The sequence below is a fragment of the Stutzerimonas tianxiuensis genome, from assembly GCF_053470365.1.
Genome location: NZ_JBPVWS010000007.1, coordinates 169131 through 226801, shown reverse-complemented (window position 1 = coordinate 226801; position 57671 = coordinate 169131). Strand labels below are relative to the sequence as shown.

Sequence of the window (57671 nt, the reverse complement as noted above, 5' to 3'; positions counted from 1 at the left end):
GGCCGTGACCAGCCGCACACATCAACCAGTACAGGCCGCTGGCTTCGTCTCTCTCACTGAAATCGGTATCCAGCAGCAGGTCGCCTAAGGAGTACATTGCTTCAACGTGACCATCACCAGCTGCGGATTGAAAGTGCCGATATGCGCGCAGCAGACCCGCTGCAACCTTGCGCGGCGCTGGAAGACGCTCGTCATCCGAACCTAAGAATATCTGCCCAATCTCGTACCTGGCGTCGATCGAGCCTCTCGCTGCCGCCTGGTAGTAGCAGGCAAGCGCCCTGCGTTCGTTCACCGCCACGCCCTTGCCATACCAATGGACGTAGCCAAGGTTAAGCAGCGCCTCTAGCGAACCGTATCGCGCCGCTGCAATGAACAAGCCGCGAGCCAGCCGCTCGTCCCGCTGGCCGGCCAGCCAGAAACAACCCAGTTCATTGAGCGCCTCGGCTGGTGCGTCAGGCACAGCAGCGCGTTCGTGCAACGCGGCATAACGCAGCTGTTCGGCAGGCGTTGCGCTTTGCCGGCGCCAATGGGCCTGGGCTAACGATAGGATCGGCAACATGAAACCTCCAGCCGTTAGATTGACAAGCAAATCGTCAACGCGGCGACCGACACCTCCTGTCGCACCCCGCCGTGTGCGGGCCCCCGAAACCGTAGGGCATCGCGACATAACCCGTCGCAGGGGTTTTGCACAGTGGGCAGGACTTCACCGATGAGGGCTCCGTATGAAGACCTACCAAGTATCGATGCGCCGGGTCGTATCGTCCGCAGGCCCGCGTGCCAGCTTTATCATGACAGTCCAGGCAACTAGCTCGGCGATGGCGAAGATAACCGCTGAAGCGCAGTACCCGGGCTACCAGTGCATGAACGGCCCCGTACCGGTTCGCTAGCGGCTACGAGAAACTGCCGGGCCCTAAGCCAGTGCCATATAGACGCTGGCTCAGGGGCACGGCAGCCTAATAGCCGTCGTTTAGAGTGCCTCAGCCAAATCCACTGCGTCCTGCAGCACCGGTCCGATATCGATCGCCCCTGCTGTCAGACATTCAGCCGAAAGGACCCAGCTCCTGCGCGGCTGCCGCAGCAAAACGCCCAGCTCGACAAGCACGGCCGCCAGCGCACTGGTATGCGGCGGACTGCCCTTGCCAAACGTTGCTGTGAAATAAGCCACTCCAATCCCTGCCGGCGATGCGCCGGTCGGAACATATTGGGCGGAATTAGCGAGTGGAAAAGGATTGCTGCCGAAGTGTTCCTTGAGCCACTCGAGCGTGGCGTTGACGTGCTCGCGTAGAAATATTCGTCCGTCCTTGAGAACGATTCGATCAGGCTCGATCCGGTAATGGAACTGCTTGCCTCGGGCTGCGGTGTAGCATTCGTTCCAGGCCGAAGTCGACGCCTCGGCGGAGCTGGCCTCTGTTAGCGGCGCCTGAACCATAGCTTGCCGAGCGAGCGGCTGCGGGGGCAGGTCATAACCCAGCATGAAAAGCGCCGCTTCGAGCCGCCGCAGGCTATCAACTGGGCCCGGCTGAGCGAAACGGCTGCTGTGGTCACGACTCAACGTTTCGACTAGCATCCAGCTGGCCTTCAGATTCCACTCGGCGTGCATCGGGCCGGACTGCAGCTTTGGAAAGCGCAGGCCTTCTATCGCGGGGTTGCGATTTTTTGGGTTAGCTGCGCCCAAGCCCTCCTTAGCAGGCGCCCAGGGAAATGCGAGTGGCGCAGGCACTGCGGCTAACGCTTGGGCTCGACAATACGTTGCGACCAGCCAGCCCAGCGCAGCGGCGACGCGGCTGTCATAGATGATCAGGTCCTTGGCCAGTAGCGAGTAGACCTTGGTCATTCCGGCATTGAAGCGCAGCTGCGTATCCAGCAGCACACCTGCCAGCTCGCCTGCGTCCAAGGCCGCAGTCACAGCCTCGAGTGTCTCGGCGAGAGACTCGGCATTCTCCTCCAGCCATCGGATATTGCCATTCTGCACGCCTCCCCAGACCATCACATGACAGGCCGCGCTGCAGGTCGCCTGTGCATCGCCGCAGGCGAGGGCTTTGCGCAGGGCGTCCCGCAAAGTCCGGAGCACCTGATCGTTGTCGGTCAGCGTCTCGCCTGCCGGTATGCCAAACGCGCCCCGGGATGGCCAGCGATACTGCTCGCAGGCATCTTCAAGGCCTGCGAACTGCCATTGCCGGCCCGAACGCCGGTCCACAAAACCATGACTGAGGCTCCCCTCATCAGTCAGATGGGGAACGAGCCATTCGATGAACTGTTGCACGTCGCGCTGAGCCAGGTACTGACTGCGATTCATAGGGTTCCTTATAAAAGAGGCGTCTGGGTGATTTTCCATATCCGCACGACAACTCATGTCGCTCGGCCTTGTAACGCGTTAGGGCGAGGACTAGTCGTCAGGTCGGCTTCTTCGTCGAGGTAAAGGCTGGCCATGCCTCGCACGACTTCTCGCACCTGAGCCTTCAGGCTTGCCGGTTCAAGCACCTCGACTGTGGCGCCATGACTGAGAATCCACCATAGGAGACCCTGGGTGTAGGCGATGCGGCATTCGAGCAGGTGCCAGCCATCGTCTAGAGGGGTAAATATCTGGTCGTGCGTTAGCGGAGTTTCACTTTCATCCAGCCGCTGACGCAATCGGTCATTGATGCGCACTTTGAGTGCTATTGGTTCAGGTTCGACCAGGATGCGTTGCACGTGATTTCGGAGCTGAAAGTCCCGTGGCACTTTGGTCAAACGGCTTTCCAGTGGCCGAACCTTGCGAAACCGATGCAACGGTAAACAGCGAATTTGATCGGCATTGCCGGAGTGGCATACCAGATAAATGCTCGAGTCTTGGTAGGAAAGACCCAGGGGATGCAGCTCGTAGTTACGCTCTTCTTGCCGAGTGCTTGCGAAGTAACGTACCGCCAGCTGATAGCCTCCGAGCAAGGCAAGCTGGACCTGCTCAAGTATCTGCGGATCGATCGCCGCCTGATGCAGTTGAACGTGCTGAGTGCCGGTTACCAGTTTGCCGAGCCAGCGGCCATCGTGAGGTGCATGCCGGGTAAGCAGCAGCTTGGATCGTTCGTAGTGCTCACGCAGATCATTAAGCGCCGCCAGTGGAAGCAAATGGCTGGCCTGCTCGTACAGCATGACGATACCCAGCGCGACCCGTGCGGACTTAAGATCAGCGCTGGAAAGCTTGGTGTCGCTCGAGCGGACGGGTGTCAACGCCTCCGCGTTATGGACGAACTGCCATCGCGGCGCTGCGTGTTCCGGATCTTTCTGCGGCTCAGCGCGCTTGCACTTAAGCAAGAAATTCAGATCACGCTGCACCGTTTTTATCGTCAGCTCAGTGTCCAGCTCGTCAAGCAGGCGAGCATGGATCTGAGGGGCCGTCAGCCCTTTTTTTCCTGCGTCGCGAATCCACCCAGCAATGGTATCGCGGCGTTCGGAAATCTTTGCCGGGCGCGGCCTGCCCTCGTCATCGTCATCGTCATCGTCATCGTACATGATCGTCTCCCTTCCAGCAGGACCGCCATCATAATTACATCACCACCGGAAAACGTAGCGTAAAATGGACTGAGCAAGGCATTTCCCAGCAGCGTTTCAGTGGACGAGGCACGTAAGAAACGTTTGGCTAAGTAGCTGATTTTTAGATTAAAGCTAAATACCTTGTAATCAGTAGGTCCCGAGTTCGACTCTTGGTGCCGGCACCATACGAAACAACAGAAAAGGCTCACCGCATGGTGGGCCTTTTTTGTTTCATGCAGCGCTCGGGACGAAATGACCTCATCGGCGGCGTGCCGGGGCTTTGCGCGAGAGCCCGTAATCGGTCGCTGCGATTGTTTTAATTGAAGAATCCAGACCCGAGGCCGACATAGCGGCGTGTTACGCCGGGCAGATGATGGCGTTTTGACTTATTTCTCACGGTTGCGCTTGATGCTTAACTCTCCTCTACGCAGCTTGCGGGCTCGTTTCGCAATCGTTGTCGCCTCGGTTGTCCTTGTACTCAGCTGCATCTTCGGCGCCGCCATTGGTGAATCTTCCATTTCGCGTCTGGAGGAATGGACAGGCTTGCAGCTTGGAGAAGCTGCATTTTCCATGGTTGATCGCCTTGACCGGGACATGAGCGGGCGCTCCCAGGAACTGGCTGTGCTCAGTGAGCTACAGGCGCTTCGCAATCCGGAGAATGTTGGCGAAGCCCGCGCGCTTCTTAATGATCTGAGCGATCACTTTCCGAGCTACTCCTGGATTGGTCTCACCAATGCCAGTGGCAAGGTCGTAGCGTCGACCGACGGCCTGCTGGAGGGCGTGGATATTTCGGCCAGACCCGTGTTCACCAACGGGCTGGAAACTACCTTTATCGGCGATGTCCACGAAGCGGTGCTCCTGGCCCAGCTGCTCCCGAACCTGTCGGGAGAGGCGATGAAGTTTGTCGACATCAGCATGCCGGTGCGCGACGCCGCCGGGGCACTGGTAGGCGTGCTGGCGACCCATCTGTCCTGGGAGTGGGCTGACGAGGTGGGCCGGTCACTGTTTGAACCGTTGCAGAAGCGTTTGCCCGGGCTGGAGTTTCTCGTCGTCAGCAAAGACCGGACGGTGCTGCTCGGCCCCAGGGAGATGATCGGCAAGCCCATTGGCATCAGGCTCGAAGATCGCCCCGTGCAGAATTGGTCTGTTGTGCACTGGCCAGACGGCACGCAGTACTTGACCGGTTTTGCCGAAAGCCTGGGCTTCGAAGACTATCCGGGACTGGGGTGGACAGTCATTGCCCGTCAGCCGGTTGAGCTCGCGTTCGCCGAAGCACGCCAGTTGCGCAATGAAATCTTTGCCTGGGGCGCCCTATTGTCCTTGGCCTTCGCAGCGATTGGCTGGTTTGCTGCGGGCATGATCACACGACCGCTAAAGGAGATCGTTGACGCAGCCGCTCGTATTTCCGAGGGAGCTGATGTCCGCATCCCGTTACTGACAAGCACGCGGGAAGTTGAAGCCCTGAGCGTTGCGATACGGCATCTGGTGGACAGCCTGACCCGCAAGAGAAGTCAGTTGGCGGTCGTCGAAGGCATTGCTTATCGCGATACCGTAACCGGACTGCCAAACCGAGCAGCGCTGCAGAAATACGTCGAAACCGTGCGTACAGCAGACGAGCTTCAATGCAGCTTTGGCGTGTTATGCCTGGACCTCGACGGCTTCAAGCCGATCAATGATCGCTTTGGCCATGCCGCCGGCGATGCGTTGCTCCATGAGGTTGGTTTGCGGCTCTCCGCCTCGATCCGCGACGGTGATATCGCGGTGCGCCATGGCGGCGATGAGTTCGTCCTGCTTTTGCGCCTGCGAAAGGGCGAGTCCGTGCGCAATGTACAGCGCGCGGCCAAGCGCATCATTGCCAGGCTGGCTGAGCCGGTATTGCTGGCGGGCGAAAAGATCACCATCGGCGGCAGCGTCGGCGGCGCACTCTGGTCTGGAGGCGAGTTTTCTGAAGCGCTGATGCTGGCCGACGAAGCGTTGTATCAGGCCAAGGGAGCAGGCAAGGGACGCGCGAGCTTTAACTTCGCAAGCAACGAAAGCGTCCACCAGGACCACCCGGAAACGGTATGAGTCAGCGAACCTAGTCGCATAGCCAGACGCAAAAAAGCCCCGCATCAAACGATGCGGGGCTTTTCTGTCTGGCTGAGTCCTGTCCCTTCGGCCGCTTCCAGCAGCGATTCCTTGCGTCAGTCCTGACGTTTCGCGAGATCCTTCGCGGCAGCCTTGCACCAGCCCCAAGGCGGAGGGCTGGTCGCCGTGCTAGGCGCTCCATGGCACATCGAGATGGGTCAGGGAGCGGCCAGCAGCGGCAGCAGGGTTAAGAACAGGCGTGATGGCAAAAGTTCCACTTTTGAAATGAAAAGGCCATCAGATTAAGCACTGCCAGGAAATGCCCGCGTAACCGTCAGTCGCCCACGCGATGGGTCACGCGTGCCCAATTGAGCCTCCGGCCGACCGTTTCGCCTGCTGTCAGCCCGCCAGTTTCCTGCAAACCGACCTGCTCTAACGGCCTTTCGCCAGCGCCTTGCCCGGCTGACCCGCGATACATTTCCAATTGTTTACGCCCGGAACATGCCAGGCAAACCACGGTCTGCTGTGCGTCGCCACTCCAGCGCAACTGAAGGCATTGCTTGCCACCACGGAGCCAGCCTTGAGGAGCCGAGCCACTCGATGAGCGCAATCACCACCCTCTTCCACAAACTCAAACTGTACCTGTTCAATGCTTCATGGATGATGGCGGAGCGGTTGCTGAACATCGGCGTGGGCTTTCTCATGGCGATCGTGCTGGCCCGCTACCTGGGACCGGAACAGTTCGGGATTCTTGCCTACGCCATTTCCATGACCGCGATCTTCGCCTCGGCCGGTCACATGGGATTGGCGGGACTGGTGGTGCGCGAGGTGGTAAAGCAGCCGGACAAGGTTCCGGAGACGCTGGGCACCACGTTCATGCTTAAGCTGACGGGCATGACCATTGGTTTCGTCCTGGTGCTCGTTTACGCATCGCTGTTCGAAGAAGTCGGCGGTACCGAGTTCTGGATGTTGCTGATCGTCGCCTCGGCCATCTTCTTCCAGACCTTCGACGTGGTGGAGTACTGGTTCCAGTCCCAGGTGCAGGCCCGCTACCCGGCCATCGCCAAGTCCAGTGCGATCCTGCTGTCAGCGGCTCTCAAACTGCTGATGGTGTTCGGCGGCGCCGGGGTGATCGCTTTCGCCTTTGCCCACACGGCGCAATTCGCGATGGCGGCGCTGATTCTCGCGATGCTCTATAAAGGCACCACCACCGTCTCGCTGATGAGCTGGAAAGCCAGCTTGGCCAAGGCCAAGGAGTTGCTCAGCCAGGGCTGGATTCTGTACCTCGGTTCGATCTTCGCGGTGGTCTACATGAAGATCGATCAGGTCATGCTCAAGTGGATGGTGGGCGCCGAGGAAGTCGGTGTGTACGCCGTTGCGGCGCAACTCTCAGAAGCCTGGTACTTCCTGCCGATCGCCATTGTCGCTTCGTTCTTCCCAAAGCTGATCAAGCTGCACGCCGCCGACCCGGCGCTCTTCAACAAGCGCTTCCAGCAGCTGTTCGATGTCCTGTTCATCCTTGCCATTGCCGTCGCAGTGCTGGTGTCGCTCGTCGCCGAACCCGTGATCGCCCTGCTGTTTGGCGACGAGTACCAGAACTCCGCGGCGATCCTCACCATCCATATCTGGGCAGGCGTGTTCATCTTCATGCGGGCCGCGTTCAGTCGTTGGATTCTGATCGAGGGCGCACTGATGTTTTCGCTGATCACTCAGGGCCTGGGCGCGCTGGCCAACATCGGCATCAACCTGCTGCTGATTCCACACTACGGCGGCGAAGGCGCCGCCATGGCCACGCTCATTTCTTATGCGGTTGCTTCCTACGCTGCCCTGCTGGTGCACAAGAAGACCCGCCCGGTGTTCTACATGATGACCAAATCGATGTTCAGCCCCGTCCGTTACGCATTCAATGCAGTAGGAGCCGCCCGATGAGCCTGATGTCGCTCGCCAGAGCCTTGCCTGATCCCGTCAAGAACGCGATCAAGGCCACCCGCGACAACACTGGCCTGGCCCTGGTCCGCCTGTTTTCCTCCAGCGGATTCCTGGCCTCGGTCTATTACTGCCTGATCAGCCGCGAGTTTGACCGGGAGCACCGCGCAGTGCTGCTAGGCCGGCTGAATTTCGCCAAACGGATGCGCGGAGAGGGCGAAAACGACGCCTTTCTGCGCCGCAACGTTCATCGCTTGGAAAAAGGGCTGATCATGCGCCCTCGACGCAGCACCTTTGCCGAGGACTACATCGGCCCTACGGTCCGCTGCTATGCCAATGCGACCCAGACGGGCGTCATCAACGGCCAGCAGCGCTGGGCCAACGATGTGCTCACCGACTATTTTTCCGCCGTTGGCAGCACGCCACGCATCGACTCGGCCAAGCGCGCCTTCACCAGCACCCAGACGCCTGACGACACCAACCGCTGCGTGCCCTACCCGCACAGCCAGCTGCCTGAGTGCCCGGTCAGCTATGACGAGCTGATGGTGCTGTTCCGCCGTCGTCGCTCGGTGCGCTGGTATAAGGACAAGCCGGTCAGCAACGAGCTGCTCGAGCAGGCGGTGCGGGCCGCCGCGCTGGCGCCATCGGCCTGCAACCGCCAACCGTTCCGTTTCTATGTCAGCAACGGCAAGGAAAAGGCCGCCGAGGTCGCCAAGTGCGCCGGAGGCACCGCAGGTTTTCACGACAACCTGCCCTGCGTGATTGCCGTGGTCGGCGACCTCGGTTGCTACCCGGAAGCACGCGACCGCCACGTGGTTTATATCGACGGCTCGCTGGCAGCGATGCAGCTGATGCTGGCCTTGGAAAGCCTGGGGTTGTCGAGCTGCTCGATCAACTGGCCAGACGTTGAAGAAAGAGAACGCCAACTGGCGAAAATACTGGGCCTAACGTATCAGGAGCGCACCGTGATGCTCTTGGCGGTGGGCTATGCCGATCCAACGGGAGGGATTCCTTATTCGGACAAGAAGACCGAGAAAGACTTGATCGTATACAACTGAGGTAAGCGATGATTATCGAGATCAGAAAGGCAGGCTTCGTCAATAAAGGCGCTGAGCTGATGTTGCACGCGGCGCTGCAGAAGCTGAGGACCCGGTATCCCGACGCTACCTTCGTCATGGCGCCGACTCCGAAGAAAGCCGAACAACCGTTCCGTAAGCTGGTGCAGCTGGGCTTCTACCCCAAGGCCTGGCTGTGGCGCTACGGCATACAGTGGGGCACCCTCGCCAACTTCGCCCCGCGCCCGCTGCGCGAGATGTACGGCGTGGTGCTGGATAGGGAAGTCGACGTGGTCGTTGACGCGGCGGGCTTCGCCTACAGCGATCAATGGGGCGAGGATCCCTGCGCGGAACTGGCGCAATCGACCCGGCGCTGGAAGAAGAACGGCACCCGCGTGATCCTGCTGCCGCAGGCGCTAGGGCCGTTCAAATCCGAGAAAAACCGCGCGGCGATGAAGACGGTGGTCGAAAACGTCGACCTGATTTTCCCGCGCGAGCGCGTGTCCTACGAACACCTGACTGAACTGGTGGGTGAGCAGGCCAAGATCAAGCAATCGCCGGACTTCACCAACCTCATGACTGGCGTGCTGCCGCAAGGCTTCGATACCGAGCAGAACCGTTTCTGCATCGTGCCCAACTGCCGGATGCTCGATAAGACCGACCAGAAGACGCGCGAGGCTTATCTCCCGTTTCTCATCAGCTGCACACGGTACCTGCTGGAAAAAGGCGCCAAGCCGTTCGTGCTGGTGCACGAAGGCAAGGACGATCAGCGCCTGGCTGACGAATTGTCTGCAGCGGTGGGCGGCATTCCGATCGTCAAGGAAAGCGGCGCGCTGGAGATCAAGGGCATCCTCGGCGCCTGCAGCGGCACCTTGGGCAGCCGCTTTCATGGCCTGGTCAGCGCGCTGTCACAGGGCGTTCCGGCGCTGGCCACCGGCTGGAGCCACAAGTATCAGATGCTCTTCGAAGACTATGGCTTCCCCGAAGGGCTGGTTCAGGTCACCACCGATGAGGCGGAAATCAAGCGCAAGATCGACCTGATCACAGACGATGCGGCGCGGATCCAGACTTTGATCCAGGCCCGTACTGAACAACTCAAACAACAGTCAGAGCAGATGTGGCAGCAGGTGTTCGCCGTGATCGATCAGTGCGAGCGTGCTCACCAGCCGCAACACCACAGGGCTGGCGCGGCCTGACCTGACCGATCGCCGTGGCGTCGCGGGCGGCGTCACGGCCTAGTGCTCTTTCCTGCCGAAGCGCTGACGGATCAGCCGGTACAGGTAGTAGAGCACCATCAACACGACCACGCCGGTGGAGATCGGGTTCATGTACTCGGAGACCTTCTCGTACTGCGACTCGAGCAGATAGCCGGCCAGTGCCAGCAATGCGGTCCAGATCAGCGACCCCAGCGTCGAGTAGATCAGGAACTTGGTCATCGACATCCCGGCAATACCGGCCGGGACCGAGATCAGGGTGCGTACCGCCGGGATCAGGCGGCCGAAGAACACCGCGCCCTTGCCGTGCCGGTCGAACCACTCGCTGGCCTTGTCGACATCTTCTGGCGACAACGTGAGCCAATGCCCCCAACGTTCGGCAAAGCGCTTCATGCGCGCCTGGCCGAGCTTGGCGCCGGCGTAGTACCAGGGCAACGCGCCGACGACCGAACCTGCCGTGCCGACCAGGATCACCGCAATGAAGTTGAGGTCTCCCCGCGCCGCAACGAAACCGGCCAGCGGCATGATCAGCTCGGACGGGATGGGCGGGAAGATATTCTCCAGCAACATCAGCAAGAACACGCCGACGTAGCCGAACGCCGAGACGATTTCCACAATCTTGTCGAACATCGGTTACCTCTGCTGTTGGGTGGAAGAATTCTGCGCCGGGGTCTCGGCACGGGTTGGTATGGCCTCCGTGACGGGCGGCGCTGCCGCAGCCGGCAACGATGCGTAGTAGTCGGCCAGCGCCTGCATCTGCTCCGACGTAAGCCGCTGCGCAGCGCTGTGCATGATATGCGCGTACTCCGTGCCGCCACGTTTACCCTCGGTGAACAGCTCCAGCTGCAACTTCAGATAGGGCGCGTACTGACCGGCAATGTTCGGGTACATCGGATTGCGTGGTCCGTCCTTCGGCCCATGGCAGTGCACGCATGAAGGGATGCCGCGCGCTCGTACACCGCGCTCGGCCAACGTTAGGCCTTCGGCCAGAATGTCCGGCGCCGGCTCCGGAGCCTCCGTTCGGCTGACCGGTGGCAGCTCTGCGTAGTGTTGCGCCAATGCCTCGAGCACTTCCGGCTCCAGGCCTGCGGCGATCGGCTGCATGACGCCGCTATGCCGCTCGCCGCGGGCGTAGGCCTGCAGCGCACCGAGCAGATAAGGCTCGCTCTGCCCGGCCAACCGCGGGAAAGCGCCTTCGCCTCGGCCGCCGCCGTCCTCGGCATGACAACGGTTGCAGTTGGCCAACACCGCACCGAGCGGGTCCTGCAATGGTCGCAGATGACCCGGCGTGATGGGTTTGATGGTTTCGTCGCGGCGCCCGCCCAGCGCGAGCTCTTTGTAGCGCTCGGGCGACATGCCTGGCATCGCCTGCAGGAAGGCCACCACGGCCCAGACCTCATCGTCCCTTTTCTGCGCGGGCCAGGCCGGCATGGCGGTGAACTTCACGCCATTCTTCACAATCCAGAACAGCTCCTGCGGCGCCCAGTGTTCGATCCGCGGCGGCAGGTATGGCGGCTCGGGTGTCATCTGCTGGACGATCAGCGAGCGCTCCTCACCTGGGCCGCCATGGCAGGCCAGACAGCCGGTGTGATAATGCCCGGCGCCCTTGAGCAGCAGCGCAGGGTCATCCAGCGGCGGCACCTCTATGCCCATCGACTGAGTGCTCACCGCGCGTCGCATGGCGTAGTGCAGCATCCAGCCGGTCGCCTTCCAATGACCCGAGCTGGCACTGATCGAGACCAACCCCAGCGAAACCAGCACAAACGCGCCGGTCCCCGCGAGCGCCGCCAGCAACGCCACAGCGGCTACGACGCGCTTCCAGGAACCGCCGGTCAGCCAGCACAGCCAGCGCCGCAAGGGCGCCGAGCATCGCTGAACCATGCGTTTAGCTGACTGAAACGGCATTGCGCTTGTCCTGTAATAGGCCGAACAGCAGGTACAGCCCGCCGATGAGATAGGCGCTGCCGCCAAAGGCCAGCATGATCACACCGCCCATCTGCTGATCTTCCAGCGGGCTCATGCCCGACAACACCGAGCCGGTGTGCTCGAATAGTGGTCGGCTCGACATCGCCAGCAGCACGCCGAGCAGCGTCATGTGCATCGAAGTCAGCAGCAGCCCGGCGATGCCGGCCAGGGCGCGCTGATGCCGCACGCCGCCGAACGCCGCAAGCCAGACCAGCAGGCCAACGAACAGGTAGCTGCCCTGCTCCAGCAGCTCCGCCGACTGCGAAGTGCGCGCCGCATGGTGCAGCGCCGGCATGTGCCAGGCCCAGACCACGAACAGCTCGATCACCGAGGCCAGGATCGGCGAGAACAGCAACGGGATGCGGTTGGAAAAATCAAACCGGCCACCGGCCAAACCGATTGCCAGCAGCGGTGCCGCCACCGCTACCACCATCACGTGCATCAGCATATGGCCGACGAACAGCCGGTCCGCCATGTCCGGCAAAGGCCCGAGCCAGACCGCACCCAGCGTGGCCAGGCCGAGCAGCAGCGAGAGCGGACGCCAAATCACGTGCAGCTCCTGATGAACACCACACTCAAGGCGACGAAAATCGTCGCCACGAAGCTCAGGCCGCTAAGCAGCAGCGTGGCGAAACCAAGAAAGCGATGGCGGTCGCCCGGTGTGTCGAAGTCGTGCGGTGCCGTTGCATGACCAAAGGAGTGATGGCGCCAGCCTTTCCAGCCGGTCAATCCAATACCGACCAGGGCGATCAGTGTCAGCACACCGATGGCGAGTCGAATGTCGCCCAGCTCGCCACTGCGGCCCGCCACCTTCGCGCACCACACAGACACAGCCAGGTAGGACAGCAGAAAATGCGCCGCCCAGATGGTCGGGCTGAAGGTGATCAGCCACAGCGTGTCGCGCTCCTGCGGCGGTGCCTCGGGCGGCTGCTGCTCGATTGGCCGTTGCCGTTCGTTCAGATGTTCACTCATAGCACCTCCGGAAAGCCGGCGATGACCGCCACAGTGACACCAATGGTGATGAGCATGAAATGCCAGAACAGCGCGACATTGCGGATATCGATGTCATGCACCGCGGTCATCCGGCCGGCAGCACGGCGCGCCAGACAATAGAGCTGCATGATCAGGCCGATGGACAGGTGGATCAGGCACCAGAGCACCAGCACCCAGACCGTGGCGGGGTAGACGTTAGTGGTCGGGTCCAGGCCGCTGAAATGCGGCCCGGCCCACATCGAATAGGCACCTGCCAGGGTGCAGATCGTCGCCAGCCCCAGCGCGCCATAGAAGCCGGCCGCCTGATCACGGAAGTTGCAGCGCCTCGCCAGCAGCGTCAGCGCCCAGGACACGGCAATCAGCCCCAGCGCCAACACAGGCCAGAACACGCCGGGGCCGGCCGCATCGGCGGGTGGAAAATCCTCGTGCACGGTCCAGAAGAAGAAGTAGCCGAACACCAGGCTGCCAAAGGCGCTCATGTCGCCGATCATGGTGATGAACATGGCCCACCAACCCACCGACTTGGCGCCCGAGGCATAGAGCGGCACCGTCACGTCCAGGCCGATGTCCTTTTTCGGTTTCTCCGGGATCACCGCGGTGCCGGTCCATAGCCAGATCAAAATGGTGATCAGCGCAAGGCCACCGCTGACCAGTGCCGCGACATACCAGCTGTAGGTGGCGAAGATAAACAGGCCGCCGGTGAAGATCGCCGCCCACATGCTCAGGAAGGTAGGGCCCGGCACGCGCAGGCACTGAATCGGCTCGGCGTCGATGATGCTGCTGATCAGGGTCTCGCGCTTGCCCTCCTCGGCGTCCGGCAAGTAGAAGCGCCCGGCGTCGACGTCACGCATCAGATTTGGCTGATCCCACAGCGGGTAGCGGCTCTTGATGATCGGAATCGAGCGTGCACCCCAGGCCCTGCCGGGCATTTCCGCGAGCCATTCGAGCGTTCCGGCGTTCCACGGGTTGCGCGCGCTGTAGGGTTGCTTGCCCTTGGGTCGCAAGACGTCCCAGACCAGCACCGCCACGCCAGCGGCCAGGATGAACGCGCCCACCGTGGAGACCATGTTGAGCATGTCGAAGCCCATGTCCGGCCCGTAGGTATAAACACGCCGCGGCATGCCCAGCAAACCGGTGAAATGCATGGGCAGGAAGGCAATGTTGAAGCCGATGAACATCAGCCAGAAGGCAATGCGCCCGAGGCGGTCCGAGAGCGTCTTGTTGCGCGCCAGCGGGAAGAAGTAGTACAGGCCGGCGATCACCGGGAACAGCATGCCGCCGATCAGCACGTAGTGCAGGTGCGCGACGATGAAATAGGTGTCGTGCGCCTGGAAGTCGAACGGCGCCAGCGCCACCATCACCCCGGTCAGCCCACCAAGCACGAAGATCGCCAGCGCACCGGCGACGAACAGCATCGGCACCGATTTGACGAAGCGCCCGGCCAGGGCTGTCGCCAGGAAGCAGAAGATCTGCACGCCTGTAGGGATTGCCACTGCCTCGGAGGCAGCCGAGAAAAAGGCCAGCGAGATGCTGGGCATCCCAGTGGTAAACATGTGATGAACCCACAGCCCGAAGCTGATGAATCCGGTGCCCACCGCAGCCAGCACGATAAAGCTGTAGCCGACGATGGGCCGCCCGGCCGCCGTGGGCACGATGGTCGCCACCAGCGCCACGGCGGGCAAAAAGATGATGTACACCTCAGGGTGGCCAAAGATCCAGAACAGGTGCTGCCACAGCAGTGGATCGCCGCCACGGCTGGCATCGAAGAACGGCCAGTCGAAGGCACGCTCCAGTTCGAACAGGAGGTCTCCCGCGATCAGCGGCGGGAAGGCGAACAGGATCATTCCCGCGACCACCAGGATGTACCAGGAATACAGCGGAATAAGGTTGATGCGCATGCCTGGAGGCCGGGTCTTCAGCACGCCGACAATCAGCTCCACCGCCGCCGCAATCGATGACACCTCGATGAACGACAGCCCGAGCAGCCAGATATCCGCACCGAGGCCGTCCTGATAGGTGGTGGTGAGCGGCGGATACATGAACCAGCCGCCCCGGGGCGCCACGCCGAAAAAGATCGAGCCGCAGACGAACACGCCACCAATGATGAAACACCAGAAGCCGTAGGCGGACAGCCGGGGAAAAGGCAGGTCCCGCGCACCCAGCATCTGCGGCAGGATGAGGATGGAAAAGGCTTCGAAAATCGGCACGCCGAACAGGAACATCATCACCGAGCCGTGCAGGGTGAACACCTGGTTGTAGGTTTCGGCAGACAGCAGATCGTTGTTCGGCACCGCCAGCTGGGCGCGGATCAGCATCGCCAGCACGCCGGCAAACAGGAAGAACAGGAACGACACGCCGGTGTACCAGAGCCCCACCTCGGTGTTGTTTACCGCGGACCAGTAGCGCCAGCCAGTGGGTGTCTTCCAGGCCGCTGCCAGGCGTTCGGCCTGCGCCTTGGCGCGGACTTCTTCCTGCGGGTCGCGGTACTCGATCGGCTCGCTCATTCGAGGCCCTTCAGGTAGTGCGCCATGGCGTTCAGCTGCGCCTCGGGCAGCATGCCAAAGGCGGGCATCTTCACGCCTGGTTTGATCGCGCCGCTGTGGCCGATCCAGCGCTTGAACGTATCGACATCGGTCGGAAGCGTGCCGGCTGCCAGGGTCAGACGACTGCCGACGTGGGTCAGGTCGGGGCCGACCGTGCCGTCTGCTTCAGTGCCTCGCACCTGGTGACAGGCGCCGCAACCGTTGGCGAGAAACGCCTGCTGGCCGGTCTGCTGCAATTCGGTGGTGGGTGGCTGGGCAGGCTCGGCCTGTTTGGCAAGCCACAGATCGAAGGCCTCGCGCGTCATTACCACCGCGGCGAAATTCATCAGCGCATGGGAAGTCCCGCAATATTCGGCGCAGGCGCCGCGAAAGGTGCCGGTCTCGGTCGGCTCCAGCACCAGCTCATTGGTGCGCCCGGGGATCATGTCGACCTTGCCGCCCAGCGACGGAATCCAGAACGAGTGGATCACGTCCGGGCTGGTCAGGCTGAAAGCCACTCGCTCCCCCACTGGCAGCCGTATTTCGTTCGCCAGTTCGACCGCCTCTCCCGCCTCGGTCCGGTAGCGCACCCGCCACCACCACTGCTCGCCCGACACATCGACACGCAGGGCGACGTTTTCCGAGGAACGCTGTTGCGGCATCAGCATCAGCCCGTAGATCAGCAGGCCGGTCAGGACCACGACGGGAAAAATGACTCCGCCACCGATGATCAACCACCGAGCACCGCGAATGCCGTGGGCTTCCGGGTGGGCCTGGGTGGCATACACGGCGATCCCCATCACTACCAGCCAGATGACCAGCGCACCGCCAGCCATCCACCAGAACAGCGTGGCGATGCTCTGCGCACCGACCCCGGCAGGATTCAGCGCTGACTGCTGACCGTCGCAACCCGCTAACACTGCGCTCAGCAGCAATAGCGAGACGCCACGCGCTCGAAAGCATGCACCGGTGAGGTCGTTTGTCAGAGTCAGCCGCATGGTCCGCCTCGCTGTGGGTCACGTTTTGTGACACTCCGCAGGCAGGAAAAGTTGGATAAACGGTAGAATTCGCAAGCGGTGGACCCTTGAGTCGTTGCGCTTGTCCTAAAGAACAAGGAGAACGACTCAGGAGATTCCATGGCTACAGACAGACGCCACCGACGTTACCTTTTGACCTTGGTCGGCATGTTCCTGTTGATCTGGGGCGCGTTGGCGATCAACCCCTTCAACCGCCACGACTGGCTGTTGGAGAACCTGTTGGTTGTGGGGCTGGCCGCGGCCTTGTTGCTGGGCCACAAGCACTACTTGCCCTCCCGCAGTGCCGCGACGCTGATATTCCTTTATCTCTGCATTCACCAGCTCGGCGCTCATTACACCTACGCCAACGTGCCGTACAACGAATGGTGGCAGGCGCTGACAGGCGAAGGGCTGAATGAACAGCTGGGCTGGGAGCGCAATCAGTTCGACCGCCTGGCGCACTTCAGCTATGGGCTGCTGCTGGCCTATCCGATGCGTGAAGTGCTGATCCGACTGGGCATTCGCCCAGGGATCTGGAGCCTCATCCTGCCGATAGACATCGTGCTGTCGACCTCGGCGATCTACGAGCTGATCGAATGGGCAGGCGCGGAAGTGTTGGACGGCGGCCTGGGGCGCACCTTTCTTGCCACCCAGAATGATCGCTGGGACCCGCAAAAGGACATGGCGCTGGCGGCCGGCGGCGCACTCATCGCCATGATCGTCACTGGAATCATGGCCCGAGCACGGCGCCCGCACAGAGAATCGCAGGAGTGACGACGGCCACCGGCTTCAGGGTCGGGCGGCGTCTCCGAGCCGCTCGGGCGCGTCGGGGGTCTCGGGATCAGTGGTCACACCGATCCGCCGCAAATACCACTGATAAGCCAGGTACGAGCAACCCCAGCCGAGCAGAACGCCAAGAGTATTGGCGAGCATGTCGCCCAGCGACGCCTGTCGATTGGGCAACAGGCTCTGGCCGACCTCGATCAGCGTGGCCGCGACCAGGCTCACCGCCACCGCCCAGAATACGTGCCACTGCGGAACAGCCAGGCGCAGCGAGAACATCAGCGCGGCAAAGCCAAGCATGTGATGCAGCTTGTCCTGCTGATCGAAGACCTGGGGGACCGGTTCGGGCCGCAGCCCGCTGAAAAGGATGATTGCTAGCACCGCGAAGAAAGGCAGGATGCGCAAGTAATTCATAGGCAATCGGAAGCTCTCGCTGAGATGAGATGGAAAAGGCGAAAATTGGCAGGGCCCGAATCGCGGGCGTGATGAAGACGACTACAAAGGCGGCGTAACATAGCAGCCCCTTGACGCGGTGCGTACCGAGCATGGTCGTCGGCGTGCACGCTATGGAGGACCAAAGCCATCGATAGTTCGTGTGGGCCTGTAACAAATTGCGCCGCCATGACCGACGGCCCCCATCCAAAACCCTGGAGACCCAAACGTAACCTCGTGTTCGAGGTCCGAACTGGTAGGATCTGGGCAATGCTACGGGGAACGGCATGCTCCGCGCTCCGCTACCAGCACTACGGGATACCACTTTGACGCACCCCACTTCGCTGCCAGGCAGTCTGCAGCGGCAGCCCACACAGGACGCACACGCCATACTCACCATTGGCGGCGACTGGACCCTGCAGCACTACGCAACGCTGCGGCGCGAAATCGAGCGCACGCGGCGCCAGATCACCGACTCCGACCAGCTCAAGCTCGACTCGCTTGGCGAGCTGGATACCGCCGGTGCCGGGCTGCTGATCGAGCTCCTCGGCCCCGAGCGCGCTGCCCGCCTTAGCGACTGGGCGTCACAGCTGCCCGCCGAGCGCCAGGCCTTGCTGAAAACCGTGGCCGCCGCGCTGGACCAGCCTGAAGCCGAGCAGGCGCCGGCAACCAATGGCCTGGCCGATGTGCTGGCGGATGTTGGCCGTAGCGTGTCCGGCGTCTGGAACCAGCAACGCACCCTGCTCGGTTTCATCGGCCTGACCCTGCAGACCTTGTTCACGGCGCTGCCCAATCCGCGCCGCTGGCGGATCACCGCACTGGTGGTGCACATCGAGCAGACCGGCTTGGACGCGATCCCCATCGTTGCCCTGCTGACGTTTCTGGTCGGTGCGGTCGTGGCCTTTCTCGGCGCCACGGTGCTGGCCGATTTCGGCGCCACCATCTATACGGTCAACCTGGTGGCCTTTTCCTTCCTGCGTGAATTTGGCGTGCTGCTGGCGGCTATCCTGCTGGCCGGGCGTACGGCCAGCGCCTTTGCCGCGCAGATCGGTGCGATGAAAGCCAATGAGGAAATCGACGCCATTCGTACCCTTGGCTTGAGCCCCATCGAGCTGTTGGTGCTGCCGCGGGTGTTGGCCATGCTGATCACGCTGCCGATCCTGACCTTTATCGGCATCCTCAGCGGCATCGTCGGCGGGCTGGTGGTCTGCTCCCTGGCGCTGGATATCTCGCCGGCAATGTTCTTCACCATCCTGCAGCGGGATATTCCGCTCAATCACTTCCTGGTGGGCATGGGCAAGGCGCCGGTGTTCGCCTTCCTGATCGCGGTAATTGGCTGCCTGGAAGGCTTCAAGGCCAGCGGCAGCGCCCAGTCGGTAGGCGAACACACCACCTCGAGCGTGGTGCAGTCGATCTTCATGGTGATCCTGCTGGACGCCGTCGCCGCGCTGTTCTTCATGGAGATGGGCTGGTGAATGACGATCCCGTGATTCAGGTCCAGGGGCTGGTCAACCGCTTCGGCAATCAGGCGGTGCACGTCAATCTCGACCTGAACATCCGCCGCGGCGAGATTCTTGGCGTGGTTGGCGGCTCTGGCACTGGTAAATCGGTGCTGCTGCGCAGCATCGTTGGCCTGCGCCAGCCAAATGCAGGCAGCGTCAAGGTGTTTGGCGAGAACCTGCTGAAGCTTTCAGCCCAACGCCGCTCGGAAGTCGAGCGACGCTTCGGCGTGCTGTTCCAGCGCGGAGCCCTGTTCACCTCGCTCAATCTCCAGGAAAACGTTGCCCTGCCGCTGATCGAGCACATCGGCCTCAAGCGCGCCGATGCCGAACACCTGGCGCGGCAGAAGCTGGCGCTGGCCGGCCTGCCGCCGGAGGCCGCCTGCAAATATCCCGACGAGCTGTCCGGTGGCATGGTCAAGCGCGCCGCGCTGGCCCGCGCGCTGGCACTGGACCCGGAGGTGCTGTTCCTCGACGAGCCCACCGCCGGTCTCGACCCGATCGGCGCAGCGGCCTTCGACCAGTTGATCCTGACCCTGCGCGATGCGCTGGGTTTCAGTGTGTTTCTGGTCACTCATGATCTCGACACCCTGTACACCATCTGCGATCGCATTGCTGTGCTGGCGCAGAAACGCGTCCTGGTGGTCGACACGCTGGAAAAGGTCGCCGCCACTGACGACGAATGGATTCGCGAATATTTTCACGGCCCGCGTGGCCGCGCCGCGCACGAAGCCGCGCAACGGTTGGAGAACCCCTAATGGAAACCCGTGCCCATCATGTACTGATCGGACTGTTCACCGTGGTCGCGGTTGGCTGCGCCCTGCTCTTCGCCCTGTGGCTGGGCAAATCCAGCATGGACCGCGAATACAGCTATTACGACATCGGCTTCAGCCAGGCCGTCAGCGGGCTGTCCAGTGGCAGCTCGGTGGAATACAGCGGCATCAAGGTCGGCGATGTCACCGAGCTGTGGCTGCAGCCGGACGACCCGCGCAAGGTGCGCGCGCGCATTCGCGTCTACGCCGGCACCCCGATCAAGACCGACACCCAGGCGCGCCTGGCGCTGGCCAATATCACCGGCAGCATGGTCATCCAGCTGCACGGCGGCACACCGGAAGCCCCGCGGCTGGAAGGTGACCGGGACGATCCACCCTTGATCATCGCCGACCCGTCCTCGCTCAGCGCCCTGCTGGAAAACGGCGAAGACCTGATGAGCAACATCAACAACCTGCTGCTCAGCGCCAACCAGATCTTCTCCGAGGAAAACACCACCCGCCTGAGCCGCACGCTGGAACACCTGGAGCAGGCCACCAGCGTGCTTTCGGAGCAACGCGGCGATCTGGCCCAGACGCTCCAGCAATTCAACCAGCTGAGTCAGCAGGCCAATACCGTGATGGGTGAGCTGTCGAGCCTGGCGCGCAACGCCAACGGCCTGCTCGATGACCAGGGCCGCAGCGTGCTGGACAGTGCGACTCAGGCGATGAGCGCTCTGGACCGCACCACATCAGGCCTGGATACCCTGCTCGAAGAAAACCAGGGCGCGCTGAACAACGGCATGCAGGGTTTCAACGAGCTCGGCCCGGCGATCAACGAACTGCGCAGCACTCTCGGGGCGCTGCGCCGTGTCACCCAGCGCCTGGAAGACAACCCCAGCGGGTTCCTCCTCGGCCGCGACAAAGTGCAGGAGTTCAACCCATGAGCCTTCGCCACAGTTCCATGCGCCGCCTCGCCCTGTTTGGACTGATCACGGCGCTCAGCGCCTGTTCGGTTCTGCCGGAATCCGAAACCCTGCGGATCTTCTTGTTGCCGACCTCACCGACACTGCAACAGGCCAGCGAGCCGACCATCCAGCAGGCGCTGCGCATCAATACCCCCCAAGCCAGCCGGATTCTCGCCAGCCAACGCATCGCCGTGGTGCCACAAGGCAACGAGATCAGCGCCTACGGCAGCGCACGCTGGAGCGATGCGGCGCCGGCGTTGCTGCGTGACCGGCTGATCGAAGCCTTCCAGCGTGACGGGCGCATGCCCTCGGTGAGCAACGAGGACGTCAACCTCTATGCCGATCTCAGCCTGCATAGCGATCTGCGGGCCTTCCAGGCCGTGTACATCGATGGCAAGCCGGTGGTGGTGATCACCCTCGATGCGCGGCTGGTCAATCGCAACGACCAGCGCACCCTGGCCAATCACCGCTTTGAAGTACGTCAGCCGAGTGCCGACCCCAGCGTGGAAAGTGTGGTCGAGGCCTTCGGTCAGGCCAGCGACAGGCTCAGCGCCGAGATTCTCGAGTGGACGCTGAGCCATGCCCAACAGCAGCCCTGAGCAAATGCCGCACGCTAGGCGCTAATCGCGCCGGAATTGATCCAGATACACACAAACTGCGTACTAGAGCGCCTAAGATGACTCCGCACATTCAACAGCCGGAGCAGAGTCATGAGTCAGCCACGCACCCGAGCCACCCTCAAGGTGCTTGCGGCCGTCGCCGTGATTGCCGTCATCGGGGCGCTGCTGTGGAGCGAACTGCGCCCCAGCGGTCTCGGCGAAGGTTTCGCCAGCGGTAACGGCCGTATCGAAGCGACCGAAATCGATGTCGCCACCAAGAACCCGGGCCGGGTGCTGGAGATCCTCGCGGACGAGGGTGATTTCGTCCAGCCGGGCCAGGTATTGGCACGTATGGACACCGATGTACTCCAGGCGCAACTGAACCAGGCGCGTGCGCAGGTCCGCCAGGGCGAGAATGCCATCCTTACCGCAGAGGCCATGGTCGCCCAGCGCGAAAGCGAACGCGCCACCGCCGAAGCTGTGGTGACCCAGCGCCGCGCCGAACTGACCGCAGCCCAGAAGCGCCATCAGCGAACCGAAACCCTGGTCGCACGCAACGCCATGGCGCGCCAACAACTCGATGATGATTTGGCCGCCATGCAGAGCGCTCAGGCGGCGCTGGCGGCGGCGCGCTCGCAAGTGCTATCTGCCGACGCCGGCATCGCCGCCGCAAGATCCCAGGTAGTCGAGGCGCGATCGGCTGTCGAAGCGGCGCAGGCTGGCGTCGAGCGCCTGCAAGCAGACATTCGTGACAGCGAATTGAAGAGCGACCGGGTGGCTCGCGTGCAATACCGGGTGGCGCAACCCGGTGAAGTCCTTGGCGCGGGGGGCAGGCTGCTCAACCTGGTCGACCTGACCGACGTCTACATGACCTTCTTTCTTCCCGAACGTCAGGCCGGCCGCGTGGCCATCGGCGCCGAGGTACGCCTGGTGATCGACGCCGCTCCGCAGTATGTGATCCCGGCCAAGGTCAGCTATGTGGCCAGCGTGGCGCAGTTCACGCCAAAGACGGTGGAAACCGAAAGCGAGCGCGAAAAGCTGATGTTCCGGGTCAAGGCACGTATCGACCCTGAACTGCTCAAGCGCCACATGGAGCAGGTCAAGACCGGCCTGCCGGGCATGGCCTATCTGAAACTCGACGCTGACAGCGAGTGGCCCGCCGACCTGCAGATCAATGTCACGCCATGAGCGAGCCGCTCGATTCAGTGGTGCAGGTGGCGGGGGTCAGCCTGCAGTATGGCAAGACGCGTGCGCTCGATGAGCTGACGCTGAGTTTGCCCGCGCGATGCATGGTCGGCCTGATCGGCCCCGATGGCGTGGGCAAATCCAGCCTGCTGGCGTTGATTTCCGGGGCGCGCAAGCTCCAGCAAGGCACGCTACAGGTGCTCGGCGGTGACATCGCTGACGCCGGCCACCGGCGCAGGGTCTGCCCGCGCATCGCCTACATGCCTCAGGGCCTGGGCAAGAATCTTTATCCAACGCTGACTGTGCGCGAAAACCTCGAGTTCTTTGGCCGCCTGTTCGGTCAGGCCGCCGAGGAGCGCCGCTGGCGCATTGCCGAACTGACGCGCAGCACAGGTCTCGCGCCCTTCCTCGAACGACCGGCGGGCAAACTCTCCGGCGGCATGAAGCAGAAGCTGGGCCTCTGCTGCGCACTGATCCACGACCCCGACCTGTTGATCCTCGACGAGCCCACGACCGGCGTCGATCCGCTGTCACGCGCGCAGTTCTGGGAATTGATCGAACGCATCCGTCACGAGCGCCCGCAGATGAGCGTGCTGGTGGCCACTGCCTACATGGACGAGGCGCAGCGCTTCGATCAACTGGTAGCGATGGATGCCGGCCGCGTACTCGCCACCGGCACACCGGCCGAGCTGCTGGCGAGCACTGGCAGCGACTCGCTGGAACAAGCATTTATCCGCCTGCTGCCGGAAGCCAAGCGCAGTCAACATCGTGAACTGGTCATCCCGCCGCAGCCGCACAGCGAACGCATTGCCATCGAGGCCCATGGGCTGACCATGCGCTTCGGCGATTTCGTCGCGGTGGATCAGGTCAATTTCCGCATTGCCCGCGGTGAAATCTTCGGCTTTCTCGGCTCCAACGGCTGCGGCAAGACCACCACCATGAAAATGCTCACCGGTCTGCTGCCAGCCAGCGAGGGCGAGGCGCTGCTGTTCGGCAAGCCGGTGGACCCGCATGACATGCAGACCCGCCAGCGGGTCGGCTACATGTCCCAGGCGTTCTCGCTGTACAGCGAGCTGACCGTGCGTCAGAACCTCGACCTGCACGCAAGGCTGTTCCACCTGCCGGCCGAACGGCGTGGCCCGCGCGTGCAGGAGATGCTCGCGCGCTTCGACCTCAGCGCCGAGGCCGACAGCCTGCCCAGTCGCTTGCCGCTGGGTGTGCGTCAGCGCCTGTCGCTGGCGGTGGCGGTGATCCACAACCCGGAAATCCTGATTCTCGACGAACCCACTTCTGGCGTCGATCCGGTGGCCCGCGACGGCTTCTGGGAGTTGCTGGTGCAGCTGTCACGGGAAGACGGCGTGACCATCTTCATCTCCACCCACTTCATGAACGAAGCGCTGCGCTGCGACCGCATTTCGTTGATGCACGCGGGCCGGGTGCTCGACAGCGACACACCACAGGCGCTGATGGCCAAGCGCGGCCTGCCGACCCTTGAAGAGACGTTTATCGCCTACCTGCAAGAAGCCGCCGCAGCCAACGTTGCCGGGCAGCCAGCAGCCGCGCCAGCCGCTACGCATGGCCCGCTCGACGCGACCAGCACCAGCGTCCGCCAGGCCCGTTTCAGCCTGCGTCGGCTGCTCAGCTACACCCGCCGCGAGGCCATGGAACTGCGCCGCGACCCGATCCGCGCAACGCTGGCGATGCTCGGCAGCGTGCTGCTGATGTTCATCATGGGCTACGGGGTCAGTTTCGACGTGGAAGACCTGACCTACGCGGTACTCGATGGGGACCAGACCACCACCAGTCAGCGCTACCTGCAGAACATCGCCGGCTCGCGCTACTTTCTGGAGAAGCCGGCGTTGGCCGGCCATGCCGACCTGGATGCACGCCTGCGCAGCGGCGAGATCAGCCTGGCGGTGGAAATCCCGCCCAATTTTGGCCGCGACCTCAAACGCGGGGCCGTGCCTGAAGTTGCATTCTGGATCGATGGCGCCATGCCCATGCGCGCCGACACCATCAAGGGTTACGTGCAAGGGATTCATCTGACCTACCTGCAACAACTGGCCCGCGAAGCCGGCGTGGACGGACAACTGGCGCCAGCCGACGTTGCCATCCGCTATCGCTACAACCCCGACGTGCAAAGCCTGCCGGCCATGGCGCCGGCGATGATCCCGCTGCTCTTGATGATGATTCCGGCGATGCTCACCGCCCTCGGCGTGGTGCGCGAGAAAGAGCTGGGCTCGATCACCAACTTCTACGTCACCCCGACCACCCGCCTGGAATTCCTGCTCGGCAAGCAGCTGCCCTACATCGCCCTGGGCATGTTCAACTTCGCCACCCTGGCGTTGCTGGCGGTGTTTGTCTTCGGCATTCCAATCAAGGGCAGTATCCTCACCCTCTGCCTTGGCGCTCTGCTCTACGTGGCCTGTGCCACCGGGCTGGGCCTGTTGATGTCCTCGATCCTGAACAGCCAGATCGCGGCGATTTTTGGCACCACCATCGTTACCCTGCTGCCAGCCATCCAGTTTTCCGGGCTGATCCATCCGACCTCGGCCATGGAGGGCGCCGGCGCCGTTATCGGCAAACTCTATCCCACCACTCATTTTCTGATCATCAGCCGCGGGGTGTTTTCCAAAGCACTGGGCCTGGCCGACCTATACCCCTATTTCATTCCAATGCTACTGGCGATTCCACTGCTGACCCTGCTCAGCGTCGCCGGCCTGCGTAAGCAGGAGCGCTAGCATGGCTAGCATTCGGCGCAAGCTCAGCAACATCATCCAGCTCGGCCTCAAGGAGCTGCGCAGCCTCTACCGCGATCCGGCGATGCTGGTGCTGATCATCTATTCGTTCACCCTGGCCATCTATGAAGGCGCCACCGCCGTGCCCGAGGCGCCACACCGCGCCAGCATTGCCGTGGTCGACGAGGATCGCTCTCAGGCCTCGCTGCGTATCATCAACGCCTTCCAGCTGCCCTACTTCATCGAGCCCAAGGCCATCACCCTGCAGCAGATGGACAGCGGCATGGATGCCGGCCTCTACACCTTTACTCTGAACATTCCACCAGGCTTCCAGGCAGACTTGCTGGCTGGCCGCCAGCCGACGCTCCAGCTCAATGTGGACGCCACCCAGGTCAGCCAGGCGTTCACGGGCGCCGGGCATATTCAGCAGATCATCGCCAGCGAGACCGCCGAGTTCGTCCGCCACTACCGCAGCGGCGATGCCCTGCCGGTCACGGCAGTGGTACGCACGGCATTCAACCCCAACCTGAATCGGGCCTGGTTCGGTGCCGTGAATGAGGTGATCAACCAGATCACCATGCTGGCGATCATCCTCACCGGCGCTGCGCTGATCCGAGAACGTGAACACGGCACCATCGAGCACCTCCTGGTGATGCCGGTGACGCCCGTTGAGATCATGGTGGGCAAGGTCTGGGCGATGGGGCTGGTGGTTCTGGTTGCCGCGGCGTTCGCCCTGCGCTTCGTGGTCGAGGGCTGGCTCGATATTCCTATTCAGGGCTCGCTACTGCTGTTCGCCGGCGGAGCCGCGCTGCACCTGTTTGCCGCGACATCCATGGGCATTTTCTTCGGCACGGTGGCCCGCTCGATGCCGCAACTGGGGCTGCTGGTGATCCTCACGCTGATCCCGTTGCAGATCCTCTCCGGTGGGGTGACCCCGCGCGAGAGCATGCCCACGCTGATCCAGAACATCATGCTGGCGGCGCCAACCACCCATTTCGTCGAACTGGCGCAGGCCATTCTCTTCCGCGGTGCAGGCGTCTCGGTCATCTGGCCACAACTGCTGGCGCTGCTGGCAATTGGCGCGGTGTTCTTTTTCGGGGCGTTGTCGCGGCTGCGGCAGTCGTTGCGTTAGCGGTCGTTGCCGCCGGACTGGTCGCTCTCGGGCGAAGGTTGCAGTTCGACCTCGAGAATCGAACCGCCCGCAGCGTGCTCGAACCCGGTCAGCGCGCTGACCAATCGCAGCTGATGATCAAAGCTCGACTGAATCTGCGCCACCCGCGACACCATACGGCGGCTGGCGATGCGCACAGCAGGGTCTTCGCTGGCCATCATCTCGAACGAATGGGTGGCCAGAGCGTCGCTCAGTTGCGACAGGCTGCGCGCGGTCAGGCTCAAAAACTCGGCCAATTGCTTGCTACAAGTGTGCATTCCATTGCCACCAATAATTGATATCGCCATGATCTTACTGCATTTCTGCCACTTGCCAGCACCAGCGCTCTGGTCGAATCGCTACAGCCTCTGGACAGACCCCGGACAATCTCGCGTCAGCCAGGGCAATTCGGTGAGAAAAATAGGCTACGCGGCCCGTCACGGCGGGCAGGGCTCTGGCCAGCGGTTTGCCGGAACAACGCGGACCGGCACATTCACACCCGTTCATGGCTCACAGCCGCGAGCGGGAATTTTTGTATTTTCGGCGGGTCTATCCTGCCGACATGCCAAGAGCCTGTAGCTCTGTAGCGCGCCAAGGAAGCCACTCAATCATGCGCATTCTCGTAACCGGCGGAGCCGGATTCATCGGCTCTGCTCTGATCCGCCATCTGATCCAAGACACCGGGCACAGCGTCCTCAATCTGGACAAGCTGACCTACGCCGGCAATCTCGAGTCGTTGGCAGAAGTCCACAGCAGCGACCGCTATCTATTCCTTCAAGCCGATATCGCCGATCGCGAACGTGTCAGTGAAGCGCTGCTGGAATTCCAGCCGGATGCCATCATGCATCTGGCCGCCGAATCCCATGTCGACCGCTCGATCGACGGCCCGGCCGAATTCATTCAGACCAACATCGTTGGGACCTACCAGCTGCTCGAGGCGACGCGTGCCTATTGGCAGTCCCTGCCAGCCGAGCGCCGCGAAGCCTTTCGCTTCCACCACATCTCCACCGATGAGGTGTACGGCGACCTGCACGGCGTCGATGACCTGTTCACCGAAACCACGCCCTACGCGCCCAGCTCGCCTTATTCCGCGAGCAAGGCCTCCTCGGATCACTTGGTCCGGGCCTGGCAGCGTACCTATGGGCTGCCGGTACTGATCACCAACTGCTCGAACAACTACGGGCCCTATCACTTCCCCGAAAAGCTGATCCCGCTGGTGATCCTCAACGCGCTGGATGGAAAGCCTCTGCCGGTCTACGGCAACGGCACCCAGGTCCGCGACTGGCTGTTCGTCGAAGACCATGCCCGCGCCCTGTTCAAGGTGGTCAGCGAAGGCCAGGTTGGGGAGACCTACAATATCGGTGGCCACAACGAACAGAAGAACATCGACGTGGTGCGCGGCATCTGCGCCCTGCTCGAAGAACTGGCACCGGGGAAACCAGAAGGTCTTGAGCGTTTCGAGGACCTGATCACCTTCGTCAAGGATCGGCCAGGCCACGACCTGCGCTACGCCATCGATGCCAGCAAGATCGAGCGCGAGCTGGGCTGGGTCCCGCAGGAAACCTTCGAGACCGGCCTGCGCAAGACCGTGCAGTGGTACTTGAGCAACCTCGAATGGTGCCGTCGCGTCCAGGACGGCAGCTATCAACGTGAGCGCCTCGGCGCGCTGGAGAACGCATGAAAGGAATCATCCTCGCCGGGGGCTCCGGCACCCGTCTGCACCCCATCACCCTGGGCGTATCCAAGCAGCTGCTGCCGATCTACGACAAGCCGATGGCCTATTACCCGATCTCGGTGCTGATGCTGGCCGGGATTCGCGACATCCTGCTGATTTCCACCCCGCAGGACCTGCCCCAGTACCGCAACCTGCTGGGCGACGGCAGCCAGTTCGGCATCAGCATCAGCTACGCCGAACAGCCCTCTCCTGACGGTCTGGCCCAGGCCTTCCTGATCGGTGAAGAATTCATCGGCGATGACTCGGTGTGTCTGATCCTCGGCGACAACATTTTCCATGGCCAGCACTTCACCGAGAAACTGCAGCGCGCCTCAGCGCAGGAAAAAGGCGCCACGGTATTCGGCTACTGGGTCAAGGATCCGGAGCGCTTCGGCGTGATCGATTTCGACGAGACCGGCAAGGCGCTTTCCATCGAGGAAAAGCCAGCGAAGCCGAAGTCCAGCTACGCCGTGACCGGTCTGTACTTCTATGACAACGACGTGGTCGAGATCGCCAAGTCGATCAAGCCCTCGCCACGCGGCGAGCTGGAGATCACCGACGTCAACAATGCCTACCTCAAGCGCGGCGACCTGAATGTCGAGCGCTTCGGTCGCGGTTTCGCCTGGCTCGACACCGGCACCCACGACAGCCTGTTGGAAGCCTCGCAGTACGTGCAGACCATCGAGCACCGCCAGGGCCTGAAAGTCGCATGCCTGGAAGAGATCGCCTATCAGCACAAATGGATCGACCGCGAACAGCTGCTGCAGCGCGCCGATGCCCTAGGTAAGACCGGCTACGGCCAGTACCTGTTCAAGCTGGCAGGTGAAGACGCATGAAGGTCGTCGAAACTGCCATTCCCGACGTGTTAATCATAGAACCGAAGGTGTTTGGCGACGAGCGGGGATTTTTTTACGAAAGCTTCAACGCCGCTGCCTTCGAGGCCGCGACAGGCCTCAAGCGCAGCTTCGTTCAGGACAATCATTCCAAGTCCCAGCGCGGCGTGCTGCGCGGGCTGCACTACCAGATCCAGCAGCCCCAGGGGAAACTGGTGCGCGTCGTGGCCGGCGAAGTGTTCGACGTCGCGGTTGACCTGCGCCGCAGTTCGCCAAGCTTCGGTCGCTGGGTTGGTGTCCATCTGAGCGCGCAGAATCAGCGCCAGCTGTGGATCCCGGAAGGCTTTGCCCACGGCTTCGTGGTGCTCAGCGAGAGCGCCGAGTTTCTCTACAAGACCACCGACTACTACGCGCCAGCCCACGAGCGCTCGCTGCTCTGGAATGACCCGCAGATCGGCATCGATTGGCCGTTCACCGAGCCGCCCCAGCTTTCCCAGAAAGATATCGACGGCAAGGTACTCAGCGAAGCGGAGCTGTTTGCATGAAAATCCTCATCACCGGTAGCGCGGGGCAACTGTCTCGGGAGCTGCAACTGGCGTTGGCCGGTGAAGGGAAAGTCCTCGCGCTGGGTCACAAGCTGCTGGACCTGGCCGAACCGACACAGATCCGTCGACAGGTTCGTCTGCTACGCCCCGATCTGATCGTCAACGCAGCCGCGTATACGGCAGTGGACTCGGCGCAAGGCGACCGCGAGCGAGCCTTCGCCGTAAACGCTACCGGCCCGGGTGTGCTCGCCGAGGAAGCGGCAGCCCTGGGTGTACCGCTGATCCATTACTCCACCGACTATGTTTTCGACGGCAGCAAGACCGAGCCCTACCGGGAAGAGGATTTGCCAGCTCCGTTGAGCGTATACGGGGCGAGCAAGCTGGCCGGTGAGCAGGCGATTCAGGCTGTAGGCGGCGATCACCTGATCCTGCGTACCAGCTGGGTGTACTCGCTGCATGGACGCAACTTTCTGCTGACCATGCAGCGCCTGCTACAGGAGCGCGACGCGCTGTCGGTGGTCGATGATGAAGTCGGTGCGCCAACCTGGGCAGGCACTATCGCGCAAGTCACCGCGGAGATCGTACGAAAGCGACGTTCTGGTAGCGGTGGGCCCGGCGGGCTTTATCATCTGACCGCCAGCGGCGAGACGTCCTGGTACGGCTTCGCCTGTCATATCGCTCAGCACCTGCAGAACCAGGGCCGGCTGCGCGCAAGGGTCGAGCCGATCCTGTCTGCCGACTACCCCACGGCAGCTCAGCGCCCGCTCAACTCACGCCTCAACTGCGCACGCCTGCAGCACGACTGGCAGATTAGCTTGCCGCACTGGGAAACCGCCCTGCAGCAGTGCCTTGGCGATATGGCCCATGCCCGGGAAGAGCACGCCGTTCCTGCTGCGCAAAGCGTCTGATAGCACCGAGAGGCTGGCGTACGCCGGTAGAGTTGACTGCACCGCTCAACCAGCCGCAAGCCCCAAAGCTGGCCGGACGTGCATAATGGCGCCCGAACCACAGGCGCATGTGCATGACCTCACCCGATTCCCCCCGCCGCCCTCGCTGGCGCAACCTGGCCGTGGTTGCACTGTTGCTGGCGCCACTACTCTGGCCCCTGCAACAGCTGGCCAAAAGTTATTACAGCAACGAGCTGATCGAGCAGAACCGCCAGACGCTCGATCTCTACGTCGCCAACCTGCTCGGCTCGTTGCGCCGTTACGAAGTGCTGCCGCGCATCCTTGGTGATCTGCCGACCCTGCGCACGGCGCTGCGCCAGCCTGACAACCCGGCTGCCAAGGACCAGGCCAACCGCCTGCTGAATCAGCTGCGCAAGGAAACCGGCGCCGACGTCATCTATCTGATGGCCCCCGACGGCAACACGCTGGCGGCATCGAACTGGAACGAAGAAGACAGCTTCGTCAGTCGAAACTTCGCCTTCAGACCCTATTTCAGAGAGGCCATGGCCGGAGAGCTGGGCCGCTTCTTCGGCCTCGGCACCACTTCGGGCAAGCGCGGTTACTATTTCGGGGCTGCGGTCCGTGACGGTGACGAAGTCCTCGGCGTGCTGGTGGTCAAGGTGGATCTGGACCATACCGAAACGCTCTGGGGCAGCACGCCCGAGCAACTGATGGTGACCGACAGTTTCGGCGTGGTGATCCTTACCTCGAAACCGGAATGGCGGTTTCGCGCCAGCCGCGCGCTCGATATTGAAGAGCGCGAGCAGATCGCGTCTGAACGTCCCTACCCCACGCTCAAACCTCGGGATCTGACCCTCGATATCGATACCTGGCTGATCCAGAGCCGCGAACTCAAGGAAACCGGTTGGACGGTGCGCATCCTGGCACCAATCAGCCTGGTCGAGCGCCCCGTGCAGACGGTCGTCGCTATCGGCGCGGCCACCCTCGCCGCGCTCTTGCTGTTGCTTGGCCTCCTGATGCAGCGGCGCCGTCATTATCTCGAGCGCATCGCCCTGGATGCCAAGGCGCGCCAGCAGCTCGAGCGACGTGTACAGGAACGGACCTACGATCTGGAAGCCCTGAACAGCCGGCTCAAGGAAGAAGTGCTGGAGCGCGAGCAGGCCCAGCAAGAGCTGGTCCGTGCCCAGGACGAGCTGCTTCAGGCCGGCAAACTCTCGGCGCTTGGCACCATGTCCGCCAGCATCAGCCACGAACTCAACCAGCCGCTTGGGGCGATTCGCAGCTATGCCGACAACGCAGGCGTCCTGCTCGACCAGCAGCGAAACGACGAGGCTCGCGATAATCTGCGCCTGATCAGCGAGCTGACCGCACGCATGGCCTCGATCATTGCTCATCTGCGCGCCTTTGCCCGCCGCGACCGGCATGCACCGGAGCGGGTTGCTCTGCAGCCGGCGCTGGACGACGCGCTGGCGTTGCTGGCCAAGCGGCGCCAGGCCATGGGCGTCGAGCTGATTCGCGACCTGCCGGACGCAACGCTCTGGGTACAGGCCGGCGAGACGCGCCTGCGGCAGATCATCTCCAACCTCTTGAGCAACGCGCTGGACGCCCTGGTCGAACGCCCGCCGGTGAGGCGCATCTGGCTGCGCGCCGAGCGCCAGGGCGAGGGTGTGCTGCTGACCTTGCGCGATAACGGACCGGGCTTTTCCGACGAGGCGATGAAACGTGCTCGCGAGCCCTTCTTCACCACCAAGACCAGCGCTCAGGGGCTGGGCTTGGGACTGGCCATCTGCGATACCCTGGCCCGCGCCCTGGACGGTGAACTGATTCTGGCCAACCATCCCGAGGGCGGTGCTCAGATCAGTCTCTATCTGCATTGCGCCGACCCTGGCGTTGCCTTTCCGAGCGAGGACTAGCATGACCCACCCGATCGACCCGCAGACTCAGGTCATCCTGGTCGACGACGATCCCCATCTGCGTAAAGCGCTGAGCCAGACCCTCGATCTCGCCGGGCTCAAGGTGCTCAGTCTGAGTGATGCGCGCGGTTTGCCGGGCATGTTGCCCCAGGACTGGGGCGGCGTGGTGGTCAGCGACATCCGCATGCCCGGTATAGACGGCCTGGAGCTGCAACAACAACTGCACGCAATCGACCGCGAACTACCGGTTCTGTTGATTACCGGCCATGGTGATATCCAGCTGGCGGTTCAAGCCATGCGGGCCGGGGCCTATGACTTTCTCGAGAAGCCCTTCCCCAGCGAGGCGCTGCTCGACAGCGTGCGCCGCGCGCTCGCCCTGCGCCAACTGGTTCTCGACAACCGCAGCCTGCGGCTGGCGCTGGCCGACCGTCAGCAGCTGTCGACCCGGCTGCTCGGCCAGTCATCGGCCATGCAACGCCTTCGTGAGCAGATCGGCGCGCTCGCAGGGACCCAGGCCGACGTGCTGATTCTTGGCGAAACCGGCGCAGGCAAAGAGGTCGTAGCGCGCGCGCTGCACGACCTTTCCAGCCGTCGCAACGGGCCGTTCGTGGCAATCAATGCCGGGGCACTGGCCGAGTCGGTGGTTGAAAGCGAGCTGTTCGGACATGAAGCCGGCGCCTTCACCGGCGCGCAGAAACGCCGCATCGGCAAGTTCGAGTTTGCCAACGGCGGCACCTTGTTTCTCGACGAGATCGAGAGCATGAGCCTGGACGTTCAGGTAAAACTGCTGCGCATGCTGCAGGAACGCATCGTCGAGCGCCTCGGCGGCAATCAGTCGATCCCGTTGGACATCCGGGTGATCGCTGCGACCAAGGAAGATCTGCGCCAGGCCGCCGACCAGGGGCGCTTCCGCGCCGATCTCTATTACCGCCTGAACGTCGCCCCTCTGCGTATCCCGCCTCTGCGCGAACGCAGCGAAGACTTGCTGTTCCTGTTCCAGCATTTTGCCGAAACCGCCGCCAACCGCCACGCCCTGCCAATCCGTGAGCTGCGCCCTGAGCAGCGGGCGCAGTTGCTCCGGCATGCCTGGCCGGGCAACGTGCGTGAACTGCAGAACACCGCCGAACGTTTCGCGCTCGGGCTTGATTTGGGCCTCGATGATCACGCTCGCGCTGCTGACGACAGCGGCGCCAGCGCAGCCTACGGGCTTGGTGAGCAAGTGGACGCGTTCGAACGCGCCCTGATCGCGGCCGAACTGGCGCGGCCCCATGGCTCCTTGCGCAGTGTTGCCGAGGCTCTGGGGCTGCCGCGTAAGACCTTGCACGACAAACTGCGTAAGCATGGCCTGGTGTTCAACGATGCTGGCGGAACCCCGCCCGATGAGGGCGAATAGCTGGCGGTTTCCCGCCAACTCACGGCTACGATCGGGGTCGCCCTCCCATCATTGCCTGCCGACAATCTCGCGGCGCGTGTTTTTTGGCTGCAACACGGCCAGTCGCCCATGGCGCGGGCATCCGTATAGAAGCTGCAGGCTAGAGCGGCCTAGCTGAGAAATACTCGTCAGTATTTTGCCATCATACGAGTAAACTCCCGCGGCACGGGAGGCCGCTGCCATTTCTGGCACAGCACTTGCTCCCGCTAATCCATGGATCGGCAAGCCGGGCCGTCGTGCGGCGCAACGATGTAATCAATTACGCCTAGACTTGTCTTGCTGGTTTCAGCCGAGCGCCCTTTCCCAATGCGGGTGCTCATTCACAACAAGAGGAAACACAACAATGTTCAAGCTGACTGCTACTGCGCTCGCCTGTGCTCTGTCCCTCGGTATGGCAAGCCTGGCCCAGGCCGCCGACCCGATCCTGATCAAGTTCTCCCACGTGGTTGCCGAGAACACCCCGAAAGGTCAGGGTGCCATCATGTTCAAGAAGCTCGTTGAAGAGCGTCTGCCCGGCAAGGTGGAAGTTCAGGTTTACCCGAACTCGTCCCTGTTCGGCGATGGCAAGGAAATGGAAGCACTGCTGCTGGGCGACGTACAGCTGATCGCGCCGTCGCTGGCCAAGTTCGAGCATTACTCCAAGGGCGTTCAGGTGTTCGACCTGCCGTTCCTGTTCGACGACATTCAGGCGGTTGACCGCTTCCAGCAGAGCGATGCCGGCCAGAAGCTGCTGAGCTCGATGGAAGACAAGAACATTACCGGCCTGGCCTACTGGCACAACGGCATGAAGCAGCTGTCTGCCAACAAGGAACTGCGTGAGCCGAAAGACGCCCGCGGCCTGAAGTTCCGCGTACAGGCTTCCGCCGTACTGGACGAGCAGTTCAAGGCCCTGCGCGCCAACCCGCGCAAGATGAGCTTCGCCGAGGTCTACCAGGGCCTGCAGACGGGCGTGGTCAACGGTGCCGAGAACCCCTACTCGAACATCTACTCGCAGAAGATGCACGAAGTGCAGAAGCACATCACCGAGTCCGACCACGGTCTGCTCGACTACATGCTGATCACCAACACCAAGTTCTGGGAAGGTCTGCCTGAAGACGTGCGTTCCGAGCTGGACGAGATCATCGACGAAGTCACCGTTGAGGTGAACAAGCAGGCCGATGACCTGAACCAGAAAGCCAAGCAGGACATCCTGGCTGCTGGCACCACCGAAATTCTCGTTCTGACTCCGGAAGAGCGTGCCAAGTGGCGCGAAGCCATGAAGCCCGTTTGGAGCAAGTTCGAGAATGACATCGGTGCTGACCTGATCAAGGCCGCCGAAGAAGCCAACAAGGCTCAGTAAGCCTTGCCGGAGGGCAGCCACAAGCTGCCCTCCGCGTCCCGAATAGAGCAATACCAGCGACATCGACAGACCAGTGAAAAGACAACCCAGTCAGGCAATATCAACGGCGCGGCGATCCCGAACCAGAGGCCTGTAAAACAAGAGTTTTTCATTGTTCTGTCACCCGGTCACCCGACCGGCTCATGGCGCACGTTCTGTACGCCCACCGAAACAATGCAATCCATCAGGAGATGTCATCCATGAACGCCCTCTGGCGCGTCTGGGACCACTTCGAAGAAGCGTTTATCGCCTTCCTTCTGGCCGCCATGACCTTGGTGACCTTCGTTTATGTGGTCTTGAACAACCTCTACACCGTGTTCTACAGCCTCGGCGATCGTTACGAGGGTGCCAGCGATCTGTTCTTCGCCATGGGTGATTTCACCATCGGTCTGGCGCAAGAAATGACCTGGAGCACGGCACTGACCAAAGCGCTGTTTGCCTGGCTGATCTTTTCCGGCCTGGCATACGGTGTGCGTACCGCTGGCCACATCGGCATCGATGCGCTGGTCAAGCTGGCGCCGCGTCACATCCAGCGTTACATCGGCTTCGTTGCCTGCCTGTTCTGCCTCGGCTATGCAGGCCTGCTGGCCTTTGCCAGCTTCAATTGGATCTCGGCGCTGTTCACCGCAGACATCGGCGCCGAAGACCTCGGTCATTTCGGGGTCAAGCAATGGCACATCGGCATGATCGTGCCGATCGGATTCGCCATGGTGTTCATCCGTTTCGCCGAAATTTTCGTGCGCATCCTGCGCAACGAGCAAACCGGCCTCGGCCTGGCTGACGAAGCCGCCGAAGCTGCGAAACTGGGTGCAGAGGAGCCGAAGTAAATGACTATCCTGTTCCTCTTTGTTGCGCTCTTCGCGCTGATGTTCATCGGCGTGCCGGTGGCCGTTTCCCTCGGTCTGGCCGGCTCGCTGACCATCCTGCTGTTCAGCCCGGATTCGGTCACCTCGCTGGCGATCAAGCTGTTCGAGACGTCCGAGCACTACACCCTGCTGGCGATCCCGTTCTTCCTGCTGGCCGGCGCGTTCATGACCACCGGTGGCGTCGCCAAGCGGCTCATCGACTTCGCCAATGCCAGCGTCGGCCATATCCGCGGCGGCCTGGCCATCGCAGCCGTACTGGCCTGCATGCTGTTCGCCGCCCTGTCCGGTTCGTCGCCAGCCACGGTTGCGGCGGTCGGCTCCATCGCGATTGCCGGCATGGTCCGCTCGGGCTACCCCCAGGCATTCGGCGCAGGCATCGTCTGTAACGCCGGTACGCTGGGCATCCTGATCCCGCCATCGATCGTCATGGTGGTGTACGCCGCCGCGACTGAAACCTCCGTGGGCAAGCTGTTCATGGCCGGTGTCGTGCCGGGCCTGATGCTGGGTCTCGGGCTGATGGTGGCGATCTACATCATTGCCGTGAAAAAGAACCTTCCTGCGCTGCCGCGGGCGACCTTCCGCGAGTGGCTGTCCGCCGCACGCAAGGCGGTCTGGGGCCTACTGCTGATGGTGATCATCCTTGGCGGCATCTACTCGGGCATGTTCACCCCGACCGAAGCGGCTGCGGTGGCGGCGGTGTACTCGGCGTTCGTCGCGCTGTTCGTCTACAAGGACCTGACGCTTCGCGACTGCCCCAAGGTGCTGCTGGAGTCGGGCAAGCTGTCGATCATGCTGATGTTCATCATCGCCAACGCCATGCTGTTTGCGCACGTGCTGACGACTGAACAGATCCCGCAGCAGATCACCGCCATGGTGCTCGAGGCCGGCCTGCAGCCGTGGATGTTCCTGCTTGTAGTGAACATCGTTCTGCTGGTCGCCGGTGCCTTCATGGAACCGTCGGCCATCATCCTGATCCTGGCACCGATCCTGTTCCCGATCGCCATAGAGCTGGGCATCGACCCGATTCACCTGGGCATCATCATGGTGGTGAACATGGAAATCGGCCTGATCACGCCACCGGTGGGGCTGAATCTGTTTGTCGCCTCGGCCGTTACGGGTATGCCAGTGACTCAGGTGATCCGTGCCGTGATGCCGTGGCTCGCGCTGCTGCTGAGCTTCCTGATGATCATTACCTACGTGCCGTCGATCTCCTTGGCGCTGCCAAACCTGCTTGGCATGTAACGCACATCGGTTAAACCGTTCCCTTTAGCCCGGCTCGCGCCGGGCTTTTTTTGCGCTGCACTACAGCGCGAGCACATCCGCAGGACGCCGGCGAAACCAGCCCGTCAGCGAAAGGCGGTCGGTATGGGTGACCAAGACTTCGTGAGGGAAGTCACCTGACAGGAAAACCAGCAAATCGCCCGCAAGCGGCGGGATGTCGCGCTGAGAACCGTCAGCGAAATGCATGCGCAGCTCGCCACCATCAGCCGGATGCCAATCCGGGTTGAGGTAGACCACCGCAGTGACGCAGCGGCTGTCGTCATCGCGGAAGCGATCCAGATGCGTCTGATAGAAGGCGCCCGGCTGATACAGGGCAAAATGGCATTCAAACTCTTCCAGGCCGAGAAACAGCGTCTGGTTCATGCGCTGTCGAAGCCCATCCATCAGCTCCAGATAGCGGTCACATAAGGGTGACTGGCCCGGCTCAATCCATTGAATCTGGTCGCCACGGATGCCTTCGCGAATGGTCAGCGCGTCGCCGCGGCCGATGCCCGCCGGGGCCAGAGCGCCCTGTGCCTCACGCTTGCGGCACTCTGCTGCCAAACCGAGGGTCAGATCGTCTGACAGGAACGAATGACGAAGCGACCAGCCATGCTCGGCGAGGTCGTCAATGATGGGATCGAACTGCAAGGAAGAGACTCCGAAAGGATTGTTTCGGAGTCTAGCAGCAGCGCTTTCGCGCCTCGACAGCAGCCGTCAGGGCGCTGAAAATAAACTGCCCGCCAACAGGAGCTTCCATGCGCGCTTTAATCGCTTGTGTATTACTTGCCTTCAGCTGCAGCACCCTCGCAGACACCTACGACGAGCTGTACGAAACCGCCGGCTGGACCGAACAACGCGCCAATTTCAGCGATGCCCTGACGGCCGCTCAACAACGCTACAAGAACACTCTGCCGCCGGCCGTTTACCAGGCGCTGGTAACGAACAGCAACCGCCGTTTCGCGGTCAACGCCATCGATCAGCGGGCCAAGCAGGCGTTGCGCGACAACCTCGCCAATCCGCAACCAGCGCTGGATTTTTTCCAGTCGCCGCTAGGCCATAAGGTGGTAGCCGCCGAGACCCTGGCCGGCCGCCGCGAGCAATTGGCTCGGTATGAAAACGGCATCCCGCGCATCGAAGCCGGCAGCAATCGGCAGCTGCTGATCCGCCATCTGGCTCAGGCGATACCCGCCGCCGAAGCCGGGGCAGAGGTCAGTCTGGCATTGGCTGGCGTCGCGGCCGACAGCCTCAGCCAGATGATTCCGGGCCTGCTTGGCGGTGGCCAGGCGCAGGGGCTGCTGGAAAGCCAGCGCGAGCGTCTGCAGCAGCAGGTCGAGAGCGATCTGGACAACACGCTGCTTTACATCTATCGCGACCTCTCCGACGCCGAACTGGAGGAATTCGTCCAGTTCGCCCAGTCAGAAGTCGGACAGCGCTATTACAGCGCAGCACTGCAAGCCCTGCGAGCCGGGCTTGCAGTCGGCGTGAGCGGCAACGAGACTCAGGCTTAGGCGTCCTTCCAGCCAGCGCCCCAATCTACTTCAAGCGTTCACTGAGAAACCCGAAGTATTCCCGGCGCAAGGCTTCCTGCTCGTTGACCAGGTGATGCCGCGCCGCGGGCAGCCGAAGAATTTCCGGAGCGGCGAACTTGTCTTGCAGGACCGGCAAGTTGTGTTGCCAGTCGACCGTCATATCGGCCTCCCCCTGAACGATCAGCGGACTGTGCGGACTGGCGGGCGCGCCTTCGATACGCTGAATCCAGCGTGACAGCGCGCCCACCCAGGCAGTCGGCAAGATATCCGGCTGTAGCGGATCGCTGGACTGGATGAACTGGAGAAACGCCGGATCGCCCGAGTTTTCACTGAAGCGCCGCGGGATCTGTTTGACGAAGCGCCGCATCACCTCATAGCTGAAGCGTGACCATCCCCAGGCCCGCGGCCGCACCAAGGGCGCCAGCAGAATGCTCTGTCCCAGCGCAGGGTGCACCGGCTGGCACAGCAGATAATCCAGCACGATGGCCGCACCCGTGCTCTGGCCCAGCAGATGCCAGGGTTGCGGCAGCTCCATCGCAGCAGCTTCGTGCAACAGGCCCTGCAGCACCGCCTGGTATTCCTCGAACTCGTTGATGCTGGCGCGTGGCCCGCTGGACAGCCCATGCCCCGGCAGGTCGCAGGCGAGCACGGCAAAGCCCATGCGCAACCCCCAATCCACCACGTGCCGGTACAGGCCCATGTGGTCGTAGTAGCCGTGCAGCACCAGCAGCGTCGCCACCGGCTGTTCGGGAGACCAGGCCTGAGCCACCACCTCATAACCGTGCACCTGAAAGCGTCCCAGGCGTCGCTGGATACCGCCGTGATGAGGCAGATCCAGCCCGTAATAGGCCTGATAGAAACGTGCCTCGGCGGTCAGCTCGGCGGCGTGGCGAAGCGGGCTTAACTGCGCGCGGAGTGCGTCGGGATTGATTCGCGAAGGCATGAGCGGTTTTCTTGCTAGGGGTAAACAGGATATTCAGCTCTGCAGCGCGACGTGGCAAGCTGGCGCATCCATCCAAGAGCTCCGTCATGTCCGTACGCAACAAGTATCTGATCGCGGCACTCGTTGCCCTGCTCTGGGGTGGCGCCATGCTGGCCGCCTTCTGGTGGTTCGAGGCACGCTACCTGCGACCCTTCAAGACCGAGCGGGCCGAGCTGTTCTCCGGCGACCAGCTGGCATTGCCCGAGTCGCTGAGCGGTCCCGGGCCGGTTCGTGTGGTGCACTTCTGGGATCCGGCCTGTCCCTGCAACGCCGGTAATCAGCAACACCTGGCCGAGCTGGTGCAACGCTTCGGTGGCCGGGGCGTCAGCTTTTACGCGTTGCAAAAGCAGGGTAGCCAAGGCCGTTTGCCGGACCAGTTGGGCGGTCTGCAGGCGCTCGCTGATCTGCCGGGGGCCAGCAGCCTGCCTGCCAGTCCGGCAGTGGGGATCTGGGATGCCGGTGGGCGCCTGATCTACATCGGCCCCTACAGCGAAGGGGCCGTGTGCAGCTCCGACAACAGTTTCATCGAGCCCATCCTCGAAGCGGTGCTGGCTGGCCGCCAGGTCAAGGCGACGCACTCGCTGGCGGTGGGTTGTTTCTGTGACTGGGGGCCTTCGCCGGCGGCTGAAGCCGCCGCCAACCAGCGGTCAGCGGATAATCGCTGACCGCCAGCGCCGTCAGCTGTGCGCCGAGGGCGGCGTCATTACCTTGCGGCTGTCGATCACCTGACGCCAGGTCGGGTTGGCATGGCTGTCATCCATCGCCTGGCGCATCGCCCGCACACGGCGCTTCTCGGCGCGACGGCCGATGTACCAGGCAATGAAGGTCGCCAGCGACACCACCAGCAGGATCAGGCTGGCGACGGCGTTGATTTCAGGCTTCACGCCCAGGCGCACCGCCGAGAAAATCTCCATTGGCAGCGTCGTTGCGCCTGGACCGGAGACGAAGCTGGCCAGAACCAGATCGTCCAGCGACAGGGCAAAGGACAGCATGCCGCCAGCCGCCAGAGACGGCGCGATCATCGGCATGGTGATCAGGAAGAACACCTTCCAGGGGCGCGCCCCCAGATCCATTGCGGCCTCCTCGATGGACTGATCCAGCTCGCGCAGACGCGCCATCACCACCACCGCGACATAGGCCGAGCAGAAGGTGGTGTGGGCGATCCAGATGGTGACGATGCCGCGCTGAGCAGGCCAGCCGACCAGCTGCGCCATGGCCACGAACAACAGCAGCAAGGACAAACCGGTGATCACCTCGGGCATCACCAGCGGCGCCGTGACCAGACCGCCGAAAACGGTGCGGCCGCGGAAGTTGGGGATCCGTGTCAGCACGAAGGCGGCCATGGTGCCCAGCGCCACTGCAGCAATAGCGGTGTAGAAAGCGATCTCCAGCGACCGCATGACTGCGCCCATCAGCTGGCTATTGTCCAGCAACCCGGCATACCACTTCAGCGACCAGCCGCCCCACACCGTCACCAGCCGTGAGGCGTTGAAGGAGTAGATGACCAGGAGCACCATCGGCAGGTAGATGAACAACAACCCGAGCACCAGGATCAGGTTGGAAAAGCTGTAACGCTTCATAGCTTGCCCTCCAGTTCCTTGGTCTGGTTCCTGTTGAACAGAATGATCGGCACCAAGAGGATAGCCAGCATCACCACCGCCAGTGCAGACGCTACCGGCCAGTCGCGGTTATTGAAGAACTCCTGCCACAGTATCTTGCCGATCATCAGCGTCTCCGGTCCGCCGAGCAGCTCGGGGATGACGAACTCGCCCACCACCGGAATGAACACCAGCATGCAGCCGGCGATGATGCCGTTCTTGGACAAGGGCACTGTGATCTTCCAGAAACTGGTCAGGTTGCGCGCGCCCAGGTCGGACGCGGCCTCCAGCAGGCTGAGGTCGTGTTTCACAAGGTTGGCGTAGAGCGGCAGGATCATGAACGGCAAGTAGGAATACACCACGCCGATGTAGACGGCGAGGTCGGTGTTGAGGATGCGCAGCGGTTCGTCGATCAGGCCCAGGCCCTGCAACAGCCCGTTGAGAATACCGTTGCTGCTGAGAATGCCCATCCAGGCGTAGACGCGAATCAGGATCGCCGTCCAGGTCGGCATCATGATCAGCAGCAGCAGCACGGTCTGCAGGTCCTTGCGCGCCCGAGCGATGGCGTAGGCCATCGGATAGCCCACCAGCAGGCAGATCAGCGTGCTGAAAAACGCAATGCGCAGCGAACCGGCGTAGGCCGCCCAGTACAGATCGTCCTCGCTGAGGAAGACGTAGTTACCCAGGTTGATGATGATCTGCAGTTGTTGCTCGGCGTAGGCAAAAACCTCCGTATAGGGCGGAATCGCCACATCGGCTTCGGCAAAGCTGATCTTCAGCACGATCACGAACGGCAGCAGGAAAAACAGCGCCAACCAGACGAAGGGAACGCCGATGACCAGTCGACGCCCCGGGTTCAGGCGTGAGCGGCTCATGCCTGCAACACCACGCCGCTGTCGTCCCACCAGTAGACGAACACCTGTTCCTCCCAGGTCGGCAGTTTCACGTGTCGCTCGGCGTTGGCCATGAACGCCTGCAGGATGCCGCCGGACGGCAGCTGGATGTAATAGACCGAGTGGCCGCCCAGATAGGCGATGTCGTAGACGACGCCCTTGGCCCAGTTGTAGCCGGGCCGCTGCAGGTCGGGCAGCTCGGTGCCGATCAGCAGCTTTTCCGGCCGTATGGCGTAGGTGATCTGCTTATCCTGGGCACGGGTGCTGATGCCGTGGCCGACGTAAATCGGATTGTCCAAGCCAGGACAGGCGATCACAGCATGGTCTTCCAGGTCCTCGATCAGCTCGCCGTCGAACAGATTGACGTTGCCGATGAACTCGCACACCAGGCGGCTCGCTGGCGTTTCATAAATGTCCATCGGGCTGCCGACCTGGGCGATCCAGCCCAGATGCATAATCGCGATGCGCTCGGCCATGGTCATGGCCTCTTCCTGATCGTGGGTCACCATCACGCAGGTCACTCCGACCCGCTCGATGATCTGGACCAGCTCCAGCTGCATCTGCGAGCGCAGCTTCTTGTCCAGCGCGCCCATGGGCTCATCGAGCAAAAGCAGCTTCGGCCGCTTGGCCAGCGAGCGGGCCAGCGCGACACGCTGACGCTGGCCGCCGGACAGCTGATGCGGCTTGCGCTTGGCGTACTGGCTCATCTGCACCAAGGTGAGCATTTCGTCGACGCGGGTCTGCACCTCGCTCTTCGACAGTCCATCCTGCTTCAGACCGAAGGCGATGTTCTGCGCCACGGTCATGTGCGGGAACAGCGCATAGGACTGGAACATCATGTTGATCGGCCGCTCGTAAGGCGGCATGTCAGTGATGTCCTGGCCGTCGAGAAATATCCGCCCTTCGGTGGGGCGCTCGAAGCCCGCCAACATGCGCAGCAAGGTGGACTTGCCGGAGCCGGACCCGCCGAGCAGGGCAAAGATTTCGCCCTGGTGAATGCTCAATGAGACATCATCAACCGCCACCGTTTCGTCGAACTTCTTGGTGACGCGGTCGATCTTCAGCAGCACCTGCTTGTTCTGGCTCTCACCGGTGAGAGCCTTTTTGTAGGCGCTGGAGGCAACGGCCATGCGCGAACTCCCGATTGGAATGATGGACCCGGACAACGCCGGGAAACGACATGTTGCAAGGACAGGACGGAAGACCAGCAGCGACTCCCGCCTTGCCCGGTGTGGCTATTGACCGGACTTGACCTTGGTCCAGGTACGGGTCATCAGGCGAATGATTTTCTGTGGCAGCTCGGCGGAGACGTACAGACGATCCAGCACCGCTTGTGGGGGATAGACCGACGGATCGTTACGCACCTCCTGATCCATCAGCTCGCCAGCCTTGAGATTGGGGTTGGCGTAGCCCACGTAATCGCTGACCGACGCGATCACCTCAGGCTCGAGCAGATAGTTGATGAAGGCATGGGCTTCCTCGACATTTTGCGCGTCGACCGGAATGGCCAGCATGTCGAACCAGAGATTGCCGCCCTCTTTAGGAATCGTATAAGCGATGTCGATGCCCTTGCCGGCTTCGTCGGCGCGCGCCGCCGCCTGGAAGATGTCCCCGGAGAAGCCTGCGGCTATGCAGATGTTGCCGTTGGCCAGGTCCGATATGTACTTGGATGAATGGAAATAGCGGACATAGGGGCGTATTTCGAGCAGTTTCGCTTCAGCCTTGGCGTAATCGTCCGGGTCGGTGCTGTTGGGGTCCAGGCCGAGGTAGTTGAGCATCGCCGGGATCATTTCATCAGGCGAGTCGAGCAAGGCAATGCCGCAGCCGGCCAGCTTCTTGGCGTTCTCCGGCTCGAAAATTACCGCCCAGGAATCGACCTTCTCAATGCCCAGCGCAGCCGTGACCTTTTCTACGTTGTAGCCAATGCCATTGGTGCCCCATAGATAGGGCGCCGCATAGGCATTGCCCGGATCGTTCTTCTCGAGCTGCTTGAGCAGCGCGGGATCCAGGTGCTCCCAATTGGGCAGCTTGCTCTTGTCCAATTTCTGGAAAGCACCAGCGCGAATCTGTTTGCCGAGAAAGTGGTTCGAAGGCACCACCACGTCATAGCCGGTCCGGCCAGCGAGCAGTTTGCCCTCAAGGGTTTCGTTTGAATCGAACACGTCATAGACAGGCTTGATGCCGGTCTTTTCTTCGAATTCTTCCAGTGTTGTTTCGCCGATGTAATCGGACCAGTTGTAGATATGCACCGTGGCAGCCTGAGCGGATGCAGCACCGCTAACCGCAGCGGCTATAAGAAGCGACTTCAATGTCGAGCGCATGAGAGTGTCCTCTTGGTGCAGACCGCGCGATCAGTGGGCGAAAGGCGGGCTGTTTATTGGAAAAACCTCTAAAAATCAACTGGCACGGCGTAACAGACGAGACGGTCACGCCCGTAGGTGGCACCGCAGCCGGATCGCAAGCCAGCGTTGCGGGTCGGTACTTCGCCGCCTGAAAGGGTTGGTGAAGCCTCGCGCAGGCCCGCAAACAGGCCTGGCGAGACGGGTGGATCAACGGCCGGATTTGATCTTCGTCCAGCTGCGAGTCATGGTGCGCTGAGTCTTCGGATCGAGGTCCGGAAAGGTGTAGAGCTTCTGCAGAACGGCCTGGCTCGGGTAGACACCCGGGTCGGTACGAATCGCTTCATCCACCAGCGGCGTGGCGGCAGCGTTGCCATTGGGGAACTGCACATAGTTGGTGATGTTGGCCATCACCTCAGGCTTCATCAGGTAGTTGAGGAAGACATGAGCCTCGTCGACATTGTTCGCATCAGCCGGGATCGCCAGCATGTCGAAGAAGGTGCCTGCGCCTTCCTTGGGAATGTTGTACTTGACCGTGACCTCGTTGCCGGCTTCTTCGGCACGCGCCTTGGCCTGGTAGATGTCACCGGAGTAGCCGATGGCAACGCAGACGTTACCGTTGGCCAGATCGGAGATGTACTTCGAGGAATGGAAATAGGCCACGCTCGGACGGATCTGCATGAACAGCTCTTCAGCCTTCTTCAGCTCGTCCTTGTTAGTGGTGTCAGGCTTGTAGCCCAGGTAGTGCAGTGCAGCCGGAAGGATTTCGGTGGGCGAATCGAGGAAGGAAACGCCACAGGATTTCAGCTTTTCCATGTTTTCCGGCTTGAACACCAGGTCCCAGGAATCGACCGGAGCGTCTTCGCCCAGCGCAGCCTTGACCTTCTCAGGGTTGTAGCCGATGCCGATGGTGCCCCACATGTACGGCACCGCGTACAGGTTGTCCGGGTCGCTCGGCTGGAGCGCCTTGAGCAGGTCCTTGTCGAGGTTTTCCCAGTTTGGCAGCTTGCTCTTGTCGAGCTTCTGGAACACCCCGGCCTTGATCTGCTTCGCCAGGAAGGGGTTGGACGGTACGACTACGTCATAGCCGGAGCTGCCGGCGAGCAGTTTGGCTTCCAGCACCTCATTGCTGTCAAATACGTCGTAGACGACTTTGATACCGGTTTCCTTGGTGAAGTTTTCCAAGGTGTCTTCGGCGATGTAGTCGGACCAGTTGTAAACGTGCAGTACCTTGTCTTCGGCCTGCGCAGCGCCGGCGACCGCGCCAGCCAGCGTCATCGCAAGTAGGGTCTTGGCAAAGGTTTTCATCCGTGCAGCTCCTGTTGTAGTCATCTGTTGGGCTGTGGGCAGCTCATGGTGTGCCGGCATCGACACACCCTCGGTAAGTCAGGCCAAAGCACGCGCGCAGTCTGGCAAGGTCGCTGGCTGTTTTTCAACAGCTTGCATACGTTCCGCGCGGACGCGTCTCAAGTCGCTATCCGGCGCCGGAAGCATCCTGCCGGCGCCAGTTCACTCAACCCCGTGCATCCTTCAACGTCGCGTCCAGGCACAACCGGACTTTGCTGATCAGCTCGTCGATCTGCTCCTCGTTGATCACCAGCGGTGGCGAAATGATCATGGTGTCTCCCACGGCGCGCATCACCAGACCGTTACGGAAGCAGTGCTCACGACAGAGCATGCCCACGCCAGGGTCAGCGAAACGCTCGCGGGTCTTCTTGTTTTTCACCAGCTCCAGCGCGCCAAGCATGCCGACGCCTCGGGCCTCACCCACCAGCGGGTGCTCGACCAGCTCACACCAACGAGTTTGCAAATAGGGTGCCGTCTTGCTTTTCACCCGCTCGACGATCTTTTCCTCGCGCAGGATGCGGATGTTTTCCAGCGCCACCGCGGCCGCTACCGGGTGCCCGGAATAGGTGAAGCCGTGATAGAACTCGCCACCTTCGTTGAGGGTGTGCACCACTTCGTCGCGCACCACCACGCCGCCCATGGGCAAATAGCCGGACGTCAGGCCCTTGGCAATGGGCATCAGGTCCGGCGCATTGCCGTAGTAGTCGCTCCCGAACCATTCGCCGGTACGACCGAAGCCGCAGATGACTTCGTCAGCAATGAACAGGATGTCGTAGCGGGCGAGAATTTCACGGATCTTCGGCCAATAGCTGTCCGGCGGAATGATCACGCCGCCGGCGCCCTGGATCGGCTCGGCGATAAAAGCGGCGACTTTGTCTTCGCCGACTTCCAGAATCTTTTGCTCTAGCTGCTGCGCCACGCGAACGCCGAATTCGTCCGGGTCGAGGTCACCGCCCTCGCCGAACCAGTAGGGCTGGTCGATGTGCTCGATGCCCGGAATCGGGCCGTCGCCCTGCTCGTGCATGGCCTTCATGCCGCCCAGGCTGGCGCCGGCGATGGTTGAGCCGTGATAGCCGTTCCAGCGACCGATCACCACTTTCTTCTGCGGCCGCCCTTTGATCGCCCAATAGTGACGGACCATGCGCAGCACGGTGTCGTTGGCTTCCGAGCCGGAGCCGGTGAAGAACACATGGTTCATGCCCTCTGGCGCGATCTCGGCGATGGCCTTGGCCAGTGCCAGCGCCGGCGGGTGGGCGGTCTGGAAAAACAGGTTGTAATAAGGAAGCTCGCGCATCTGCCGAGTCGCCGCCTCAACCAGCTCTTCGCGGCCATAGCCGAGGTTGACGCACCAGAGCCCGGCCATCGCATCAAGGATCTTGTGCCCTTCGCTGTCCCAGAGGTAGACGCCCTCGCCCCGCGTGATGATGCGCGTGCCCTTGGCGTTGAGCGCCTTGAAGTCGGTGAACGGCGGCAGGTGATGGTCGCGGCTCAGGGCTTGCCATTGCAGGGTTTGCGAATCGCTCATCAATCACCTCTTGGTAGTGTTTGTTTGGTCACGGATGAAAGACGCTTCATCCACCCCACGGCTGTTCGTTACACAGAGAGCATCAGGAATTCCCGCTCCCAGGAACTGATGACCCGGTGGTAGTTCTCCTGCTCAGCGCGCTTGACTGCGATGTAGCCGGTGATGAACTTGGGGCTCAGGTACTTCTCCAGCGGTCGGCAGGTCTCCATGCGTTCCAGTGCCGCTTCCAGGGTGAGCGGCAGGCGCAGGTTACGACGCTCATAGCCGCGGCCCTTGACGGGCTGACTCGGCGGCAACTCCTCGACCATGCCGATGTAGCCGCACAGCAGGCTGGCGGCGATAGCGAGATAAGGGTTGGCATCGGCGCCCGGCAGGCGGTTCTCGACGCGGCGGTTCTGCGGATCGGAGTCTGGAACCCGCAAGCCAACAGTACGATTTTCCTCGCCCCATTCGACGTTCACCGGTGCCGAGGTGTCCGGCAGGAAGCGGCGGAACGAGTTGACGTTTGGCGCGAACAGCGGCAACAGCTCGGGGATGTATTTCTGCAGGCCACCGACGTGGTGCAGGAACAGCTGGCTCATGGTGCCGTCGCTGTTGGAAAAGATGTTGCGCCCGGTTTCCAGATCCACAACGCTCTGGTGCAGATGCATCGCGCTGCCCGGCTCGCCGGTCATGGGCTTGGCCATGAAGGTGGCCGCGACGTTGTGCTTGAGCGCCGCCTCGCGCATGGTGCGCTTGAACACCAGAATCTGGTCAGCCAGGTGCAGCGCCTCGCCGTGACGGAAGTTGATTTCCATCTGCGCGGTGCCTTCTTCGTGGATCAGCGTATCCAGATCCAGCCCCTGGGCCTCGCACCAGTCGTACATGTCTTCGAACAGCGGGTCGAACTCGTTGGCGGCGTCGATGGAAAACGACTGCCGGCCCGTCTCCTGCCGGCCCGAGCGCCCGATCGGCGGCTGGAACGGCAGGTCCGGATCCTCGCAGCGTTTGGTCAGGTAGAACTCCATCTCCGGCGCAACGATGGGCTGCCAGCCCTTGTCCGCGTACATCTTCAACACGCGCTTGAGGATGTTGCGCGGCGAGATCTCGATGGGATTGCCCATCTTGTCGTAGGTGTCGTGGATGACCTGCGCAGTCGGCTCGATCGCCCAGGGCACTAGAAACACCGCGTCAGGGTCGGGCCGGCAGAACATGTCGATGTCGGCGGGATCGAGCAGCTCGTAATAGATATCGTCCTCGACGTAGTCCCCGGTCACGGTCTGCAGCAGCACGCTCTCCGGCAGGCGCATGCCCTTTTCATCAAGGAACTTGTTGGTGGGCGAGATCTTGCCGCGGGCAATGCCGGTCAGGTCGCTGATCAGGCACTCCACCTCGGTAATCTTGCGTTCTTTCAGCCAGCCGGTGAGCTGGTCGAGCTTGCTGGACATATCGACCTCAGAAATTAATGAAACGAGCGCCGTGCCGGCCCGCGCTCAGCGCCGTCCTGCGCGTTCCTGGCAAGCCCGGGCAAAGCCCTGGAACAACGCCAGGTAATAAGGATGCTCATGCACCTTCCATTCCGGATGCCACTGCACGCCGAGTGCGAAGCTGCGCGCGCCTTCGACGGAAAATGCTTCGATCAGCCCATCGGGTGCCAAAGCCTCGATACGCAAACCCTCGCCGAGCCGCTCGACACCTTGGCCATGCACCGAGTTGACCTCTATCTGCGCTGGCAATCCGAGACGCTGCAGCAAACCACCCGGTTGCACGTGCAACGGATGGCTTAGACCATACTGCACCTCAACGGGATCCTCGGCACGCTCGCGGTGATCGGCATAGGGCCCCACCTCGTGGACTTTCTGGTGCAAGCTGCCGCCGAAGGCGACGTTCATTTCCTGAAACCCGCGGCATACGCCGAACACCGGAACACCCGCATCAACCGCCGCACGGATCAGCGGCAGCGTCAGTTGATCACGTGAAGGATCATGGTCGGTGCCCTCGGCACTGGCCGGGCCGCCATAATGGTGCGGCTCGACGTTGGATGGCGAGCCGGTGAAGAGCAGGCCGTCTAAGCTATCTAACAGGGCGGCAGGGTCGATCAGATCGCCAAGCGCCGGGATGACCAACGGCATGCCGGCTACAGCCGCCGCGCGCAGGTACTTATCACCGGCTATGTGGAAACTGTGGTGGCCGATCTGCCTGGTACAGGCGGAAACGCCGATCAATGGCACGCGAGGCATGGGATACTCGTCTTTCCAGATGGGGCTCGTCGGAGAGTAGTCTTGTTCGTTTTTATAGACAATAGCCGAGGGTTTCCGCTTCGCAAAGCCATGTAAGCGTTTGGGGATTGCCTCCCTGATTGCCCCGAAAACGCCCACTGTGGGCGTTGATGAGGCATTTCGAGGCGCTATTGACAGCGACAGGGCTTTTCGATTGACTCCAAGACAAGCTGTTTGATGATTGAAATTTTTAACAATTAAGGTGCTTCATCATGCTTCCGCCGCCGCGTGCCGTTCAGCTCAACGAAGCGAACGCATTTCTAAAGGAACACCCGGAGGTCCAGTACGTCGACCTGCTGATTGCAGACATGAACGGTGTCGTCCGGGGCAAACGCATCGAGCGCGCCAGCCTGCACAAGGTGTATGAAAAAGGCATCAACCTCCCGGCCTCGCTGTTCGCCCTCGACATCAATGGGATCACTGTGGAGAGCTCCGGACTGGGGATGGACATCGGTGACTCCGACCGGACCTGTTTCCCCATTCCCAACACGCTCAGCAACGAGCCATGGCAGAAACGCCCCACCGCCCAGCTGTTGATGACCATGCACGAGCGTGACGGCTCGCCATTCTTCGCCGATCCACGGGAAGTGCTGCGCCAGGTAGTGAGCAAGTTTGATGAGCTGGGCCTGACCATCTGCGCCGCGTTCGAACTGGAGTTCTACCTGATCGACCAGGAAAACGTGAACGGCCGTCCGCAGCCACCGCGCTCGCCCATTTCCGGCAAGCGCCCGCACTCCACTCAGGTCTACCTGATCGATGATTTGGACGAGTACGTCGACTGCCTGCAGGACGTTCTCGAAGGTGCGAAGGAGCAGGGCATTCCCGCCGATGCCATCGTCAAGGAAAGCGCCCCGGCGCAGTTCGAGGTCAACCTCCATCACGTCGCCGATCCGATCAAGGCCTGCGATTACGCGGTGTTGCTCAAGCGGCTGATCAAGAACATCGCCTACGATCATGAGATGGACACCACCTTCATGGCCAAGCCCTACCCGGGCCAGGCCGGCAACGGTCTGCACGTGCATATCTCGCTGCTGGACAAGAACGGCAACAATATTTTCGCTACTGGCAATCCGCTGGAAAGTGAAACGCTGCGCCACGCCATTGGCGGCATCCAGCAGACCATGGCTGCGTCCATGGCCTTCCTCTGCCCGAACGTGAACTCGTATCGCCGCTTCGGCGCGCAGTTCTACGTGCCGAACGCGCCCTGCTGGGGCCTGGACAACCGCACCGTGGCGCTGCGCGTACCAACTGACAGCCCCGACGCCGTGCGCATCGAGCATCGCGTTGCCGGCGCAGACGCCAACCCCTATCTGCTGCTGGCCAGCGTACTGGCCGGCATTCACCACGGCCTGACCAACAAGATCGCGCCCGATGAACCGATTGAGGGCAATTCCTACGAGCAGGTCGAGCCAAGCCTGCCCTCCAACCTGCGCGATGCGCTGCGCGAGCTGGACGACAGCGAGATCATGGCGCGCTACATCAGCCCGCAGTACACCGACATCTTCGTGGCATGCAAGGAGAGCGAGCTGGAGGAGTTCGAACACTCGATCTCCGACCTCGAGTACAACTGGTACCTGCACACCGTCTGACGCCCGACCCCGTACCGCTGGGTACGGGGCAGCCTGATTGTCTCCTGGCTAGTTTCTCATCAACCATCGCTCAGCGGCGTTGGGAGCCCCTGCAGCGGCGTAGCCGGTATGAGCCGCGATGCCTACCGTTGCATCTGTCGACAGCCTGGCATCCAATACGGCCATGAGCACAGCCGAACCGACCCCGCGTACCCCTACTAACCGCAAACCTCGCGCCAGCAGCCAGGCGCGGATTGCGCAGATTCTTGCCGCCGCTCGAGAGCTGCTCGTTGATTCCGGCGTGGGTGGGCTGTCGATCTACAGCGTGGCGGAGCGCGCGGCGATTCCACCCTCCTCGGTCTACCACTTCTTTGCCAGCGTGCCAGCCCTGCTCGAGGCGCTCACCGCTGATATCCACGCAGCCTTCCGGGCCAGCCTGCAGGAGCCGGTTGAGCACGACGCTCTCAATAGCTGGCACGACCTCTCGCGACTGATCGAGCAACGTATGCTGGCCATCTATCAGAGCGATGCAGCGGCTCGCCAGCTGATCCTGGCACAGCACGGTCTGGCGGAAGTCACCCAGGCTGACCGCCAGCACGACATCGAACTCGCCGGGTTGATGCAGGTCCTCTTTGAACGGCATTTCCAGCTACCGGCGCTGCCCGACGAGGTGGACGTGTTCGCCTTGGCGATGGAGCTTGGCGATCGTGTCTATGCGCGCTCGGTGCACCTGCATGGCGGCATCACGCCACGTATGGCAGAGGAAGGCATGCGAGTATTCGACGCGTACCTGGGGCTGTACCTGCCGCCGTTCCTCCCAAAGCGAGCCGCACCGAATTAGCCGATATTTATCTGAATAATACGTGCCAGTACCCTAGCGAGCCGATAGAAAGCGCTTTTGTTCCGGATAATTATCGAATAGATTTCGCCATGCCCTACCTGGGCCGTCTCTACGCCAGCATCCGCGAGGTTTTCCATGTCCCGTACCGTCACCGTTGCCGCCACCCAGATGGCCTGTTCCTGGGATCGCGAAGCAAATATCGCCAATGCCGAGAAGCTGGTCCGCGAGGCTGCAGCCAAGGGCGCGCAGGTCATCCTGATTCAGGAGCTGTTCGAGACGCCGTATTTCTGCCAGAAGCCGAACCCTGAATACCTGCAGCTGGCCACTTCCGTGGAAGACAACCCGGCCGTTCAGCATTTCCAGAAGGTCGCCGCTGAGCTACAAGTGGTACTGCCGGTAAGCTTCTTCGAACTCTCTGGGCGAGCGCGCTTCAACTCGATCGCCATCATCGACGCCGATGGCAAGGTGCTGGGCGTCTACCGCAAGAGCCATATCCCGGACGGCCCCGGTTACCACGAGAAGTATTACTTCAACCCGGGCGACACCGGTTTCAAGGTCTGGAACACCCGTTACGCCAAGATTGGCGTGGCCATCTGCTGGGACCAGTGGTTCCCTGAAACTGCGCGCAGCATGGCGCTGATGGGGGCCGAGCTGCTGTTCTATCCGACGGCGATTGGCAGCGAGCCGCACGATTCGACCATCACCTCGCGCGACCACTGGCAGCGCGTGCAGCAGGGCCATGCCGGTGCCAACCTGATGCCGCTGATCGCCAGCAACCGCATCGGCCGCGAAGAGCAGGACGGCTACGACATTACCTTCTACGGCTCATCCTTCATTGCCGACCATTTCGGTGCCAAGGTCGAGGAGCTGGACGAAACCAGCGAAGGCGTGCTGGTGCACCAGTTCGATCTGGACAAGCTCGAGCACACCCGCAGCGCCTGGGGCGTGTTCCGTGATCGCCGTCCGAACCTGTATAGCCCAATCAAGACGCTGGACGGTTCCCTGGAGTCCTGAGCCTGGCCTTTGATCGGCAAAGTGTTCAGTCGCACCACGCGTTGCGGCTGAACGCCGTCCGCCATGGTCAGATATATCGCCGCTAATGAACGGCCGTTTGCATCCGGCCACGATAGATTGCCGCCCCCCAGGTAGACCGATGACCACTCTGACCACGACACCGCGTGCCGACGATTTCCACATGCCCGCCGAGTGGGCGCCGCACAGTCAGACCTGGATGGTCTGGCCGCAGCGCCCGGACAACTGGCGCGAGCAGGCCACCCAAGCGCAGGCGGCCTTTACGGCGGTCGCCAAAGCCATTGCGCGCTTCGAGCCGGTCACCGTGTGCGCGACAGCCGAGCAGTTCCTTACCGCCCGCGCGCAACTGGCCGACCCGCGCATCCGGGTGGTGGAGATGAGCACCGACGACGCCTGGGTGCGCGACACCGGGCCGACCTTCCTGATCAATGGCAAGGGAGGCCTACGCGGCGTCGACTGGACCTTCAACGCTTGGGGCGGCCTCGACGGCGGGCTTTACAGCGAATGGCAGCGCGACGACGAGGTGGCGCAGAAGATCCTCGAAATCGAACGCTGCGATCGCTACCGCACTGAGGGCTTCGTGCTGGAAGGCGGCTCGATTCATGTCGACGGTGAAGGCACGCTGATTACCACTGAAGAATGCCTGCTCAATCGCAACCGCAACCCGCACCTGTCACGCGAAGACATCGAAGCCGTGCTGGCGGACTACCTGGCTATCGACAAGGTCATCTGGTTGCCGCACGGCCTGTTCAACGACGAAACCGACGGACACGTGGACAACTTCTGCTGCTTCGTTCGCCCAGGTGAAGTGCTACTCGCCTGGACCGACGATCGCGACAATCCCAACTACGAACGCTGTCAGGCCGCCATGCAGGTGCTGGAGACAGCAACCGACGCCTGGGACCGTCGGCTGATCGTGCACAAGATGCCGATTCCGGGGCCGCTGCATGCGAGCGAAGAGGAATGCGCTGGCGTGGTTCCGCTGGTTGGCAGCCAGCCGCGCGATCCGTCGATTCGCCTGGCAGGCAGCTATGTGAACTTCCTGATCGTCAACGGCGGCATCATCGCGCCCTCCTTTGATGATCCGCTGGACGCCGAAGCCGAAGCTATCCTCGCCAGGCTATTCCCGCAGCATCAGGTCGTCATGGTGCCGGGCCGTGAAATCCTGCTCGGCGGTGGCAACATCCACTGCATCACCCAGCAACAGCCGATCGCGACCTTGACGCACAAAGGCTGAGCCCCTACGAAACGAAAAAACCGCTGCTAGCCCTGGGCTACGCAGCGGTTTTCTGCATCACAGTCGCTTCAGGCGACGATCACCTGGTTCTTACCCAGACGCTTGGCGGTGTACATCGCCGCATCGGCGCGAGCGAACAGGGCGCTGAGGTCAGGATCGCTGGCTCTCAGGTAGGTCACGCCCAGGCTGATGGTGACGCCGAAGCGCTGCCCGTCGGGGCTGGTGAACACCAGCCGCTGGATCTCGCGCTGCAAGCGTTCGGCGATCTGCTCGGCAAGGTCCGGCTGGCAACCTGGAAGCAGCAAGGCAAACTCCTCGCCACCGATCCGGCCGAACAGATCACCGCGGCGCAATACCGACGAGCCGCACTGGGCCACGCGCTGCAACACCTGATCGCCCATCTGATGACCGTGGGTGTCGTTGATGCGCTTGAAGTCATCGATGTCCAGCAGCTGGAACGCCAGGGACGTGGCGTATAGCCGGGCCAGATCGAACTCGCGCTGAGCGCATTCGAAGAAGTAACGCCGGTTGCTGCTCTGGGTCAGGACGTCAATCGTGGCCAGGCGCTGCAGCTCGCCTTCAAGCTGCTTCTTTTCGGTGATGTCCTCGGCGATCCCGACGATGATCGGCCCGTGCGTGCTGTCCGCATTGCGCGCAATGAAGCACTTGTCACTGAGCCAGCGCAGCTGCCCATCGGTGCGAATGATGCGGTACTCACGCTCTTCGACTGCGCCCTTGTCCAGCACATCGAGCATGCTCTGCTGGGCGTACTCCAGATCGTCCGGGTAGATGCTGTTGCGCCACTCGCCGAAGTCAGACAGCAGCAAGGCGGCCGAGCGGCCAAAGATCTGCTCATAGGCCGGGCTGACGTAGATCATCTGCTGGGCTTGCCAGTCGAATGCCCAGAGCACCGCGTTGACAGCGCCCATCAGGGTGCTGAACAACTGCTCGCGCTCGCTCAGGCGCTCGACTTCGGCACGCGCGTGCATCAACGCTAAAAGGGTTTGCGCCTCGGTCGGCGGAAGGATCCCGACACCCGTGTCGCTTCGCTGCTTCACCAGATTCATACCTGCTTCCAAAAAATGGCGTCAGGCACCGGCGGAGACCCGCTGGGTAACTGTCGCAATAGCACCAGAATGCAGTTCAGAGAGTGGCAAGAAGGCAAAGTTCCAGCCGGCGCGCCAGCCACAGGTCGCGCCGATCAGAGGTCAGGCTTGGGCGACAGCCGGTCTCAGCGAATAGGTCTTGAGGTGCTCGGCGAATTCACGCAACGACTGGATACCGCTGGCCTCGGCGTCTTGGACCCACTGCTTGATCGCGGCCAGCATGTCGTGGCCGTTGGCACTGGTGCGGTTCCAGATCTGTTGCAGGGCCAGGCGCTGCTCGTAGATCACCCGCAACGACTGGCTCTGCTCCAGGATTACCTCGATATGCGCCTGCTGGTCGTCCTGCAACAGGCTCGGCTCACGCGATAGCAACCGCTTGGCACGGCGGAACTGATGCCGCATGGAGGTATCGGCACGCTGCAATTCGAGCTGTACCAGCGGCTTGATCACCAGCTTGCGGTACTGCGCCATGATCTGGAAACGGTTGTTGAGAATGGCCATGGCGCTGTCCATGTCCAGCTGATGCTTGGGCGTGACGCGGTGGGCAATGGGCGCCGTGCGGTTGACCTTGGCCAGGCCGAGCAGACTGAACAGCTTGATCCAGGCCCAGCCCATGTCGAACTCCCACTTGCGCACCGAGAGCTTGGCCGAGTTCGGGTAGGTGTGATGGTTGTTGTGCAGCTCTTCGCCACCGATGAGGATGCCCCAGGGCACCAGATTGGTCGCGGCATCGCGGCATTCGAAATTGCGATAGCCCACCGCATGCCCCAACCCGTTCACCACACCCGCAGCCCACAGCGGAATCCAGATCATCTGCACGGCCCAGACCGTCAGGCCGATCACGCCGAACAGCGCAAGGTCGAGGCCGAGCATCAGCACGATGCCGAGGTTGGGAAAGCGGGAATACAGGTTGCGCTCGATCCAATCGTCCGGGCAATTCTTCCCGTAGATCCGCAGGGTCTCCTCGTTCTTCGCCTCTTCCATGTACAACTCGGCGCCGCGACGCAATACGGTACCCAGCCCCTTCTGCACCGGGCTGTGCGGATCATCCGGGGTTTCACATTTGGCGTGATGCTTGCGATGGATGGCAGTCCATTCGCGGGTATTCATCGCCGTGGTCAGCCACAACCAGAAGCGGAAAAAATGCTTGAGTCCCGCATTCAACTCAAGTGAGCGGTGAGCAGAATAACGATGCAGATAAACGGTGACCGCGACGATGGTGACATGGGTAAGAATGAGGGTGGTCGCAACGACCTGCCAGGCGGAAAGGTTGAGAAAACCGGTGTACCACATAGTGTCGCTGCCTCGCGGTGTAGAAAGCCGATCCGCAAACACGGACCTAGCTCATTATCCATGCTGTCTGCCTGGATAAGCCGCCGCCTGTCGTTCAGCGTTTCTTTTTCGTTTCAGGGTCTGACAGAAACAGCCCACGCGGCCGATACAGCAAAGCAACGGACGGCGCTTTCGCGATAGCATATAGCCATCACTCTTTTTCGTCCGGTCGGACGTCTGCCCCACGCGAAGTCGCGCGAGGCGCGCCGGTCTTTGCCCAGAACAGAGCCATGAGCACTCACCCCCATTCTTCCAGCCCTCGATGGCTACTTGGCGTCGGCAGCCTGCTGTTGGCCCTGCTCTTCGGCGGCCTGGCCTTCAATGATTTTCAGGCCCGGGGCACACTCTGGTCGTTGCAAACGGCGCAACAGGGCGAGCTGCAGGCACTGGCGTTGCGTAGCGCCCAGCAGGGCCTGGAAAAACAGGCCCGGTTGATTGCCCGAACGCTCAGTGCCAGCCCCGAAACCTTGCGTCTGGTGCGCCAGGCAGACCGGGCCATCAAAGCGGGCGCCCAGTGGCACGGCCCACGCATGGCGCGCATACGCCAGCAACTGACCCAGTCGCTGATGCCGACCTGGACAGCGATGCAGGCGCACGGTGCCCGTCAATTGCAACTCTACTGGGGCGAGGCCGGGATCGCCCTGTTGCGCATGCAGGACCTGGACGCCTTTGGCGACGCGGTGGCCGACCGCAGACCATTGCTCTACAAGGCCCTGTCCCAAGGACAGACCGTCTCTGGCCTGGACATCGGCCAACACAGCGCAGGCAACCGGGCGATCGTACCGATACGCGCAAGCAGCAGCCCTGAAAGCGAAGTGATCGGCGCTCTTGAGGTGGGGTTCGAGATTCTCCCGGATCTAC

The 57671-nt window shown here is 62.1% G+C and carries 51 protein-coding genes (2 of these 51 cut by a window edge); 28 read left to right on the top strand and 23 right to left on the bottom strand.

Annotated elements, in window-relative coordinates; genetic code table 11:
* The 3 genes from ACSSNI_RS11535 to ACSSNI_RS11525 all read right to left on the bottom strand — a co-directional run.
* Positions 1–559, bottom strand: the 5' portion of a protein-coding gene (locus ACSSNI_RS11535) for a tetratricopeptide repeat protein (protein WP_200640126.1). Its footprint begins 152 nt before the window's first position; only the first 559 of its 711 coding nucleotides appear in the window; its start codon is at positions 557–559; the stop codon falls past the left edge of the window.
* Between the two features lie 408 nt (positions 560–967).
* A complete protein-coding gene (locus ACSSNI_RS11530) occupies positions 968–2296 on the bottom strand; it encodes a hypothetical protein (protein WP_200640127.1) in 1329 nt (442 codons plus the stop codon).
* 53 nt (positions 2297–2349) lie between these two features.
* The gene (locus ACSSNI_RS11525) at positions 2350–3489 is read right to left on the bottom strand and encodes a WYL domain-containing protein (protein WP_448259340.1); all 1140 of its coding nucleotides are present in this window, start codon (positions 3487–3489) and stop codon (positions 2350–2352) included.
* Positions 3490–3918: 429 nt separating this feature from the next.
* Between ACSSNI_RS11525 and ACSSNI_RS11520 the strand changes: the two genes are divergently transcribed.
* The 4 genes from ACSSNI_RS11520 to ACSSNI_RS11505 all read left to right on the top strand — a co-directional run bounded on the left by ACSSNI_RS11520 (position 3919) and on the right by ACSSNI_RS11505 (position 9754).
* Positions 3919–5577, top strand: a complete 1659-nt coding sequence (locus tag ACSSNI_RS11520) for a GGDEF domain-containing protein (protein WP_325166598.1) — start codon at positions 3919–3921, stop codon at positions 5575–5577.
* Positions 5578–6177: 600 nt separating this feature from the next.
* The gene (locus ACSSNI_RS11515; RefSeq protein WP_200640129.1) at positions 6178–7506 is read left to right on the top strand and encodes a flippase; all 1329 of its coding nucleotides are present in this window, start codon (positions 6178–6180) and stop codon (positions 7504–7506) included.
* Entirely contained in the window at positions 7503–8561 is a 1059-nt protein-coding gene (locus ACSSNI_RS11510) for a nitroreductase family protein (protein ID WP_200640130.1), read from the top strand. The genes ACSSNI_RS11515 and ACSSNI_RS11510 overlap by 4 nt, the downstream gene beginning before the upstream one ends.
* An 8-nt stretch (positions 8562–8569) precedes the next feature.
* Complete coding sequence (locus tag ACSSNI_RS11505) at positions 8570–9754, top strand: polysaccharide pyruvyl transferase family protein (protein ID WP_102836479.1); 1185 nt, start codon at positions 8570–8572, stop codon at positions 9752–9754.
* 39 nt (positions 9755–9793) lie between these two features.
* On the opposite strand, the gene ACSSNI_RS11500 is transcribed toward ACSSNI_RS11505, so the two are convergent.
* Genes ACSSNI_RS11500 through coxB form a run of 6 tightly spaced genes read right to left on the bottom strand, consistent with a single transcriptional unit; the run spans position 9794 to position 16250 of the window.
* Entirely contained in the window at positions 9794–10402 is a 609-nt protein-coding gene (locus tag ACSSNI_RS11500; RefSeq protein WP_200640131.1) for a DedA family protein, read from the bottom strand.
* Positions 10403–10405: 3 nt separating this feature from the next.
* Complete coding sequence (locus tag ACSSNI_RS11495) at positions 10406–11677, bottom strand: c-type cytochrome (protein ID WP_200640132.1); 1272 nt, start codon at positions 11675–11677, stop codon at positions 10406–10408.
* The gene (locus ACSSNI_RS11490) at positions 11658–12287 is read right to left on the bottom strand and encodes a cytochrome c oxidase assembly protein (RefSeq protein WP_102836477.1); all 630 of its coding nucleotides are present in this window, start codon (positions 12285–12287) and stop codon (positions 11658–11660) included. Before ACSSNI_RS11490 ends, ACSSNI_RS11495 begins: the two co-directional genes overlap by 20 nt.
* Complete coding sequence (locus ACSSNI_RS11485; protein WP_148925634.1) at positions 12284–12709, bottom strand: hypothetical protein; 426 nt, start codon at positions 12707–12709, stop codon at positions 12284–12286. Before ACSSNI_RS11485 ends, ACSSNI_RS11490 begins: the two co-directional genes overlap by 4 nt.
* On the bottom strand, positions 12706–15234 hold the full coding sequence (gene ctaD, locus ACSSNI_RS11480) for a cytochrome c oxidase subunit I (protein WP_200640133.1): 2529 nt from the start codon (positions 15232–15234) through the stop codon (positions 12706–12708). The genes ACSSNI_RS11485 and ctaD overlap by 4 nt, the downstream gene beginning before the upstream one ends.
* Positions 15231–16250 (bottom strand): cytochrome c oxidase subunit II, encoded by a 1020-nt coding sequence (gene coxB, locus ACSSNI_RS11475; RefSeq protein WP_200640134.1) that lies wholly within the window; start codon positions 16248–16250, stop codon positions 15231–15233. The genes ctaD and coxB overlap by 4 nt, the downstream gene beginning before the upstream one ends.
* A 138-nt stretch (positions 16251–16388) precedes the next feature.
* Here coxB and ACSSNI_RS11470 point away from each other — a divergent pair, with 138 nt between their 5' ends.
* On the top strand, positions 16389–17042 hold the full coding sequence (locus tag ACSSNI_RS11470) for a DUF2238 domain-containing protein (RefSeq protein WP_200640135.1): 654 nt from the start codon (positions 16389–16391) through the stop codon (positions 17040–17042).
* Between the two features lie 15 nt (positions 17043–17057).
* Here the strand turns inward: ACSSNI_RS11470 and ACSSNI_RS11465 are convergent, their stop codons facing one another.
* Positions 17058–17465 carry a VanZ family protein gene (locus ACSSNI_RS11465; RefSeq protein WP_102836472.1) on the bottom strand — a complete coding sequence of 136 codons (408 nt, stop codon included), beginning with the start codon at positions 17463–17465 and terminating at the stop codon, positions 17058–17060.
* A 344-nt stretch (positions 17466–17809) separates the two neighbouring features.
* Here ACSSNI_RS11465 and ACSSNI_RS11460 point away from each other — a divergent pair, with 344 nt between their 5' ends.
* From ACSSNI_RS11460 to ACSSNI_RS11430, 7 genes are all read left to right on the top strand, one after another.
* Positions 17810–18958 carry an MlaE family ABC transporter permease gene (locus tag ACSSNI_RS11460; protein ID WP_234484683.1) on the top strand — a complete coding sequence of 383 codons (1149 nt, stop codon included), beginning with the start codon at positions 17810–17812 and terminating at the stop codon, positions 18956–18958.
* Positions 18955–19740, top strand: coding sequence for an ABC transporter ATP-binding protein (locus tag ACSSNI_RS11455; RefSeq protein ID WP_418952684.1), 786 nt, complete (start codon positions 18955–18957; stop codon positions 19738–19740). Before ACSSNI_RS11460 ends, ACSSNI_RS11455 begins: the two co-directional genes overlap by 4 nt.
* Entirely contained in the window at positions 19740–20678 is a 939-nt protein-coding gene (locus ACSSNI_RS11450; protein ID WP_200640136.1) for an MlaD family protein, read from the top strand. Before ACSSNI_RS11455 ends, ACSSNI_RS11450 begins: the two co-directional genes overlap by 1 nt.
* On the top strand, positions 20675–21298 hold the full coding sequence (locus ACSSNI_RS11445; protein WP_200640137.1) for an ABC-type transport auxiliary lipoprotein family protein: 624 nt from the start codon (positions 20675–20677) through the stop codon (positions 21296–21298). The genes ACSSNI_RS11450 and ACSSNI_RS11445 overlap by 4 nt, the downstream gene beginning before the upstream one ends.
* A gap of 111 nt (positions 21299–21409) precedes the next feature.
* Entirely contained in the window at positions 21410–22486 is a 1077-nt protein-coding gene (locus tag ACSSNI_RS11440; protein WP_200640138.1) for an HlyD family secretion protein, read from the top strand.
* Positions 22483–25224, top strand: a complete 2742-nt coding sequence (gene rbbA / locus ACSSNI_RS11435) for a ribosome-associated ATPase/putative transporter RbbA (RefSeq protein WP_200640139.1) — start codon at positions 22483–22485, stop codon at positions 25222–25224. Before ACSSNI_RS11440 ends, rbbA begins: the two co-directional genes overlap by 4 nt.
* Position 25225: 1 nt before the next feature.
* A complete protein-coding gene (locus ACSSNI_RS11430) occupies positions 25226–26353 on the top strand; it encodes an ABC transporter permease (RefSeq protein ID WP_200640140.1) in 1128 nt (375 codons plus the stop codon).
* Here the strand turns inward: ACSSNI_RS11430 and ACSSNI_RS11425 are convergent.
* Complete coding sequence (locus ACSSNI_RS11425; protein WP_200640141.1) at positions 26350–26679, bottom strand: hypothetical protein; 330 nt, start codon at positions 26677–26679, stop codon at positions 26350–26352. The genes ACSSNI_RS11430 and ACSSNI_RS11425 overlap by 4 nt on opposite strands.
* A gap of 302 nt (positions 26680–26981) precedes the next feature.
* On the opposite strand from ACSSNI_RS11425, the gene rfbB reads away from it, so the two are divergent.
* The 9 genes from rfbB to dctM all read left to right on the top strand — a co-directional run bounded on the left by rfbB (position 26982) and on the right by dctM (position 37202).
* Positions 26982–28052: a dTDP-glucose 4,6-dehydratase gene (gene rfbB, locus ACSSNI_RS11420; RefSeq protein ID WP_200640142.1), complete on the top strand. Its 1071-nt coding sequence runs from the start codon at positions 26982–26984 to the stop codon at positions 28050–28052.
* Positions 28049–28921, top strand: coding sequence for a glucose-1-phosphate thymidylyltransferase RfbA (gene rfbA / locus ACSSNI_RS11415; protein ID WP_148925644.1), 873 nt, complete (start codon positions 28049–28051; stop codon positions 28919–28921). The genes rfbB and rfbA overlap by 4 nt, the downstream gene beginning before the upstream one ends.
* Complete coding sequence (gene rfbC / locus ACSSNI_RS11410; RefSeq protein ID WP_159969532.1) at positions 28918–29463, top strand: dTDP-4-dehydrorhamnose 3,5-epimerase; 546 nt, start codon at positions 28918–28920, stop codon at positions 29461–29463. The genes rfbA and rfbC overlap by 4 nt, the downstream gene beginning before the upstream one ends.
* The gene (gene rfbD, locus ACSSNI_RS11405; RefSeq protein WP_159969531.1) at positions 29460–30371 is read left to right on the top strand and encodes a dTDP-4-dehydrorhamnose reductase; all 912 of its coding nucleotides are present in this window, start codon (positions 29460–29462) and stop codon (positions 30369–30371) included. The genes rfbC and rfbD overlap by 4 nt, the downstream gene beginning before the upstream one ends.
* A 113-nt stretch (positions 30372–30484) precedes the next feature.
* Positions 30485–32284, top strand: coding sequence for a sensor histidine kinase (locus tag ACSSNI_RS11400; RefSeq protein WP_200640143.1), 1800 nt, complete (start codon positions 30485–30487; stop codon positions 32282–32284).
* 1 nt (position 32285) lies between these two features.
* Positions 32286–33677 carry a sigma-54-dependent transcriptional regulator gene (locus ACSSNI_RS11395; RefSeq protein ID WP_200640144.1) on the top strand — a complete coding sequence of 464 codons (1392 nt, stop codon included), beginning with the start codon at positions 32286–32288 and terminating at the stop codon, positions 33675–33677.
* Between the two features lie 382 nt (positions 33678–34059).
* Positions 34060–35055, top strand: a complete 996-nt coding sequence (gene dctP / locus ACSSNI_RS11390; RefSeq protein WP_102836457.1) for a C4-dicarboxylate TRAP substrate-binding protein DctP — start codon at positions 34060–34062, stop codon at positions 35053–35055.
* A 239-nt stretch (positions 35056–35294) separates the two neighbouring features.
* Positions 35295–35921 (top strand): TRAP transporter small permease, encoded by a 627-nt coding sequence (locus ACSSNI_RS11385; protein ID WP_200640145.1) that lies wholly within the window; start codon positions 35295–35297, stop codon positions 35919–35921.
* Positions 35922–37202 carry a C4-dicarboxylate TRAP transporter large permease protein DctM gene (gene dctM / locus ACSSNI_RS11380; RefSeq protein WP_102836455.1) on the top strand — a complete coding sequence of 427 codons (1281 nt, stop codon included), beginning with the start codon at positions 35922–35924 and terminating at the stop codon, positions 37200–37202. It abuts the gene before it with no gap.
* A gap of 60 nt (positions 37203–37262) precedes the next feature.
* Here the strand turns inward: dctM and ACSSNI_RS11375 are convergent, their stop codons facing one another.
* Entirely contained in the window at positions 37263–37871 is a 609-nt protein-coding gene (locus tag ACSSNI_RS11375) for a 2OG-Fe(II) oxygenase (RefSeq protein WP_200640146.1), read from the bottom strand.
* A 107-nt stretch (positions 37872–37978) separates the two neighbouring features.
* On the opposite strand from ACSSNI_RS11375, the gene ACSSNI_RS11370 reads away from it, so the two are divergent.
* Entirely contained in the window at positions 37979–38731 is a 753-nt protein-coding gene (locus tag ACSSNI_RS11370) for a hypothetical protein (protein WP_102836453.1), read from the top strand.
* Between the two features lie 25 nt (positions 38732–38756).
* Here the strand turns inward: ACSSNI_RS11370 and bipL are convergent, their stop codons facing one another.
* Positions 38757–39695, bottom strand: coding sequence for a phospholipase BipL (gene bipL, locus ACSSNI_RS11365; RefSeq protein ID WP_200640147.1), 939 nt, complete (start codon positions 39693–39695; stop codon positions 38757–38759).
* 86 nt (positions 39696–39781) lie between these two features.
* On the opposite strand from bipL, the gene ACSSNI_RS11360 reads away from it, so the two are divergent.
* Complete coding sequence (locus ACSSNI_RS11360) at positions 39782–40399, top strand: DUF6436 domain-containing protein (protein ID WP_200640148.1); 618 nt, start codon at positions 39782–39784, stop codon at positions 40397–40399.
* Positions 40400–40411: 12 nt separating this feature from the next.
* Here ACSSNI_RS11360 and ACSSNI_RS11355 read toward each other — a convergent pair whose 3' ends face one another.
* From ACSSNI_RS11355 to ACSSNI_RS11320, 8 genes are all read right to left on the bottom strand, one after another.
* Positions 40412–41314, bottom strand: a complete 903-nt coding sequence (locus tag ACSSNI_RS11355) for an ABC transporter permease subunit (protein WP_200640149.1) — start codon at positions 41312–41314, stop codon at positions 40412–40414.
* Positions 41311–42207 (bottom strand): ABC transporter permease subunit, encoded by an 897-nt coding sequence (locus ACSSNI_RS11350; RefSeq protein WP_200640150.1) that lies wholly within the window; start codon positions 42205–42207, stop codon positions 41311–41313. Before ACSSNI_RS11350 ends, ACSSNI_RS11355 begins: the two co-directional genes overlap by 4 nt.
* The gene (gene potA, locus ACSSNI_RS11345) at positions 42204–43355 is read right to left on the bottom strand and encodes a polyamine ABC transporter ATP-binding protein (protein WP_102836448.1); all 1152 of its coding nucleotides are present in this window, start codon (positions 43353–43355) and stop codon (positions 42204–42206) included. Before potA ends, ACSSNI_RS11350 begins: the two co-directional genes overlap by 4 nt.
* Positions 43356–43460: 105 nt before the next feature.
* A complete protein-coding gene (locus tag ACSSNI_RS11340) occupies positions 43461–44546 on the bottom strand; it encodes a polyamine ABC transporter substrate-binding protein (protein ID WP_102836447.1) in 1086 nt (361 codons plus the stop codon).
* 228 nt (positions 44547–44774) lie between these two features.
* On the bottom strand, positions 44775–45872 hold the full coding sequence (locus ACSSNI_RS11335) for a polyamine ABC transporter substrate-binding protein (RefSeq protein ID WP_102836446.1): 1098 nt from the start codon (positions 45870–45872) through the stop codon (positions 44775–44777).
* Between the two features lie 205 nt (positions 45873–46077).
* The gene (locus ACSSNI_RS11330) at positions 46078–47436 is read right to left on the bottom strand and encodes an aspartate aminotransferase family protein (RefSeq protein WP_200640151.1); all 1359 of its coding nucleotides are present in this window, start codon (positions 47434–47436) and stop codon (positions 46078–46080) included.
* A 68-nt stretch (positions 47437–47504) separates the two neighbouring features.
* Complete coding sequence (locus ACSSNI_RS11325; protein WP_102836444.1) at positions 47505–48863, bottom strand: glutamine synthetase family protein; 1359 nt, start codon at positions 48861–48863, stop codon at positions 47505–47507.
* 45 nt (positions 48864–48908) lie between these two features.
* Entirely contained in the window at positions 48909–49655 is a 747-nt protein-coding gene (locus tag ACSSNI_RS11320; RefSeq protein ID WP_200640152.1) for a gamma-glutamyl-gamma-aminobutyrate hydrolase family protein, read from the bottom strand.
* A gap of 251 nt (positions 49656–49906) precedes the next feature.
* Here ACSSNI_RS11320 and ACSSNI_RS11315 point away from each other — a divergent pair, with 251 nt between their 5' ends.
* From ACSSNI_RS11315 to aguA, 4 genes are all read left to right on the top strand, one after another.
* Positions 49907–51283 (top strand): glutamine synthetase family protein, encoded by a 1377-nt coding sequence (locus tag ACSSNI_RS11315; RefSeq protein ID WP_102836442.1) that lies wholly within the window; start codon positions 49907–49909, stop codon positions 51281–51283.
* A 163-nt stretch (positions 51284–51446) separates the two neighbouring features.
* The gene (locus ACSSNI_RS11310) at positions 51447–52103 is read left to right on the top strand and encodes a TetR/AcrR family transcriptional regulator (RefSeq protein WP_448259351.1); all 657 of its coding nucleotides are present in this window, start codon (positions 51447–51449) and stop codon (positions 52101–52103) included.
* Between the two features lie 135 nt (positions 52104–52238).
* On the top strand, positions 52239–53117 hold the full coding sequence (aguB, locus tag ACSSNI_RS11305) for an N-carbamoylputrescine amidase (RefSeq protein WP_448259326.1): 879 nt from the start codon (positions 52239–52241) through the stop codon (positions 53115–53117).
* A 139-nt stretch (positions 53118–53256) separates the two neighbouring features.
* Positions 53257–54372: an agmatine deiminase gene (gene aguA / locus ACSSNI_RS11300; protein ID WP_448259325.1), complete on the top strand. Its 1116-nt coding sequence runs from the start codon at positions 53257–53259 to the stop codon at positions 54370–54372.
* 68 nt (positions 54373–54440) lie between these two features.
* On the opposite strand, the gene ACSSNI_RS11295 is transcribed toward aguA, so the two are convergent.
* Entirely contained in the window at positions 54441–55439 is a 999-nt protein-coding gene (locus ACSSNI_RS11295; protein ID WP_159969519.1) for a GGDEF domain-containing protein, read from the bottom strand.
* Positions 55440–55580: 141 nt separating this feature from the next.
* Positions 55581–56771, bottom strand: a complete 1191-nt coding sequence (gene desA / locus ACSSNI_RS11290; protein ID WP_448259324.1) for a delta-9 fatty acid desaturase DesA — start codon at positions 56769–56771, stop codon at positions 55581–55583.
* Positions 56772–57040: 269 nt separating this feature from the next.
* Here desA and ACSSNI_RS11285 point away from each other — a divergent pair, with 269 nt between their 5' ends.
* Positions 57041–57671, top strand: partial view of a PAS domain S-box protein gene (locus tag ACSSNI_RS11285; RefSeq protein ID WP_448259322.1) — the beginning only. The gene runs 2324 nt beyond the window's last position; 631 of the gene's 2955 nt are visible here — the first part of the coding sequence; it begins with the start codon at positions 57041–57043; the stop codon falls past the right edge of the window.

Excerpts from the sequence above, each read along its gene's own strand:
- ACSSNI_RS11530 (WP_200640127.1), bottom strand. The coding sequence starts at position 2,296 with ATGAATCGCAGTCAGTACCTGGCTCAGCGCGACGTGCAACAGTTCATC.
- ACSSNI_RS11525 (WP_448259340.1), bottom strand. The coding sequence starts at position 3,489 with ATGTACGATGACGATGACGATGACGATGACGAGGGCAGGCCGCGCCCG.
- ACSSNI_RS11520 (WP_325166598.1), top strand. The coding sequence starts at position 3,919 with ATGCTTAACTCTCCTCTACGCAGCTTGCGGGCTCGTTTCGCAATCGTT.
- ACSSNI_RS11515 (WP_200640129.1), top strand. The coding sequence starts at position 6,178 with ATGAGCGCAATCACCACCCTCTTCCACAAACTCAAACTGTACCTGTTC.
- ACSSNI_RS11510 (WP_200640130.1), top strand. The coding sequence starts at position 7,503 with ATGAGCCTGATGTCGCTCGCCAGAGCCTTGCCTGATCCCGTCAAGAAC.
- ACSSNI_RS11505 (WP_102836479.1), top strand. The coding sequence starts at position 8,570 with ATGATTATCGAGATCAGAAAGGCAGGCTTCGTCAATAAAGGCGCTGAG.
- ACSSNI_RS11500 (WP_200640131.1), bottom strand. The coding sequence starts at position 10,402 with ATGTTCGACAAGATTGTGGAAATCGTCTCGGCGTTCGGCTACGTCGGC.
- ACSSNI_RS11495 (WP_200640132.1), bottom strand. The coding sequence starts at position 11,677 with ATGCCGTTTCAGTCAGCTAAACGCATGGTTCAGCGATGCTCGGCGCCC.
- ACSSNI_RS11485 (WP_148925634.1), bottom strand. The coding sequence starts at position 12,709 with ATGAGTGAACATCTGAACGAACGGCAACGGCCAATCGAGCAGCAGCCG.
- ctaD (WP_200640133.1), bottom strand. The coding sequence starts at position 15,234 with ATGAGCGAGCCGATCGAGTACCGCGACCCGCAGGAAGAAGTCCGCGCC.
- coxB (WP_200640134.1), bottom strand. The coding sequence starts at position 16,250 with ATGCGGCTGACTCTGACAAACGACCTCACCGGTGCATGCTTTCGAGCG.
- ACSSNI_RS11470 (WP_200640135.1), top strand. The coding sequence starts at position 16,389 with ATGGCTACAGACAGACGCCACCGACGTTACCTTTTGACCTTGGTCGGC.
- ACSSNI_RS11465 (WP_102836472.1), bottom strand. The coding sequence starts at position 17,465 with ATGAATTACTTGCGCATCCTGCCTTTCTTCGCGGTGCTAGCAATCATC.
- ACSSNI_RS11450 (WP_200640136.1), top strand. The coding sequence starts at position 19,740 with ATGGAAACCCGTGCCCATCATGTACTGATCGGACTGTTCACCGTGGTC.
- ACSSNI_RS11445 (WP_200640137.1), top strand. The coding sequence starts at position 20,675 with ATGAGCCTTCGCCACAGTTCCATGCGCCGCCTCGCCCTGTTTGGACTG.
- ACSSNI_RS11440 (WP_200640138.1), top strand. The coding sequence starts at position 21,410 with ATGAGTCAGCCACGCACCCGAGCCACCCTCAAGGTGCTTGCGGCCGTC.
- rbbA (WP_200640139.1), top strand. The coding sequence starts at position 22,483 with ATGAGCGAGCCGCTCGATTCAGTGGTGCAGGTGGCGGGGGTCAGCCTG.
- ACSSNI_RS11430 (WP_200640140.1), top strand. The coding sequence starts at position 25,226 with ATGGCTAGCATTCGGCGCAAGCTCAGCAACATCATCCAGCTCGGCCTC.
- ACSSNI_RS11425 (WP_200640141.1), bottom strand. The coding sequence starts at position 26,679 with ATGGCGATATCAATTATTGGTGGCAATGGAATGCACACTTGTAGCAAG.
- rfbB (WP_200640142.1), top strand. The coding sequence starts at position 26,982 with ATGCGCATTCTCGTAACCGGCGGAGCCGGATTCATCGGCTCTGCTCTG.
- rfbA (WP_148925644.1), top strand. The coding sequence starts at position 28,049 with ATGAAAGGAATCATCCTCGCCGGGGGCTCCGGCACCCGTCTGCACCCC.
- rfbC (WP_159969532.1), top strand. The coding sequence starts at position 28,918 with ATGAAGGTCGTCGAAACTGCCATTCCCGACGTGTTAATCATAGAACCG.
- rfbD (WP_159969531.1), top strand. The coding sequence starts at position 29,460 with ATGAAAATCCTCATCACCGGTAGCGCGGGGCAACTGTCTCGGGAGCTG.
- ACSSNI_RS11400 (WP_200640143.1), top strand. The coding sequence starts at position 30,485 with ATGACCTCACCCGATTCCCCCCGCCGCCCTCGCTGGCGCAACCTGGCC.
- ACSSNI_RS11395 (WP_200640144.1), top strand. The coding sequence starts at position 32,286 with ATGACCCACCCGATCGACCCGCAGACTCAGGTCATCCTGGTCGACGAC.
- dctP (WP_102836457.1), top strand. The coding sequence starts at position 34,060 with ATGTTCAAGCTGACTGCTACTGCGCTCGCCTGTGCTCTGTCCCTCGGT.
- ACSSNI_RS11385 (WP_200640145.1), top strand. The coding sequence starts at position 35,295 with ATGAACGCCCTCTGGCGCGTCTGGGACCACTTCGAAGAAGCGTTTATC.
- dctM (WP_102836455.1), top strand. The coding sequence starts at position 35,922 with ATGACTATCCTGTTCCTCTTTGTTGCGCTCTTCGCGCTGATGTTCATC.
- ACSSNI_RS11370 (WP_102836453.1), top strand. The coding sequence starts at position 37,979 with ATGCGCGCTTTAATCGCTTGTGTATTACTTGCCTTCAGCTGCAGCACC.
- bipL (WP_200640147.1), bottom strand. The coding sequence starts at position 39,695 with ATGCCTTCGCGAATCAATCCCGACGCACTCCGCGCGCAGTTAAGCCCG.
- ACSSNI_RS11360 (WP_200640148.1), top strand. The coding sequence starts at position 39,782 with ATGTCCGTACGCAACAAGTATCTGATCGCGGCACTCGTTGCCCTGCTC.
- ACSSNI_RS11355 (WP_200640149.1), bottom strand. The coding sequence starts at position 41,314 with ATGAAGCGTTACAGCTTTTCCAACCTGATCCTGGTGCTCGGGTTGTTG.
- ACSSNI_RS11350 (WP_200640150.1), bottom strand. The coding sequence starts at position 42,207 with ATGAGCCGCTCACGCCTGAACCCGGGGCGTCGACTGGTCATCGGCGTT.
- potA (WP_102836448.1), bottom strand. The coding sequence starts at position 43,355 with ATGGCCGTTGCCTCCAGCGCCTACAAAAAGGCTCTCACCGGTGAGAGC.
- ACSSNI_RS11340 (WP_102836447.1), bottom strand. The coding sequence starts at position 44,546 with ATGCGCTCGACATTGAAGTCGCTTCTTATAGCCGCTGCGGTTAGCGGT.
- ACSSNI_RS11335 (WP_102836446.1), bottom strand. The coding sequence starts at position 45,872 with ATGAAAACCTTTGCCAAGACCCTACTTGCGATGACGCTGGCTGGCGCG.
- ACSSNI_RS11330 (WP_200640151.1), bottom strand. The coding sequence starts at position 47,436 with ATGAGCGATTCGCAAACCCTGCAATGGCAAGCCCTGAGCCGCGACCAT.
- ACSSNI_RS11325 (WP_102836444.1), bottom strand. The coding sequence starts at position 48,863 with ATGTCCAGCAAGCTCGACCAGCTCACCGGCTGGCTGAAAGAACGCAAG.
- ACSSNI_RS11320 (WP_200640152.1), bottom strand. The coding sequence starts at position 49,655 with ATGCCTCGCGTGCCATTGATCGGCGTTTCCGCCTGTACCAGGCAGATC.
- ACSSNI_RS11315 (WP_102836442.1), top strand. The coding sequence starts at position 49,907 with ATGCTTCCGCCGCCGCGTGCCGTTCAGCTCAACGAAGCGAACGCATTT.
- ACSSNI_RS11310 (WP_448259351.1), top strand. The coding sequence starts at position 51,447 with ATGAGCACAGCCGAACCGACCCCGCGTACCCCTACTAACCGCAAACCT.
- aguB (WP_448259326.1), top strand. The coding sequence starts at position 52,239 with ATGTCCCGTACCGTCACCGTTGCCGCCACCCAGATGGCCTGTTCCTGG.
- aguA (WP_448259325.1), top strand. The coding sequence starts at position 53,257 with ATGACCACTCTGACCACGACACCGCGTGCCGACGATTTCCACATGCCC.
- ACSSNI_RS11295 (WP_159969519.1), bottom strand. The coding sequence starts at position 55,439 with ATGAATCTGGTGAAGCAGCGAAGCGACACGGGTGTCGGGATCCTTCCG.
- desA (WP_448259324.1), bottom strand. The coding sequence starts at position 56,771 with ATGTGGTACACCGGTTTTCTCAACCTTTCCGCCTGGCAGGTCGTTGCG.